Annotated in this window: 60 protein-coding genes and 1 tRNA gene (1 of these 61 only partly in view); 28 read left to right on the forward strand and 33 right to left on the reverse strand. The window is 62.8% G+C overall.

The window, feature by feature from the left end; genetic code table 11:
- Positions 1–25: 25 nt before the first annotated feature.
- Positions 26–601 (reverse strand): SAM-dependent methyltransferase, encoded by a 576-nt coding sequence (locus tag AC070A_RS16460; RefSeq protein ID WP_113738016.1) that lies wholly within the window; start codon positions 599–601, stop codon positions 26–28.
- Positions 602–742: 141 nt separating this feature from the next.
- On the opposite strand from AC070A_RS16460, the gene AC070A_RS16465 reads away from it, so the two are divergent.
- Both AC070A_RS16465 and ubiG read left to right on the forward strand, forming a co-directional pair.
- Positions 743–1,294 carry a dihydrofolate reductase family protein gene (locus AC070A_RS16465; RefSeq protein WP_058323924.1) on the forward strand — a complete coding sequence of 184 codons (552 nt, stop codon included), beginning with the start codon at positions 743–745 and terminating at the stop codon, positions 1,292–1,294.
- A gap of 113 nt (positions 1,295–1,407) precedes the next feature.
- A complete protein-coding gene (ubiG, locus tag AC070A_RS16470; protein ID WP_093236124.1) occupies positions 1,408–2,154 on the forward strand; it encodes a bifunctional 2-polyprenyl-6-hydroxyphenol methylase/3-demethylubiquinol 3-O-methyltransferase UbiG in 747 nt (248 codons plus the stop codon).
- Positions 2,155–2,180: 26 nt separating this feature from the next.
- Here the strand turns inward: ubiG and AC070A_RS16475 are convergent, their stop codons facing one another.
- The 5 genes from AC070A_RS16475 to AC070A_RS16495 form a co-directional block, all read right to left on the reverse strand.
- Entirely contained in the window at positions 2,181–2,747 is a 567-nt protein-coding gene (locus tag AC070A_RS16475; protein WP_113399262.1) for a GNAT family N-acetyltransferase, read from the reverse strand.
- 106 nt (positions 2,748–2,853) lie between these two features.
- Positions 2,854–3,282: a DUF1178 family protein gene (locus AC070A_RS16480; RefSeq protein WP_113738015.1), complete on the reverse strand. Its 429-nt coding sequence runs from the start codon at positions 3,280–3,282 to the stop codon at positions 2,854–2,856.
- On the reverse strand, positions 3,279–4,136 hold the full coding sequence (locus tag AC070A_RS16485) for a carbon-nitrogen hydrolase family protein (RefSeq protein WP_113738014.1): 858 nt from the start codon (positions 4,134–4,136) through the stop codon (positions 3,279–3,281). The genes AC070A_RS16480 and AC070A_RS16485 overlap by 4 nt, the downstream gene beginning before the upstream one ends.
- A gap of 71 nt (positions 4,137–4,207) precedes the next feature.
- Entirely contained in the window at positions 4,208–4,465 is a 258-nt protein-coding gene (grxC, locus tag AC070A_RS16490) for a glutaredoxin 3 (protein ID WP_057254794.1), read from the reverse strand.
- Between the two features lie 47 nt (positions 4,466–4,512).
- Complete coding sequence (locus tag AC070A_RS16495; RefSeq protein WP_218373481.1) at positions 4,513–5,289, reverse strand: ComF family protein; 777 nt, start codon at positions 5,287–5,289, stop codon at positions 4,513–4,515.
- A gap of 58 nt (positions 5,290–5,347) precedes the next feature.
- Between AC070A_RS16495 and AC070A_RS16500 the strand changes: the two genes are divergently transcribed.
- Positions 5,348–6,226: a methyltransferase domain-containing protein gene (locus tag AC070A_RS16500; protein ID WP_057254792.1), complete on the forward strand. Its 879-nt coding sequence runs from the start codon at positions 5,348–5,350 to the stop codon at positions 6,224–6,226.
- Between the two features lie 26 nt (positions 6,227–6,252).
- Here the strand turns inward: AC070A_RS16500 and AC070A_RS16505 are convergent, their stop codons facing one another.
- The 6 genes from AC070A_RS16505 to AC070A_RS16530 all read right to left on the reverse strand — a co-directional run bounded on the left by AC070A_RS16505 (position 6,253) and on the right by AC070A_RS16530 (position 10,598).
- The gene (locus AC070A_RS16505; RefSeq protein ID WP_082616149.1) at positions 6,253–6,420 is read right to left on the reverse strand and encodes a Flp family type IVb pilin; all 168 of its coding nucleotides are present in this window, start codon (positions 6,418–6,420) and stop codon (positions 6,253–6,255) included.
- A 67-nt stretch (positions 6,421–6,487) separates the two neighbouring features.
- Entirely contained in the window at positions 6,488–6,808 is a 321-nt protein-coding gene (locus tag AC070A_RS16510) for a hypothetical protein (RefSeq protein WP_057254791.1), read from the reverse strand.
- A 179-nt stretch (positions 6,809–6,987) separates the two neighbouring features.
- On the reverse strand, positions 6,988–7,401 hold the full coding sequence (mutT, locus tag AC070A_RS16515) for an 8-oxo-dGTP diphosphatase MutT (RefSeq protein WP_057254790.1): 414 nt from the start codon (positions 7,399–7,401) through the stop codon (positions 6,988–6,990).
- A gap of 4 nt (positions 7,402–7,405) precedes the next feature.
- Positions 7,406–8,221, reverse strand: coding sequence for a GNAT family N-acetyltransferase (locus AC070A_RS16520; RefSeq protein ID WP_057254789.1), 816 nt, complete (start codon positions 8,219–8,221; stop codon positions 7,406–7,408).
- A 58-nt stretch (positions 8,222–8,279) separates the two neighbouring features.
- Positions 8,280–9,521 (reverse strand): bifunctional glutamate N-acetyltransferase/amino-acid acetyltransferase ArgJ, encoded by a 1,242-nt coding sequence (gene argJ, locus AC070A_RS16525; RefSeq protein ID WP_113737115.1) that lies wholly within the window; start codon positions 9,519–9,521, stop codon positions 8,280–8,282.
- A gap of 219 nt (positions 9,522–9,740) precedes the next feature.
- Entirely contained in the window at positions 9,741–10,598 is an 858-nt protein-coding gene (locus tag AC070A_RS16530; protein ID WP_113737116.1) for a peptidylprolyl isomerase, read from the reverse strand.
- A gap of 243 nt (positions 10,599–10,841) precedes the next feature.
- On the opposite strand from AC070A_RS16530, the gene secA reads away from it, so the two are divergent.
- Positions 10,842–13,556, forward strand: coding sequence for a preprotein translocase subunit SecA (secA, locus tag AC070A_RS16535; protein WP_113737117.1), 2,715 nt, complete (start codon positions 10,842–10,844; stop codon positions 13,554–13,556).
- Between the two features lie 114 nt (positions 13,557–13,670).
- Here secA and AC070A_RS16540 read toward each other — a convergent pair whose 3' ends face one another.
- The gene (locus AC070A_RS16540) at positions 13,671–13,904 is read right to left on the reverse strand and encodes a hypothetical protein (protein WP_057254785.1); all 234 of its coding nucleotides are present in this window, start codon (positions 13,902–13,904) and stop codon (positions 13,671–13,673) included.
- 127 nt (positions 13,905–14,031) lie between these two features.
- On the opposite strand from AC070A_RS16540, the gene AC070A_RS16545 reads away from it, so the two are divergent.
- Both AC070A_RS16545 and AC070A_RS16550 read left to right on the forward strand, forming a co-directional pair.
- Complete coding sequence (locus tag AC070A_RS16545; RefSeq protein WP_162770947.1) at positions 14,032–15,423, forward strand: oligosaccharide flippase family protein; 1,392 nt, start codon at positions 14,032–14,034, stop codon at positions 15,421–15,423.
- On the forward strand, positions 15,420–16,694 hold the full coding sequence (locus AC070A_RS16550) for a GNAT family N-acetyltransferase (RefSeq protein WP_057254783.1): 1,275 nt from the start codon (positions 15,420–15,422) through the stop codon (positions 16,692–16,694). Before AC070A_RS16545 ends, AC070A_RS16550 begins: the two co-directional genes overlap by 4 nt.
- Positions 16,695–16,730: 36 nt before the next feature.
- Here AC070A_RS16550 and AC070A_RS16555 read toward each other — a convergent pair whose 3' ends face one another.
- The gene (locus AC070A_RS16555) at positions 16,731–18,371 is read right to left on the reverse strand and encodes an AMP-binding protein (protein WP_113737118.1); all 1,641 of its coding nucleotides are present in this window, start codon (positions 18,369–18,371) and stop codon (positions 16,731–16,733) included.
- 146 nt (positions 18,372–18,517) lie between these two features.
- Positions 18,518–18,602 (reverse strand) — tRNA-Leu (locus tag AC070A_RS16560).
- A 212-nt stretch (positions 18,603–18,814) separates the two neighbouring features.
- Here AC070A_RS16560 and AC070A_RS16565 point away from each other — a divergent pair.
- Positions 18,815–19,327, forward strand: a complete 513-nt coding sequence (locus AC070A_RS16565; protein WP_058323913.1) for a disulfide bond formation protein B — start codon at positions 18,815–18,817, stop codon at positions 19,325–19,327.
- A gap of 126 nt (positions 19,328–19,453) precedes the next feature.
- Here AC070A_RS16565 and AC070A_RS16570 read toward each other — a convergent pair whose 3' ends face one another.
- Together AC070A_RS16570 and AC070A_RS16575 are read right to left on the reverse strand one after the other, a co-directional pair.
- Complete coding sequence (locus AC070A_RS16570; protein WP_034797858.1) at positions 19,454–20,011, reverse strand: HNH endonuclease; 558 nt, start codon at positions 20,009–20,011, stop codon at positions 19,454–19,456.
- A gap of 107 nt (positions 20,012–20,118) precedes the next feature.
- Entirely contained in the window at positions 20,119–20,766 is a 648-nt protein-coding gene (locus AC070A_RS16575; RefSeq protein WP_065377258.1) for a DNA-3-methyladenine glycosylase family protein, read from the reverse strand.
- Between the two features lie 54 nt (positions 20,767–20,820).
- On the opposite strand from AC070A_RS16575, the gene gluQRS reads away from it, so the two are divergent.
- Positions 20,821–21,702, forward strand: a complete 882-nt coding sequence (gene gluQRS, locus AC070A_RS16580) for a tRNA glutamyl-Q(34) synthetase GluQRS (RefSeq protein ID WP_255571285.1) — start codon at positions 20,821–20,823, stop codon at positions 21,700–21,702.
- On the opposite strand, the gene AC070A_RS16585 is transcribed toward gluQRS, so the two are convergent.
- Entirely contained in the window at positions 21,691–22,599 is a 909-nt protein-coding gene (locus tag AC070A_RS16585) for a YihY/virulence factor BrkB family protein (RefSeq protein ID WP_057254778.1), read from the reverse strand. The two genes, gluQRS and AC070A_RS16585, sit on opposite strands and share 12 nt — an antisense overlap.
- Before the next feature lie 182 nt (positions 22,600–22,781).
- On the opposite strand from AC070A_RS16585, the gene AC070A_RS16590 reads away from it, so the two are divergent.
- The 7 genes from AC070A_RS16590 (at position 22,782) to AC070A_RS16620 (ending at position 28,377) form a co-directional block, all read left to right on the forward strand.
- Entirely contained in the window at positions 22,782–23,615 is an 834-nt protein-coding gene (locus tag AC070A_RS16590; RefSeq protein WP_113737120.1) for an SDR family oxidoreductase, read from the forward strand.
- A gap of 23 nt (positions 23,616–23,638) precedes the next feature.
- Positions 23,639–23,842 (forward strand): twin transmembrane helix small protein, encoded by a 204-nt coding sequence (locus AC070A_RS16595; RefSeq protein ID WP_057254776.1) that lies wholly within the window; start codon positions 23,639–23,641, stop codon positions 23,840–23,842.
- A gap of 70 nt (positions 23,843–23,912) precedes the next feature.
- Complete coding sequence (locus AC070A_RS16600; protein ID WP_058323911.1) at positions 23,913–24,491, forward strand: cob(I)yrinic acid a,c-diamide adenosyltransferase; 579 nt, start codon at positions 23,913–23,915, stop codon at positions 24,489–24,491.
- A gap of 76 nt (positions 24,492–24,567) precedes the next feature.
- Positions 24,568–25,359: a rhomboid family intramembrane serine protease gene (locus AC070A_RS16605; RefSeq protein WP_057254774.1), complete on the forward strand. Its 792-nt coding sequence runs from the start codon at positions 24,568–24,570 to the stop codon at positions 25,357–25,359.
- A 291-nt stretch (positions 25,360–25,650) separates the two neighbouring features.
- A complete protein-coding gene (locus AC070A_RS16610) occupies positions 25,651–26,400 on the forward strand; it encodes an electron transfer flavoprotein subunit beta/FixA family protein (RefSeq protein WP_057254773.1) in 750 nt (249 codons plus the stop codon).
- A 22-nt stretch (positions 26,401–26,422) separates the two neighbouring features.
- A complete protein-coding gene (locus AC070A_RS16615; protein WP_057254772.1) occupies positions 26,423–27,352 on the forward strand; it encodes an electron transfer flavoprotein subunit alpha/FixB family protein in 930 nt (309 codons plus the stop codon).
- A gap of 152 nt (positions 27,353–27,504) precedes the next feature.
- On the forward strand, positions 27,505–28,377 hold the full coding sequence (locus tag AC070A_RS16620) for a 3-hydroxybutyryl-CoA dehydrogenase (protein ID WP_057254841.1): 873 nt from the start codon (positions 27,505–27,507) through the stop codon (positions 28,375–28,377).
- Positions 28,378–28,448: 71 nt separating this feature from the next.
- Here the strand turns inward: AC070A_RS16620 and tlpA are convergent, their stop codons facing one another.
- Positions 28,449–29,120, reverse strand: coding sequence for a thiol:disulfide interchange protein TlpA (gene tlpA, locus AC070A_RS16625; RefSeq protein WP_113479386.1), 672 nt, complete (start codon positions 29,118–29,120; stop codon positions 28,449–28,451).
- 26 nt (positions 29,121–29,146) lie between these two features.
- On the opposite strand from tlpA, the gene argH reads away from it, so the two are divergent.
- The 4 genes from argH (at position 29,147) to AC070A_RS16645 (ending at position 35,099) form a co-directional block, all read left to right on the forward strand.
- Positions 29,147–30,550 (forward strand): argininosuccinate lyase, encoded by a 1,404-nt coding sequence (argH, locus tag AC070A_RS16630; RefSeq protein ID WP_057254770.1) that lies wholly within the window; start codon positions 29,147–29,149, stop codon positions 30,548–30,550.
- 109 nt (positions 30,551–30,659) lie between these two features.
- Positions 30,660–30,854, forward strand: coding sequence for an LPS translocon maturation chaperone LptM (gene lptM, locus AC070A_RS16635; RefSeq protein ID WP_057254769.1), 195 nt, complete (start codon positions 30,660–30,662; stop codon positions 30,852–30,854).
- Positions 30,855–30,972: 118 nt separating this feature from the next.
- Complete coding sequence (gene lysA / locus AC070A_RS16640) at positions 30,973–32,241, forward strand: diaminopimelate decarboxylase (protein WP_057254768.1); 1,269 nt, start codon at positions 30,973–30,975, stop codon at positions 32,239–32,241.
- 203 nt (positions 32,242–32,444) lie between these two features.
- The gene (locus AC070A_RS16645) at positions 32,445–35,099 is read left to right on the forward strand and encodes a TIGR02302 family protein (protein ID WP_113479387.1); all 2,655 of its coding nucleotides are present in this window, start codon (positions 32,445–32,447) and stop codon (positions 35,097–35,099) included.
- Positions 35,100–35,319: 220 nt separating this feature from the next.
- Here the strand turns inward: AC070A_RS16645 and AC070A_RS16650 are convergent, their stop codons facing one another.
- The 3 genes from AC070A_RS16650 to AC070A_RS16660 form a co-directional block, all read right to left on the reverse strand.
- Entirely contained in the window at positions 35,320–35,679 is a 360-nt protein-coding gene (locus AC070A_RS16650; protein ID WP_057254840.1) for a response regulator, read from the reverse strand.
- Between the two features lie 224 nt (positions 35,680–35,903).
- Positions 35,904–36,449: a hypoxanthine phosphoribosyltransferase gene (gene hpt / locus AC070A_RS16655; protein ID WP_057254766.1), complete on the reverse strand. Its 546-nt coding sequence runs from the start codon at positions 36,447–36,449 to the stop codon at positions 35,904–35,906.
- A gap of 63 nt (positions 36,450–36,512) precedes the next feature.
- Positions 36,513–37,175 (reverse strand): hypothetical protein, encoded by a 663-nt coding sequence (locus tag AC070A_RS16660; RefSeq protein ID WP_057254765.1) that lies wholly within the window; start codon positions 37,173–37,175, stop codon positions 36,513–36,515.
- Positions 37,176–37,488: 313 nt separating this feature from the next.
- On the opposite strand from AC070A_RS16660, the gene ftsE reads away from it, so the two are divergent.
- The 4 genes from ftsE to AC070A_RS16680 all read left to right on the forward strand — a co-directional run bounded on the left by ftsE (position 37,489) and on the right by AC070A_RS16680 (position 40,879).
- The gene (gene ftsE, locus AC070A_RS16665; protein ID WP_057254764.1) at positions 37,489–38,148 is read left to right on the forward strand and encodes a cell division ATP-binding protein FtsE; all 660 of its coding nucleotides are present in this window, start codon (positions 37,489–37,491) and stop codon (positions 38,146–38,148) included.
- Complete coding sequence (locus AC070A_RS16670; protein ID WP_057254763.1) at positions 38,141–39,163, forward strand: cell division protein FtsX; 1,023 nt, start codon at positions 38,141–38,143, stop codon at positions 39,161–39,163. Before ftsE ends, AC070A_RS16670 begins: the two co-directional genes overlap by 8 nt.
- Positions 39,164–39,260: 97 nt before the next feature.
- A complete protein-coding gene (locus AC070A_RS16675; protein WP_057254762.1) occupies positions 39,261–39,959 on the forward strand; it encodes a YdcF family protein in 699 nt (232 codons plus the stop codon).
- A gap of 128 nt (positions 39,960–40,087) precedes the next feature.
- Positions 40,088–40,879, forward strand: a complete 792-nt coding sequence (locus tag AC070A_RS16680; protein ID WP_057254761.1) for a lysophospholipid acyltransferase family protein — start codon at positions 40,088–40,090, stop codon at positions 40,877–40,879.
- Between the two features lie 4 nt (positions 40,880–40,883).
- Here the strand turns inward: AC070A_RS16680 and AC070A_RS16685 are convergent, their stop codons facing one another.
- On the reverse strand, positions 40,884–41,435 hold the full coding sequence (locus AC070A_RS16685) for a gamma-glutamylcyclotransferase (RefSeq protein WP_057254760.1): 552 nt from the start codon (positions 41,433–41,435) through the stop codon (positions 40,884–40,886).
- Between the two features lie 202 nt (positions 41,436–41,637).
- Here AC070A_RS16685 and AC070A_RS16690 point away from each other — a divergent pair, with 202 nt between their 5' ends.
- Positions 41,638–42,648, forward strand: a complete 1,011-nt coding sequence (locus AC070A_RS16690; RefSeq protein WP_057254759.1) for a DUF2125 domain-containing protein — start codon at positions 41,638–41,640, stop codon at positions 42,646–42,648.
- Between the two features lie 61 nt (positions 42,649–42,709).
- Here AC070A_RS16690 and AC070A_RS16695 read toward each other — a convergent pair whose 3' ends face one another.
- The 3 genes from AC070A_RS16695 to AC070A_RS16705 all read right to left on the reverse strand — a co-directional run bounded on the left by AC070A_RS16695 (position 42,710) and on the right by AC070A_RS16705 (position 45,649).
- The gene (locus tag AC070A_RS16695; protein ID WP_057254758.1) at positions 42,710–43,633 is read right to left on the reverse strand and encodes a prephenate/arogenate dehydrogenase family protein; all 924 of its coding nucleotides are present in this window, start codon (positions 43,631–43,633) and stop codon (positions 42,710–42,712) included.
- On the reverse strand, positions 43,633–44,739 hold the full coding sequence (gene hisC / locus AC070A_RS16700) for a histidinol-phosphate transaminase (protein ID WP_057254757.1): 1,107 nt from the start codon (positions 44,737–44,739) through the stop codon (positions 43,633–43,635). Before hisC ends, AC070A_RS16695 begins: the two co-directional genes overlap by 1 nt.
- A 145-nt stretch (positions 44,740–44,884) precedes the next feature.
- Positions 44,885–45,649, reverse strand: coding sequence for a class I SAM-dependent methyltransferase (locus AC070A_RS16705; RefSeq protein WP_093233941.1), 765 nt, complete (start codon positions 45,647–45,649; stop codon positions 44,885–44,887).
- A gap of 81 nt (positions 45,650–45,730) precedes the next feature.
- Between AC070A_RS16705 and gloB the strand changes: the two genes are divergently transcribed.
- On the forward strand, positions 45,731–46,501 hold the full coding sequence (gene gloB / locus AC070A_RS16710; protein WP_057254755.1) for a hydroxyacylglutathione hydrolase: 771 nt from the start codon (positions 45,731–45,733) through the stop codon (positions 46,499–46,501).
- Entirely contained in the window at positions 46,501–46,938 is a 438-nt protein-coding gene (locus tag AC070A_RS16715) for a cupin domain-containing protein (RefSeq protein ID WP_058321081.1), read from the forward strand. The genes gloB and AC070A_RS16715 overlap by 1 nt, the downstream gene beginning before the upstream one ends.
- A 9-nt stretch (positions 46,939–46,947) precedes the next feature.
- Here AC070A_RS16715 and yddG read toward each other — a convergent pair whose 3' ends face one another.
- Both yddG and AC070A_RS16725 read right to left on the reverse strand, forming a co-directional pair.
- Complete coding sequence (gene yddG, locus AC070A_RS16720) at positions 46,948–47,838, reverse strand: aromatic amino acid exporter YddG (RefSeq protein ID WP_112997130.1); 891 nt, start codon at positions 47,836–47,838, stop codon at positions 46,948–46,950.
- A gap of 96 nt (positions 47,839–47,934) precedes the next feature.
- Positions 47,935–48,711, reverse strand: a complete 777-nt coding sequence (locus AC070A_RS16725) for a DUF3108 domain-containing protein (protein WP_065375323.1) — start codon at positions 48,709–48,711, stop codon at positions 47,935–47,937.
- 379 nt (positions 48,712–49,090) lie between these two features.
- Between AC070A_RS16725 and rpmB the strand changes: the two genes are divergently transcribed.
- Together rpmB and AC070A_RS16735 are read left to right on the forward strand one after the other, a co-directional pair.
- Entirely contained in the window at positions 49,091–49,381 is a 291-nt protein-coding gene (gene rpmB / locus AC070A_RS16730; RefSeq protein WP_034806568.1) for a 50S ribosomal protein L28, read from the forward strand.
- Positions 49,382–49,534: 153 nt separating this feature from the next.
- Complete coding sequence (locus tag AC070A_RS16735; RefSeq protein WP_113479388.1) at positions 49,535–50,179, forward strand: queuosine precursor transporter; 645 nt, start codon at positions 49,535–49,537, stop codon at positions 50,177–50,179.
- Positions 50,180–50,393: 214 nt separating this feature from the next.
- Here the strand turns inward: AC070A_RS16735 and AC070A_RS16740 are convergent, their stop codons facing one another.
- The 5 genes from AC070A_RS16740 to AC070A_RS16760 all read right to left on the reverse strand — a co-directional run.
- Positions 50,394–51,398, reverse strand: coding sequence for an esterase-like activity of phytase family protein (locus AC070A_RS16740; protein ID WP_113479389.1), 1,005 nt, complete (start codon positions 51,396–51,398; stop codon positions 50,394–50,396).
- A gap of 202 nt (positions 51,399–51,600) precedes the next feature.
- Positions 51,601–53,496 (reverse strand): cobaltochelatase subunit CobT, encoded by a 1,896-nt coding sequence (gene cobT / locus AC070A_RS16745; protein ID WP_113479390.1) that lies wholly within the window; start codon positions 53,494–53,496, stop codon positions 51,601–51,603.
- On the reverse strand, positions 53,493–53,933 hold the full coding sequence (locus tag AC070A_RS16750; protein WP_057254749.1) for a GNAT family N-acetyltransferase: 441 nt from the start codon (positions 53,931–53,933) through the stop codon (positions 53,493–53,495). Before AC070A_RS16750 ends, cobT begins: the two co-directional genes overlap by 4 nt.
- A 3-nt stretch (positions 53,934–53,936) precedes the next feature.
- Positions 53,937–54,932, reverse strand: a complete 996-nt coding sequence (cobS, locus tag AC070A_RS16755) for a cobaltochelatase subunit CobS (RefSeq protein WP_057254839.1) — start codon at positions 54,930–54,932, stop codon at positions 53,937–53,939.
- A 74-nt stretch (positions 54,933–55,006) separates the two neighbouring features.
- Positions 55,007–55,029: the 3' end of a J domain-containing protein gene (locus tag AC070A_RS16760; protein WP_057254748.1), read on the reverse strand. 607 nt of this gene lie beyond the right edge of the window; the window shows 23 of its 630 coding nt (coding positions 608–630); the start codon falls outside the window, past its right edge; the stop codon is at positions 55,007–55,009.

The following is a 55,029-nucleotide window of genomic DNA, read 5'->3' on the forward strand; positions in this document are numbered from 1 at the left end:
TTAAAGGACAAAAACATGCAGCAATTCAAAGTGCTACAGCGACCTTTGCGCGTCTGATAAGACGCGCGGCGCTGTAGGAAGGTGGCCGGGCGATCACGCAGGCGACCTCGCCGCCGTCGAAGACGTGCGTCGACCGAGCCTCGACGTTCCACCGATGGCGAAGAACTGCCGCTTCGATCCGCGCGCCAACCTCATCCGCACCCGTGGACGGCTCGTCGTGAAAGAGAAAGAGGCGCCCTTCCGGCTTCAACAGCCGTACCAGCGCAGCAAACTCACGCGTGGGATCGCCCCGCCTAAAGACGCCGACGCGGATCGCAAACACCTTGTCGAAGCGGCGATGATCCAGATCGAGTGAGCGAAGGTCCGCGACCTGCACGATGGCCCGCCCGGCAGCAAGGTGTGCAGCATTTCGGCGCATTGCCGCCGCGACCATGGTGGCCGATCGATCGATGGCTACAATCCCCCCGTCGACAAGCCGCTCGCAAACCTTGGTCACTGCAACGCCGTGACCGCAGCCGATTTCGAGCAGCTGATCAGAAGGCTTCGGCGCAACGACAGCGACTGCCCAATCGATCCTGCCAAGCGCCATGAATTCCCCCATCCGCCGCAGATCCTAAGAATGCTAGCACGGCGAAGAGCCATGCCGCGAATCAATCTGGTTCGAAAGATAAACCACTTGCAAAACTATATCAGTTTTGCCAATCTTCCCCATGCCAGGACATGCAGCAACGGGAGAGAGACAATGCGCAGGGTCATCATGTGGGACATGGTCAGCGTCGACGGCTTCTTCGAAGCACCGGGGCATGACATCGGTTGGTTCGTCTTCGAGGACGAACTCGCCGCCTATATCGGCGAAACGCAACTCGAAGCGGACACTTTGCTCTTCGGCCGCGTGACCTATGAAATGATGGCGGCCTATTGGCCGTCCGCCGAAGGTAACATCGCCACCTTCATGAACGGCGTCGAGAAGTTCGTCTTCTCGCGCACGCTGACATCCGCCGATTGGCACAGGACGACACTCTTGACCGGCGACGCCGCCAAGGCAGTCGAACGGCTGAAGCAACGCGATGGCGGCACGATCTTCGTTTTCGGCAGTGCGGACTTCGCAGCAGGGCTGATCGCGAAGGGCCTCGTCGATGAGTATCGTCTCGGCATCAATCCGGTGCTTCTGGGCAACGGCGTGCCCCTGTTCAAGCCGGGGTTGAAGCGAACGGAACTCAAATTGACCCACGCTCGCCCACTGAAATCGGGCGTGGTCATCCTGCACTACCAGCCGCAGGCGGATGCGCAATAGAGCAGGTAGAACAACGCGCCCGCCTGACCTGCGCCCATCTGGCCCAGCGTCGGCTCTTGACTTCCCTGCCCGATCGTCCGACTTCACCAGAGACGATGCAAGGAGACGGCGACATGAGCGAGACCGCACGCACGACGATCGACCAGAGCGAGGTAGACCGGTTCTCCGCCATGGCTGCGGAGTGGTGGGACCCGACCGGCAAGTTCCGGCCGCTGCACAAGTTCAATCCCGTTCGCCTTGCCTACATTCGCGACAAGGTGGCCGAACATTTCGGTCGCGATCCCAAGGGCCCGCAACCGCTGAAAGGTCTGCGGCTGCTCGATATCGGCTGCGGCGGCGGCCTCCTGTCCGAGCCGATGGCGCGCATGGGTGCAGACGTCCTCGGCGCCGACGCCTCAGAGAAAAACATCGGCATCGCCAAGACACATGCGGCCGGGAGCGGCGTGGCGGTCGACTATCGCGCTGTGACCGCGGAAGCGCTCGCCGAAGCCGGCGAGAGTTTTGACATCGTGCTCAATATGGAAGTGGTCGAGCACGTCGCCGACGTCGATTTCTTCATGACCACCTGTGCCCATATGGTTCGACCTGGCGGTCTGATGTTCGTCGCCACGATCAACCGCACCATGAAGGCAGCAGCCCTTGCCATCTTCGCCGCCGAAAACGTGCTGCGTTGGCTGCCGCGCGGCACCCACCAGTATGAAAAGCTGGTGCGCCCGGAAGAACTGGAAAAGCCGCTCTCAGCGAGCGGTCTCGAAGTCACTGAACGCACCGGCGTCTTCTTCAATCCGCTCGCCAATCAGTGGAACCTGTCCAAGGATATGGACGTCAACTACATGCTCGTCGCCAAGCGTCCGCTGTAACGCCGCTGGTCGGCTCGTCTGCGGACTCAGCCGATCTCAGACTTGGCCTGCCATTCTCGTTTCAGCAGCGCATAGACGAGTTCGTCGCCCCAGGCGCCGTTGAACCGGTCATTCTCGATCAGATGCGCTTCGCGGCGCATGCCGAGACGTTCGACGACACCGACCGATCCCTTGTTCAGCGCATCGAGCCGGGCAAAAATCCGGTGGAAGTGCAGCGTCGAAAAGCCGAGATCGAGAATGGCGCGCATCGCCTCGGTGGCATAGCCCTTGCCGGCGAATGCCGGATTGAAGATGTAGCCGGTCTCCGCCTGCTCGGCCGCCCGGCTTGCGAGCTTCAGCAGCACCTCGCCAATCAGAGCGCCATCCTCCTGGCGTTCGACCGCGAACACCGCGACATCCCCGTCGTCAGCAAGTTGCGGCGCTGAAGCCTTGGCGAACTTCACCCGCGCAGCCGTCTCGTCCAGCGGTTCTTGATAGAGATAGCGATAGACGTCCGGCAGCCGGTGATAGGCGAAGAAGGCTGCAAAATCGTCGGGCACGAATGGCCGGATGACGAGGCGATCGGTGGAAATGCGAAGCCCGGACAAAGTCATTGGCTGAAAATTCTCCCATTGCGAAGCCGCGAGGTGGGAAGCAAGACGTTGTTTTTAAAGAGCAGGTAGCAAATAACGCGAACCCGAGGCGCCAATAGACCGCGCGTCAGTTGACCTCGTCAGGCAAGACCGGCAGCGGCGCGACCGCAATTCCTTCCTCAAGCAGCGCCACGGCCTCTTCCGCCGTCGCCTTGCCGATCAGGCCGCGTTCTTCCGCTTCGCCGTAATGGATCTTGCGCGCTTCCTCGGGAAAACGCTCGCCAACGTCCTCGGCGTTCTCGCGCACGGTCTTCACCAGTTCGCGGATCTTGGCGACCGTTTCTTTCTGCGCCTGATCCATGATCACCGCCCGTGTTGCTTCCTTCTTGCGCGCGGTCGCGACCGAAGGCGCCATCAGTTGCTTGGCAACGGACGTTGAATTGCAGGTGGGACAGGAAACCAGCTTGCGGTCGACTTGGCGGTCGAAATCGTCGCTCGACGAGAACCAGCCTTCGAAGGCGTGGCCGTTGTCGCAGGAAATTGTATAGCGGATCAAGCGGCAACGCCTCCCTTCCCGGTTGGCACCACTTCATCGAGCACGAAACTGCGGGCGTTCTTCAGGTTCGGTATCTTGGCGCGTGCCGCATGCACGGCGGCGACATCAATTTCGGCAAGCACGATCGCCTCGCCGCTCGGACCGGCCGAAGCAAGCACCCTGCCCCAGGGATCGACGATCATCGAATGGCCGAAGGTCTCGCGCCCGTCCTCATGCGTGCCACCTTGCGCCGCGGCGATGACGAAGAGACCGTTCTCGATCGCACGGGCGCGAAGGAGGATTTCCCAATGCGCCTCGCCGGTCTGGCGCGTGAAGGCGGCGGGAACCGACATGATCTCGGCGCCGGCGACCGCCTGTTGCCGGAAGAGCTCCGGGAAGCGCACGTCGTAGCAGATGGTGAAACCAAGCTTGCCAAACTCGAGATCGGCAATGCGTGCCGTGCTGCCGGGCTGATAGGCAGCACTTTCCCGCCAGCTTTCGCCATTGTCGAGGTCAACATCGAACATGTGGATCTTGTCATAGTCGCAGATCTTGTGACCGTCGGGTCCGAACAAGAGGCCGCGATTGGCGATCCTGCCGTCGGCAAGCGCGATCGGCGTCGAGCCGACATGGAGATAGATCCCGAGTTCACCGGCGAGCTTTGCCGCTGCACCGACAATGATGTCGTTCGCCTCATCTTTCAGGATCGCGCGCAGAGCCGCCCGGTCCCGCTGGAGCGCGCCGGTCATTTCCGGCGTCTGGACATAAATCGCCCCTTGAGCCGCCGCCTCGCGCACCAGCCGAACCATCGTCTCCGCGTTGTCTAGCGGATCGACGCCGGAGCACATCTGAATGGCTGCAGCCTTGAAGGTCATCGTCGTTCTACTCCTGGTGCACGCGACCAACACAGCCTCGCGTTGGCGATGTGCGAAACGTCGGATCCGCCTCAGGCAGCCAGCAGCGCATCGAGTTTGCCGGCGCGTTCCAGCGCGTGCAGATCGTCACAGCCGCCGACATGAATGTCGTTGATGAAGATCTGCGGGAAGGTCGAGCCGCCATGCGCCTTTTCGATCATCACCTGCCGCACCTTCGGATCATAGGTTGCGTCATGTTCGAGAAAGGGCACGCCCTTGGTTTCCAATAGTTTCTTGGCCGCCGAACAATAACCGCAGAACTGACGCGTATAAATGACCACTGAAGCCATGATCCTCAATCGCTCCTTCACCGGCCACCGTGCCGGATAACTGATTGTCATATAAGACCGGATATGGCTCTTGCAAAGGTCAAAACCGTGACCGGCCCGGCTCCCGCCCGCTTCAGCGCACGGGTCGCTGCGGAGACGGTTGCACCGGTCGTATATACATCGTCGACGAGAACCACGCTGTTCCCACGGAGACCCGCCTTGCCGCCTTCCGAGACCGCGAAGGCACCGCGCACATTGTCCTCACGTGCTTGCCTAGCAAGGCCCACCTGTCGGCTTGTGCGTCGGATACGCTTGAGCACATCGGGTTGATAAGGCCTGCCGGAGAGCTGCGCGATGGCCCGTGCCAGTTCCGCCGATTGGTTGAACCGACGCCTCCAGAGCCGAAAGGCATGCAATGGCACCGGGATGATCGCATCGGCCGAGGCGACCGCACCGTCACTCGCCCGGATCATCCATTCCGCCATCATCGGCGCAAGATCGGTGCGATCGCGATATTTGAGCCCGTGCACCAGATCGCGGGCAATGCCCTCATAGATTGCCACCGACCGCAGACGGTCGAAGGCCGGCGGATTGGCAATGGCTTCGGGCGAAACCGAGCCCGGCCCATGGTCGACCGAAAACGGCGTCCCGAGAACTTCGCAAAAAGGACGCTCGATCAGCGGCAGCGTCGACCAGCAAGGAGCGCAAACCGCGCGATGGTTGCCCACCATCCGGCAGCAACCGCAGCAGACCGGCGGATAGACGAGATCGACCGCCCCGGAGACGAGCCCCCGCAGCACCCGCCCCCACCCTTCCTCCGGAAACAGCGGTCTCTCCCATGCCATGCTGTTGACTTTGAACCTCCGAAGGTCTTTTTGCTGGCCAGCTTGCGGAGACAGTATCGTGGAAAAAATCTTTGACCAGAGCCTCGTCGAGGCACATCGGGCAAGGGCGCTCAGAAACGCGGATCCGAAGGCCGGTTTCCTTCTCGATATCGTCGCCCAGGAACTCGCCGAACGCGTCAGCGTGGTCGAACGTCACTTCGATCGCGCGCTGGAGTTGCACGGCTACACCGGGCAAACGGCCCACCATCTCATGGCAACGGGCAAGGTCGGTGCCGTCGAGCGCGTGGAAACGGATGCGCGATTTGGTTCTGCGCAAGCACCGGTAACGATCGCCTCGCTTGAAGAGGTTCCGGGCGAACCGGAAAGCTTTAACCTGGTGGTTTCGCCACTCTCCCTACACCTGACCAACGACACGCCGGGCGCCTTCATCCAGGTTCGTCGGGCGCTGAAGCCCGACGGGCTTTTTCTCGCCGCCATCCCGGGCAGCGGTACGCTGCAGGAACTGCGCGAAGCGCTCCTAGCCGCCGAGGCGGAATTGACGGGCGGAGCCAGTCCGCGGGTCATCCCCTTCGCCGATGTCCGCGATGTGGGCGCGCTGCTGCAACGCGCCGGCTTCGCGCTGCCGGTCACGGACACCGAAACCTATACGGTGCGTTACGATTCACTGTTTGCGCTGATGCGCGACTTGCGCGCCATGGGCATGGCCAGCCCGCTCACTGCCCGAAGCCGCCTGCCCGTTTCGCGTCGCTTCTTCCTGCGGGCCGCGGAAATCTATGCCGAACGCTTCTCCGATCCGGACGGCCGCGTCCGCGCGACATTCTCGGTGATCTATCTGTCCGGATGGGCGCCGCATGAAAGCCAGCAGAAGCCGTTGAAACCGGGCTCCGCGAAGCAGCGGCTGTCGACAGCGCTCGGCACCAAGGAACAACCGCTTTAACAAGGGCGGTCGTGCTTGCCCCGAACTCAGGCCCCCTGAAAAGCCGTCGCGACGGAGTTGTAGACGGCTGAGAGGACGTTGCCGATCTGTTCGGCCCCGAGGATCACGCTCAGGGAGACGATGGCGGCGATGAGCGCGTACTCGATTGCGATACCAGCGCTTCTATCGCGAAACAGGCGTTTCAGCTTTTCCATGCTCCCCAGTCCGGTTCGTGTTCAGTCCGAAACGTGCGGCAGCAGCCGAAAACCGGAGGCGTTCGGGTCAGCACCCGCTCTTGCGACCGTCCGCATCGATGATGCAGACCGCACCGGGCATCTCCTGCAGCACGCTACGCCGTACCGTATAGCGCTTGGTGGTCCCGCTCGAGGGGATGGAGCCGGTGGAAATATTGTCGTAGTCGACGGGCGTATTGGCCATGATGCGCCTGTCGTTCTTCGAAGACAGCATCGGCGTCAGGATCAGCGTCAGCGCGATCACTGCCGTTCCAAACAGCAGGGACAGATTGAGCACACCCGTCCGGCGGGACTGATTAGTCACCAGATCCTTTTCCTGAACCGTGCTCCAGAAATCGTCGTCCACCATCCCAGCCTCACAAACGCACAAAGCACGGCGAACGCAAGCGCCCTTCCCAAGCTTGGTTCCACCGCACTGCCTGAAATCAGTACGCCGTTCACCAACAATGCGTACCGAAAATGAATTGAGCTATCTTTGCGCGAGGGAGATAAACGATCGATTAATAATCAATCAGATTTCGGGTAGGTTCAGAGCAAATCCATAAGAAATGGTATCAACGGCTCGTCAGCCGGCGGCATCGGGTAGTCGCGCAGGGCCTTTGGCCTGACCCATTTGATCGCTTGGCCCTCGCGTCCGGTCGCCACCCCTTCGTAGCGCCGGCAGACATAGAGCGGCATCAGCAGATGGAAGTCCTCATAGGTGTGGCTGGCGAAGGTCAGTGGCGCGAGGCACGCGACCTTGGTGCGGATGCCGAGTTCCTCGTCCAACTCACGGATCAGGGTTTCCTCGGGCGTCTCGCCGGCTTCGACCTTGCCGCCCGGAAACTCCCAAAGACCCGCAAGCGACTTTCCTTCCGGCCGTTGCGCCAGCAGAATGCGGCCGTCGCTGTCGACCAGGGCGCAGGCGGCGACGAGGACGATCTTCTTTCCGCTGACGTTCATGGCCTCAAGCCCCCGGCGTTCTGTAGATGTAGCTGTAGACCTCGGAGAAACCGGCACCGCGATAAAGCGCCAGCGCCGCGCTGTTTTCCGCCTCGACCTGCAGCCAGGCCTTTTTTGCTCCCCGCAGCCGCGCCCAGCGCAGGCAGACATCGAGCATCGCCTTGCCGACACCCTTCCCGCGAACCCGCTCGTCCACGGCAAACTGCATGATGCCGGCGAGGTCGTTGTCCTGCACGACGAGTGCCACGGCGGTCGGCCCGGTCTCGGCATCTTCAAACAGGAAGAGGCCGCTTTCCGGCTTGATCGCATTGATGATCTCGGTAAGCGCCGCCTTCCTCTTCGGATCGCCCTTGGCGATGCCGATACAGGCATCGACGAAGCGACCGACGTCCTTGATCGGCAGGTGATCGATGCCGTCGCCGAATTCACGCTCGGCAAGATCGGCCGTCATCACCAGGCTGCGGCTGAATGCCGTCCAGCCTTCGGCATCCATATGGGCAACGAGTTGCGGCGGCGTCAGCGGCGTCTGGCGCACGGTCAGGGGCCGGCCATAGTCCGCAAAGCGCCTGGCCGCCTTTTCAAGGCGCACTGGAATATCGCGATAGTCGGATGGATCGAGCGGGTTGACGGAGTTGAGACGCTTGGAATCATGGCCCGCGTTGAGCCGGATCAGCCAGCTGCCGTCATAGTGCACCGATGCTGCCGGCCAGGCCCGGAAGCCCACGGCCTCGAGACGGCGCACGCTCGGAAGATCCACCATTACCACTTCCCCACCTTCGGCCGCGACGTTGCCCGCCGGCCGAGCATCACTCGATGTCATTTTGCTACCTCTCGCCAGTCCGGGATACCAGACTGCTTACGATCGCTCGACCGAAGCCTCAGCTGCGGTAATCGCCGTTGATCTCGACATATTCCTTCGTCAGGTCGCAGGTATAGACCGTGGCGCGACCGGAGCCGAGGCCGATATCGACGCGGATCGTGATGTCCTCGGCCTTCATGACGGCAGTGGCTGCCGCTTCCGAATAGGTCGGATCGCGCTCGCCTTCGACGGCCACGCGCACATCGCCGAACCAGATCGCCAACCGATCGCGTTCCGCCATCTCGCCTGACTTGCCGACGGCCATGACCACGCGGCCCCAATTGGCGTCTTCGCCGGCAACCGCCGTCTTCACCAGCGGCGAATTGGCGATCGAGAGCGCGATGCGCTTGGCGGCTGCGTCGTTTTCCGCGCCTTCGACGGTGACTTCGACCATCTTGCGCGCGCCTTCACCATCGCGCACCACCTGGAGGGCGAGGTCGCGCAGCAGGTCGTTGAGCGCGACTCGGAAGGCGTCGAGGCGCGCATCGGCCGCGTCGGAGATTGCCGGCTGCCCGTCGGCTGCCGCCGCACCCGTTGCAAAAAGCATCAGCGTGTCGGAGGTCGACGTGTCGCTGTCGACCGTGACCGAATTGAAGGTCGGGCCGACGCCGGCGGAAAGCAGAGCCTGCAGTGCGGCCGGCGCTATGTCTGCATCGGTGACCACGAAGGAGAGCATCGTTGCCATGTCGGGCGCGATCATGCCGGCGCCCTTGGCAATGCCGTTGATCGTGACCTTGACGCCACCGATTTCGGCCATGCGGGTCGCAACCTTCGGATAGGTATCCGTCGTCATGATCGCCTTGGCGGCTTCGAACCAGAAATCTTCCGTGCCGGCAACGGCCAGATCGTCGAGTACGCCCGCAAACTTGGTCGCATCCAGCGGTTCGCCGATGACGCCGGTCGAAGCGAGGAACACTTCGCTTTCCGCACAGCCGACTGCCTTAGCCGCCGACTTCGCGGTCAATTCCGTGGCTTCGCGTCCCTTCTTGCCGGTGAAGGCATTGGCGTTGCCGGAGTTGACGACGACAGCGCGCGCGATGCCGCCGGCAAGGTTCTGGCGGCAGAAATCAACAGGAGCAGACGGGCACTTGGAGCGGGTGAAAACGCCGGCTGCAGCGGCCGGCTTGTCGAACACCATCATCAGCACGTCGGTACGGTTCTTGTACTTGATGCCGGCGGCAGCGGTCGCCATGCGGACACCGCGGACGGAAGGCATTTCGGCGAAGGTTTTCGGAGCAAGCGGAGAAACGGAGCCGGACATGGGAAACCTGCTGTGACGTGTTGGGGCCAAAGCATTTCCAGGAAAAGTGCGTAGCGGTTTTCCGTCAGGAAATGCGTAAGAACAAAGACCTGGAGCGGTTTACAACCGAAGCTGCTCCAGATCTATCTTGCGACAAATGCCCGAACGGTTTTCACCGCCGGGCATCGACAAAAAGCGGTGATGGCAGGTCCCGCCAGCGGTAGGGCCTGCCAATCGAAATTACTTGGCTTCCTGCGCCTTGTTGGCCTCGTCATAGGCCTTCTTCAAAGCGGGATCGGAAATCTCGACGCCTGCGTCCTTTTTGGCGGCAGCAAGCAGCTCAACGTATTTGTCACGCATGACAAGCTGACGAACCTGCGGCTCGACCTGCTCGAGCGGCGGCGGGGCCTGCGGGCGCTTGTCTTCAATGAGGATCACGTGGAAGCCGAACTGGGTCTTGACCGGAGCCTTGGTGTAGGCACCCTTGTCGAGCGCGAAGACCGCCGTATCGAATTCCGGCACCATGCGGCCCTTGGTGAAGTAGCCGAGGTCGCCGCCGTCGTCCTTGTTCGGATCCGTCGACTTCGCCTTGGCGAGATCGACGAAGCTCTTGCCGGCGTCGAGTTCCTTGATGATTTCCTTGGCCTCATCCTCGGTCTTGACCAGGATGTGGCGTGCCTTCACCTCTTCCTGCACCGGGATCGCGGCGATCTCCTTGTCGTAGCGCGCCTTCACCTCTTCCTTGGTGATGGCGTCGACGACATGCTTCTTGAAATAGGCATTGTGCAGTTCGCGCTCGGTCAGGTAGGCGACGCGCTGCTTGAAGGCCGCATCATCCTGCAGGCCTTCCTTTTCGGCAGTCTTCGAAAGGAGCTTGACGTCGATGATCGCCGAGAGGGCGGCGGCACGCTTCTGCTCGTCCGGCATCTGCTGAAGCTGCGGGTCGAGACCACCCAGCGCCAGCGTGAGCTCGGACTGGCGCACTTCCTCGCCGCCAACCTTGGCGATCACCGGATCGGCGTCTTCCGCGCGCGCGCCACCATGAACGGCCATCGCCGCAACCAGTGCCGCGGCGGCCAGGGTTTTCAACTTGGACATGCTCACTAACCTTTCACATTAGCCTTCGGCGCAATTACCTGCGACTTGTAGCGGCTGCACACCACCAGAATGTGGCGGTTCTGTAGCCGTCCGGCAGTGCAAGTGCGTTGACATAATTCGACCCCCCTCTTATCTGTCACGCAACCTCGCGTCCAGAACAGTTTCCGGGCGTTTCACGGCATTGCGCGGTTTTCGCGGCGCGGCCATGAGACCTAAGGCAACAAAAAAGAAAGGACCATTCGTATGGTCAGTCTCGGCGGCCTAGCCCGCAAGTTGTTTGGTTCCGCCAATGAACGTCGCGTGCGCGGCTACAAGGCTCGGGTGGATGCCATCAACGCACTTGAAGCCGAAACGAAGGCTTTGTCGGATGAGGCACTCGCCGCCAAGACCGTGGAATTCCGCCAGCAATTCGCCGACGGCAAGACGCTCGATGACCTGCTGGTACCGGCTTTTGCTGTTGCTCGCGAAGCCGCCCGCCGCGTGCTCGGCCTGCGTCCCTTCGACGTTCAGCTCATCGGCGGCATGATCCTGCACGAGCGCGCGATCGCCGAAATGAAAACCGGTGAAGGCAAAACCCTCGTCGCGACGCTTCCGGTCTATCTGAATGCACTCGCCAGCAAAGGCGTACATGTCGTTACCGTCAACGACTACCTCGCCCAGCGCGACGCCGGCACCATGGGCCGCGTCTACAGCTTCCTCGGCATGACGACGGGCGTCATCGTCCACGGTCTCACCGACGAGCAGCGCCGCGACGCCTACGCCTGCGACATCACCTACGCGACCAACAACGAACTCGGCTTCGACTATCTGCGCGACAACATGAAGTACGAGCGCGGCCAGATGGTCCAGCGCGGCCACTTCTTCGCGATCGTCGACGAAGTGGACTCGATCCTCGTCGACGAAGCACGCACGCCGCTGATCATCTCCGGCCCGCTCGACGACCGCTCGGATCTCTACAACACGATCAACGAGTTCATTCCGCTGCTTTCGGCCGAGGATTACGAAATCGACGAGAAGCAGCGCTCGGCCAACTTTTCGGAAGACGGCACGGAGAAGCTCGAGAACCTGTTGCGCGAGGCGGGTCTTCTCAAGGGTGAATCGCTCTACGACATCGAAAACGTCGCGATCGTCCATCACGTCAACAACGCGCTCAAGGCCCACAAGCTGTTCCAGCGCGACAAGGACTATATCGTCCGCAACGGCGAGATCGTCATCATCGACGAGTTCACCGGCCGCATGATGCCGGGACGGCGCTATTCCGAAGGCCAGCACCAGGCGCTCGAAGCCAAGGAAAAGGTGCAGATCCAGCCTGAGAACCAGACGCTCGCCTCGATCACCTTCCAGAACTACTTCCGCATGTATTCCAAGCTTGGCGGTATGACCGGTACGGCCTCCACCGAAGCGGAAGAGTTCGGCAACATCTACGGCCTCGAAGTGATCGAAGTGCCGACCAACCTGCCGATCAAGCGTATCGACGAGGACGACGAGGTCTATCGTACGCAGGGCGAAAAGCTGAAGGCGATCATCGACGAGATCAAGTCGGCGCACGAGCGTGGCCAGCCGATGCTGGTCGGAACGACCTCGATCGAAAAGTCCGAACAGCTCGCCGACCTCCTGAAGAAGTCCGGCTTTGCGAACTTCCAGGTGCTGAACGCCCGTTATCACGAGCAGGAAGCCTTCATCGTCGCCCAGGCTGGCGTGCCGGGTGCGGTCACGATCGCCACCAACATGGCCGGCCGCGGTACCGACATCCAGCTCGGCGGCAACATCGACATGCGCATCCAGCAGGAGCTCTCGGAAGTCGAGCCCGGCCCGGAACGCGACCAGCGCATCGAGGCGATCCGCGCCGAAGTGCAGAAGCTGAAAGAGCAGGCGCTCGCTGCCGGAGGCCTCTACGTTCTCGCGACCGAACGTCACGAAAGCCGCCGCATCGACAACCAGCTTCGCGGCCGTTCCGGCCGTCAGGGCGACCCGGGCCGCTCCAAGTTCTACCTGTCGCTTCAGGACGACCTGATGCGCATCTTCGGCTCCGACCGCATGGACAGCATGCTGCAGAAGCTGGGCCTCAAGGACGGCGAAGCGATCGTCCATCCCTGGATCAACAAGGCGCTCGAGCGCGCACAGAAGAAGGTCGAAGCGCGCAACTTTGACATCCGTAAGAACCTCCTGAAATACGACGACGTGCTCAACGACCAGCGCAAGGTGATCTTCGAGCAGCGCATCGAGCTGATGGATGCCGAAAGCGTCACCGAAACCGTGACCGACATGCGCACCGAGGTCATCGAGGACATGGTCGGCAAGCGCATTCCAGCGAAGGCCTATGCCGAGCAGTGGGACGTCGAGGGCCTCAGGGCCGACGTGCAGCAATACCTCAATCTCGATCTGCCGGTCGTCGAATGGGCGGCCGAAGAAGGCATCGACGAGGCCGATATCCTCGAACGCGTCACCACCGCCGCCGAGAAGGAAGCCGCAGATCGCGCGGAACGTTTCGGTCCGGAGATCATGCAGTATGTCGAGCGCTCCGTCGTGCTGCAGACGCTCGACCATCTCTGGCGCGAGCATATCGTCAACCTCGATCACCTGCGCTCGGTCATCGGCTTCCGCGGCTACGCACAGCGTGACCCGCTGCAGGAATACAAGTCCGAGGCTTTCGAACTGTTCCAGGCCCTGCTCGGCAACCTGCGCCAGGCGGTAACCGCACAACTCATGCGCGTCGAACTGGTGCGCGAAGCAGCCGAAGCGCCGCAGCCGGCACCGCCGGTCATGCACGGCCACCATATCGACCCGTTGACGGGCGAAGACGACTTTGGTGGCGACGGTGGAACGCTTCTGGCCACGGCCCCCGTGCAGCGCGATGCGAGCGATCCGTCGAGCTGGGGCAAGGTCTCGCGCAACGAACTCTGCCCCTGCGGCTCCGGCAAGAAGTACAAGCACTGCCACGGCATCTACGAGGCATAAGAGACGCAGGATAAAAGTGCGGGTTTCTCCGCTCCCGGGTTCCTTACAGGAAATGCCGCCTTCGGGCGGCATTTTCGTTTCCGGTAGCGCGCTTCCTGGAGCGCGCGGGATGCTCTAGCGATCGAACGACTTGGCGTAGGTGATCAGGTTTTCGAGCGCGCGAATGCCCGTGTTGTTGATGTGGCGGCGGCCGAGCGTGGTGTCGATGCGGAAGGCGATGTCTTCCGCATTCGCCGCCTTCAGATCAGCGAGCCGTTCAATGCCGGTCTCCTCGAGACAGCCGACCATGCGCCAGCCGATGGATTTCGCCCGCATCATCCGTTCTCGCTCACTGTCGCTTTTCGGCATTGCCTCGTCCCGCCAATACAACCGCGCTGAACCGTTTGTTAACGCTGTTCTGGCAGTACTGAAGCCCTGTATTGCGTAATCTCAGGGTGTTCTCGTGTTCATGGCGGTATGTCAAACGGCCGGACGAATGCTGCCGTCGGCGCTGAGACACCGCCTGTCCGCGCTGATCGGCGCAGTTGCCGCTATTCTGACCGGCACCGACATGAAGAACACGGCCCGCCGGATGGCGCTCGTCGCCTTCGCGGTTCGCATTTTCAGCGCCGCCATCGCCTTTCTGTCGCAGATCATCCTCGCCCGGATGATGGGCGAGTTCGAATACGGCATCTTCGTCTTCGTCTGGGTGCTGGTGATCCTCTTCGGCAGCCTCTCCTGCGTCGGTTTCCATTCCGTCGTGATCCGTTTCCTGCCGGAGTATCAGGCGACTGCGGCGCTCGACGAGATTCGTGGCGTAACGACGACAGTGCGCGTTTTCGCCCTCACCTCCGCCACCACGGTCGCCGTCGTCGGTCTGCTCGGCCTCTGGCTCTTTTCGGCGCACATCGACGCCTATTACCTCGTGCCGCTCTATCTCGGCCTCTTCACCCTGCCGATGATCGCCCTTGGCGACGTGATGGACGGAACCTCGCGGGCCCATGGCTGGGCGCTCACCGCCCTGAGCCCCACTTTCATCATCCGCCCCCTGCTGGTGCTGGCATTCATGGTGCTGGCAGTCACGGCAGGCGCGCCCCACACGGCGCAAACGGCCATGGTCGCGGCCATGGCGGCCGCCTATGTCACAACCGTCTCGCAGTTCCTCGTGCTGACCTATCGTCTCCGCTCGCGCTATGTGGAAGGGCCGCGGCGGATCGAGCTTGGCCGCTGGCTCCGGGTTTCGATCCCCATCTTCCTGGTCGATGGCTTCGGCTTCCTGCTGACCAATTCCGACGTCGTGATCGTCGGCCTCTATCTCGATCCCGAGGACGTCGCGATCTACTTCGCAGCCGCCAAGACCATGGCGCTGGTGCACTTCGTCATGTTCGCCGTCAAGGCGGCAACGGGCCCACGCGTTTCGAACGCCATGGCCCGTGACCGCAGGCAGCTCGCGGGCATCGCGATCGAAAGCGCGCGTTGGGCCTTCTGGCCGTCGCTCCTGGTCGGCGCGCTGGTGCTGCTGGCGGGCCCCTTCCTGCTTTCGCTTTTCGGGCCGGCCTTCGTCACCGGCATGCCCTTGATGATGATCCTCTTTGGCGGCATTCTCGCCAAGGCCTTCGTCGGCCCGGCGGAAACGCTTCTGACGATGGCGGGCCAGCAGACGCTCTGCGTGATCCTCTACGCCGGCGCGCTGGTGGCCAATATCGCACTCAACCTGAGCCTCATCCCTCTCCTCGGACTGACCGGCGCTGCTCTTGCAACCGCAGGTGCAATGTTCGTCGAGGCGATGTTGCTGCATATCGCCGTCCGGCGTACCTTCGGCTTCGCGCTCTTCGCCTTCGCGAGCGTGCGGGCCGGCAATGATAACAACGGGGCTGTCCATCCATGATCGGCAATACCAATCTTCCGAGCGATGCAAACAGTCGGGCCGCCCGGGTCCTTGGCGGGCTGGCACAGCCTGGCGATGCAGGCCCGACTGCGGAGCATTTGATCGAGGTCGGCCGCCCTGGACGCCATCTCGCCATCTATCCGGCGAAGGCCGGCTACGAGTTGCAGCGTGAGCTCGACTTCCTGTCGAACCGGGCACTGGAGCCGAACGTCTTCTTCACCGGCCGCTTCCTTGCACCGGCGATGCCCCGCCTCGAAGAACGGGTGATCCGGCTCGCCATCATGCGCGACAACGACGAGCGTCGCAGCCGCTTGCGGTTCCTGATGCCGTTCTCGATCGAAAAGCCCGGCTTCTCAATCGGTGCGCCGATCATCCGCGCCTGGTCGAACCCCTTCGGTCCGCTCGGCGTCCCGCTGCTTGACGCTGAAGACGCGGCAGAAACCATCGACAATCTGTTCGAAGCCTTTACCGCGCCCTCGACCGGCCTGCCCTCAGTGCTCGTCCTTCCCGACATGCGCCTCAACGGCAAGGTGGCCCGCCTCACCCGCGCCGTCGCCATCGGCCGCAACCTGCCACTGACGGTGACCGACACCTTCAGCCGCCCCATGCTCGAAAGCCTGCTCGACGGTCCGACCTATCTGCGCAACGCCATCAGCCCAGCGCATTTCCGCGAGCTGCGGCGGCAGTGGAACAACCTCGCAAAAGAAGGCGCGCTCACCTATTCGGTCGCCCGCCAACCCGCCGAAGTCCGCTTGCGCATGGAGGAATTCCTGGCGCTCGAAGCATCGGGATGGAAGGGAAAGGGCCGCAGCGCCATGGTGCTCGATCGCTTCCGTGCGGCCTTTGCCCGCGAGGCGATCACCAATCTTGCCGACGGCGACAGTGTGCGCATCCACACGCTCGACCTCGACGGAAGGGCGATCGCATCCATGGTGGTGTTCCTGATGTCGGGCGAGGCCTACACCTGGAAGACCGCGTACGACGAGCGCTATGCCAAGTTCTCCCCGGGCAAGCTGCTGCTGGCGGAACTGACGGAATGGCACCTCGACGATGCCAACATCGCCCGCTCCGATTCCTGCGCCGTGCCGGATCACCCGGTCATGAGCCGGTTCTGGCAGGAGCGCGAGGAAATGGGCACGCTGGTGATCGGCCTGCAGCAAACCCGCGACCGCGAAGTGCGCCAGGTCGCAGCCCAGCTCCACCTCTACCGCAACACCCGCAACATGGCGCGGATCCTGCGTGACAAGATCAAGGCGCTGGCCGGGCGCTAGAGAGGTCCGCTTGGGCACCGCGGGACGTTCGCGACATCACTTGCCGCGCGCCTCCGCTATTGCCTGTTCGCGCAGGAACCGTCTGATAACCTTGCCCGAAGTCGTCAGCGGCAGGCTATCGACGAAGGCGATCTCGCGCGGATATTCGTGCATCGACAGCCGCGTCTTCACCCACTCGCGAACGGACGTGGCGACACGCTCGTCACCAACCACGCCGGGCCGCAGGACGACATAGGCCTTGACGATCTCGGTGCGGACGGGATCCGGCTTGCCGACGGCAGCGGCGAGTTGCACATCCGGATGACCGGCAAGGCAATCCTCGATCTCGCTGGGGCCGATGCGGTAACCCGACGAGGTGATGACGTCATCGTCCCGGCCGAAGAAGGTGAAATAGCCCTCCTCGTCCATCACGCCCTGGTCGCCCGTCGTCATCCAGTCACCGATGAACTTCTTCTCCGTCGCCGCCTCGTTGCCCCAATAGCCGAGGAACATCACCGGATCCGGGCGCTTGACCGCCACCTGGCCGACGCTTCCGGCCGGCAGTTCATGACCTTCGGCGTCGATGATCGCCACCCGGTGGCCCGGTGCCGCCTTGCCCATCGATCCAGGCTTGACGACGCCGAGATCGGCGGCCGAGGAGATGACGATGTTGCACTCGGTCTGGCCGTAGAACTCACTCACTTCGAGGCCGAGCGCCGCCTTTGCCCATTCATAGGTCTCGCGACCGAGAGATTCCCCGGCAGAACCGATGGTCCGGAGGTTGAGGCGATAGCGCTCGCGCGGCTTCTCAACCGCCTTCATCAGCCGGAGCGCCGTTGGCGGAATGAAGGCGTTGCGAACGTCCATCTCCTCCAGGATGCGAAAGGCGGTATGCGGATCGAACTTCTGCGCCGGCGATGACACGACAGGCACACCGTTAAGCAGCGACGGCAAGAGCGCGTTGAGCAGCCCTCCCGCCCAGGCCCAGTCCGCCGGCGTCCACATGCGGTCGCCGGGTTGCGGCAGGAAATGATGATGAAACTCGAAGCCCGGCAGATGGCCGAGCAGCACCCGGTGCCCGTGCAGCGCCCCCTTCGGCGGCCCCGTGGTGCCCGAGGTGTAGATCATCAGCGCCGGATCGTCCGGGCCCGTATCCACCGGCACAAAGCCTTCCGGGTCCCCGGAGGCAAGCGATGAAAAGGCGATCGTCCCCGGCTGCGGCTGATCTTCCGCCAGCACGACGAGGCGCAGTTCCGGCAGCCGGTCCCGGATCGCGGCGATACGCTCGAAGCCGAAACCGTTGGTAACGACCGCCGCGACGCCGGCGTCACGCAGCCGGTATTCGAGCGCTTCGACGCCGAAGAGCAATGCAAGCGGCAAGGCGATCGCGCCGTGCTTGTAGATCGCCGCATGGGCAATCGCCGTTTCGAAGCCCTGCGGCAGGAGAATTGCGACACGTTCGCCCGGCGCAATGCCCTCGCCCACGAGTCCTTGCGCGAAGGCCGAGGATTGTCGGGCAAATTCGCCATAGGTCAGCACCCGATGCGCGCCATCGGAATCGAAGTGCTGGAGACAGACGCGCTCCGGCTCACGCGCCGCCCAGGCATCGCTGACGGCAACGCCGATGTTGAACCTCTCCGGGATCTGCCATTGGAAGGCGCGGTAGAGTTCGTCGTAAGTCTCGATTCTCGGTAACATGACACTGCCATGACAGATTTCTGCTGCAGCGCACCTAACACTTTCCCAAGCGCCAGTTCAATGACCGGTGCGGCAAGCACGGGCCAAGGCGCGTCCAAGCCGGAAACATCGGTCGGGGATGATGTCTGTGAATTCGGGTAGTGTGGTGGTGCCCCATGCCGGGGTCGAACCAGCACTCCTTTCGGAACTCGATTTTGAGTCGAGCGCGTCTACCAATTCCGCCAATGGGGCTCAGGGAAGTGCGATATCAGCGGCTCGGATTTACACGAAGGTTTTCGCTGCGGTCAACCATCATTTTCAGGATGGCCCGATGACAATCACGAAAGCGTGCGGACCTGTCGCGGCTACCGCGATTTACAGGGCGCGCGATCCTGCCTAAGAAGGCGCCATCCAGTTTGCACTGCGGCATGTGTCGGTTCCGAGCTGCCGCCCGCGAGGTATAGATGATCGACACCGCCACCCAATCCCGCCAGCACCTGCTGATCGCCATTGTCGTGACACTTGGCATGGCGGCAACTGTCGGCGGGGCGCTCGGCTTCGAGCATATTGGCGGCTATATCCCCTGCGCGCTCTGCCTGTTGCAGCGCGATCCCTACTATTGGGGCATCCCGGTCGGCATTCTCGCCATCATCACCAGCGCGCTGAAACTGCCGGTGTGGCTGACCCGCACGCTGCTCGCCATCGTCGGCATCCTGATGCTCGTCGGCGCCGGCATGGGCGTCTACCACTCGGGCGCGGAATGGCACTTCTGGGAAGGCCCCTCCACCTGCGCGACGACGGCACAGGGCGTGTCGTCGAATGTCGGCGATCTGCTTGGAGATCTCGATTCGAAGCACGGTCCGTCCTGCACGGAGGCCGCATTGCGGGTGCTCGGCCTTTCCTTCGCCGGGTGGAACGTGATCGCCAGCCTCATCCTCGCAGCGATCGCCCTGCGCGGCGCTGCAAAGGCGCGCTGATCTCCCTGGGCGGACTCAGGAATGCGGACACTTTCGCGCCGTAACCACCCGACACGGGTTGGCGAAGGCACGCACCTGTCCTGATCCCGCTCTGGGGCTTGATCCGGCAAGAAGGCACGAACAGCGTCAGGGCTGCAGTTCGACGTCCCAGTAGAGATAGTCCATCCAGCTTTCATGCAGATGGTTCGGCGGAAAGAGCCGACCGTTGTTGTGCAGGTCCTGTACCGTCGGCTGGAAGGGCCTCTGGTGCGGGAACATGCCGGCCTGCTTCGGCAGCTTGCTGCCCTTGCGCAGATTGCAGGGGGAGCAGGCTGCGACGACGTTGTCCCAGGTCGTCTGGCCGCCGTGAGCGCGGGGCACCACGTGATCGAAGGTGAGATCGTCGGGCGAACCGCAATACTGGCATTCGAATTTATCGCGCAGGAACACGTTGAACCGGGTGAAGGCCGGGTGGCGCGAGGGCTGCACGTAGCTCTTGAGGCAAACGACGCTCGGCAGTCGCATCGAGAAACTCGGAGACGACACCGAATGTTCGTACTCGGCAAGGATGTTTACACGGTCAAGGAAGACGGCCTTGATCGCGTCCTGCCAGGACCAAAGCGACAAGGGGTAGTAACTAAGCGGCCGATAGTCAGCGTTCAAGACGAGCGCTGGTAAGGCCTGAGGTGAGACTGCAATCGTCAAGCGTATTCTCCTGATCGATTCGGCATCTGCACCTTCTATATTAGGCCCGTTGCAACAGGATTGTGAAGCCGGAAACAAAAATGCATGCGCTGGATTCGCTTTTTCCTTCAAGGTGTCACAGGAACAGCATCTCGGCGCATTTCCTGTGCATAATAGGCCCAGAAGAGCCGCGCAGCGACACTGCGCCAGGGCGACCAGGAGGCGGCAAGCGAATCAATTTCGCGTGCGGTCGGGCGCAATTCGAGGCCCAGCCCGTGGCCGATCGCGTTCTGCAAGGCGACGTCGCCAGAGGGGAAGACATCCGGGTGGCCGGCGCAAAACAGCAGATAGACCTCCGCCGTCCAGCGTCCCACGCCCTTGATCGCCGTCAGGTCCCGGATCGCCTCGGTCGCTTCGGCGTCGCAGATCGCATCGAGATCGATCTCGCCGCCCACCACCACATCGGCGACGCGACGCAATGCATCCGCCTTGGCGCGGGAGAGGCCGATGACGCGGCAGTCCTCATCGCTGAGCGAAATCACCCCTGATGCCGTCACCTCGCCGAGCCTCTCTTCCATCCGCCGCCAGATCGCCGCAGCGCTTGCCTTCGAGACCATCTGCGAGACGATGATGCTGGCGAGGCCTCGGTAACCGGGATTGGTTCGGCGGAGCGGCACGGGCCCGGCCCTGGCGACCACGTACTCCAGACGCGCATCGAGCATCACCAGACCGGAAAGCCCGGCTTCGATATCCTCATGTGTCCGGATGATCCGCATGACGCCTCCACAAAGCGGATGATTTTTATACGCCTTCCATGGCAAAGGGAAAGGATGCCAGACACGCCACCCGTTTTCCGCTTTGCCCCCAGCCCGAACGGCCTGCTTCACCTCGGCCATGCGCTTTCCGCGGTGCTGAACCACGACATGGCGAAGGCCGCGAACGGCCGTTTCCTGCTGCGCATCGAGGATATCGACCAGACCCGTTGCCGCCCGGAATTCGAGGCAGCGATCTCCAGGGATCTCGCCTGGCTCGGCTTGGACTGGGAGCGCCCCGTGCGCCGCCAGTCGGACCATTTCGGCGCCTATGCGTCGGCGCTTGAACGGTTGAATGAACTCGGCGTGGTCTACCCCTCGATCATGACCCGCGGCGAGATCAAGGCCGCCGTCGCAGAAGCCGAAGCCGGCGGCCGGACCTGGCCGCGCGATCCGGATGGCAGCCCGCTCTATCCCGGACGCGAGCGCACCTATTCGACCGGTGAGCGAACGGCCATGCTTGAGAGTGGCAGAGCCTATGCCTTGCGGCTCGACATGCAGAAAGCGATCAATCTCCTAGGCAACGCCCGCCTCACCTGGAGCGAGAGCGGTGCCGGGCCGGCGGGCGAAACCGGCATCATTGCTGCCAACCCCGCCGCCTGGGGCGACGTCATCCTGTCGCGCTCCGATGCACCGTCAAGCTACCATCTGTCCGTCGTGACAGATGATGCGCTGCAGGGCATTACCCACGTGGTGCGCGGCCGCGATCTCTATCACGCAACCTCCGTGCACCGGCTGCTGCAGCGGCTTCTCGACCTGCCGGAGCCGCTCTATCATCACCACCGGCTGATACTTGGGCCGGATGGCCGCAAGCTCTCCAAGAGCAACCAGGATACCGGCATTGCGGCATTCCGTGCCGCCGGCCGCACCCCGGAAGAGGTCCGGGCCCTAGTCGTTTAGGTCCTCGTCTTCGCGGCCCGCATCGGTGCCGCTGCGGAACTGGAAGCTGCGCCGCACCATGCGTTTGACCCGGTATTTCAGGATTGCCGCGTTGATCTCGGCGCCGATGATGAAGATCGCCGCGATCATGTAGAGGAACACGAGCACGATCATGATCGACGCCAGGCCCGCATAGGTCGAGACATAGGTGGCGAAGGTCGCGAGATAGGAGGCGAAGGCATAGGCGCCGATCGTCCAGCAGACGAGCGTCAGCACGATGCCGGGGAGCACGTCGACCACCTTGCGGTGACCGTCCGGCAGCCAGAGATGCGACACGAGCAGCCCACCGGTCAACATGATCAGGGCGAGCGGCAGGCTCCAGTTGTCGACTGTCGCCAGCACACCGCCGAGCCACGGCCACCATTCCCCGGTGTAACGCACCGCCAGCGGCACCGCGACCAGCAGGATGCTGAGCGCCGCAAGGATCAGCACGCCGGCGAGCACGAAGCCGAGGCTCGCTAACCGGGTCATGTACCAGTAACGGCTCTCGCTGACGCGATAGGCGCGGTTCAGCGAGACGCGCAGCGCTTCCACGCCGTTGGAGGCAAAATAGGCCGCGGCAAGAACGGAAATGGTCAAAAGCCCGCCGCGCGGGATCGTCAGCACCCGCACGATCTCGTCGGCGACAGGCTTGGCGATCGATTCGGGCCAGGCGTCGAAGATCAGGTGTACGGCCGTTTCGGCAAATTGATCAGCGCCGAGAAAGCTGCCGAGTGCTGTGCCGAAGATTAGAAAGGGAAAGACGGCAAGCAGCGACGACAGAGCCACATGGCTCGCCATCGCCCAACCGTCATCGAGGCTGAAATGCCAGAGCGCATCGAATACGACTTTCCAGGTGATGCGTATGAATGCTGGCATTCCATTCCAATCCTACAGGGCTCCACGACCGCGTACTCCCGCGCTGTCGTCCCGGTGCCGTTTCCTTGGCTTCACACGATCCCAACGGCGACAACGCTGGCGGGTTCCGGCTTGCGCAATTCAATTGTATCCCGCCGATGAATATGGGAAACGGAGGCAGGATTTCTACAGGAATCGATCGGATGACTGATCGCCCCACAATCATTGTCACCGGATGTTCGTCCGGGATCGGCGCCTACTGTGCGCGCGCGCTCCATGCCGACGGCTGGCGTGTCTTTGCCACCGTGCGCCGGGAAGAAGACCGCCAGTCCCTTGAAGCTGAGGGCATCGAGACCTTCCTGATGGACTATACCAAGCCGGAAACCATCGCCGCCCTGGCAGACACGGTGCTGGCGCTTTCCAGCGGACGCATCGACGCGCTGTTCAACAACGGCGCCTATGGCCAGGCCGGTGCCGTCGAGGACCTGCCGACCGAAGCGCTTAGGCTTCAGCTCGAGACCAACGTCATCGGCTGGCATGACCTGACGCGGCGGGTGATTCCGTCGATGCGGGCGCGTGGCAGCGGCCGCATCGTGCAGTGCTCCTCCATCCTCGGCATCGTTCCCTATCGCTGGCGCGGCGCCTACAACGCATCCAAGTTTGCGATCGAGGGCCTGTCGCTCACGCTCAAGATGGAGCTTGCCGGCAGCGGCATCGAGGTGAGCCTCATTGAGCCCGGACCGATCGCGTCCAAGTTCACGACCAATGCCGTTGCCTATATCGAGCGTTTCATCGACCTCAAGAATTCGGTGCACCGTATCGAATACGAACGACAGATGCGGCGCCTGAAGGGCGAAGGCAAACCCGCGCCCGGCAAGCTCGGCCCGGATGCGGTTTATGCGGTTTTGAAGCACGCGCTGACAGCAAAGAAACCAAAACCGCACTATATTGTAACAAGGCCCGCCAGGCAGGGCGCGCTTCTGAAAAAGCTCCTGCCGGCAGCGTTGTTTTATCGCATCATCGGCCGACTTGGCTGAGTAAAAATGCAAGGAAGAATACGATGTCTAGTTTCTTCACCGGCCTGACCCTGTTCGTCATGGGCTTGGTCGCCATAGTTTTGCTCCGCGGCCTCTTGAACATGATGAGGGGCGGCAGCGCCAGCAAATCCAACAAGCTGATGCAGGCCCGCGTGCTGCTGCAAGCGATCGCGATCGTCCTGATCATGGTAACGCTGTGGGTCACCGGCGGCGGCCGCCCGACCTAGATGACGCAATTCCGGACGGAAAGCCGTTTCACACCTTTCCTGGAATTGCTCTAGAGGACCGTGACGACAGATGGTGAAGCTCAACAAGATCTACACCCGGACGGGTGACAACGGCACCACCGGGCTTGTTGCAGGTCCGCGCCGCCTCAAGAGCGACCTTCGGGTCGATGCCTATGGCGCGGTGGATGAATCCAACGCCTTCGTCGGCTTGGCGCGGCAGCACACGGCCGACATCCCGGCGCTCGACGACGCGCTGATGCGGATCCAGAACGATCTCTTCGATCTTGGCGCCGATCTCGCGACGCCCGACACCGGCGAACCGCCGCAATACGAACCGCTCCGGATCGTCACAGCGCAGGTAACCTGGCTGGAGACCGAAATCGACCGGCTGAATGCCGAGCTCGAACCCTTGCGCTCCTTCGTGCTTCCAGCCGGCAGTCCTGCCTCAGCGATGTTGCATGTCGCCCGCACCGTCGCGCGGCGGGCCGAGCGGCAGATGGTAGCGCTCGCCAATGTCGAAGGAGAGATCGTCAGCAAAGAGGCGATCGCCTATATCAACCGGCTCTCCGATTTCCTGTTTGTCGCGGCGCGTTCGGCAAATGACAAAGGTCAAGCCGACGTCCTTTGGATTCCCGGAAAAAACAGATAACGTCCGCTTCCGCATCGTTCCCAAGCCGGATTCGGATTGAGGAACCGTGGCATGGAACGACGCTTCGGGAGAGAGCATGTTCATACCGCTTCACGATACGAACACCCTGAAGCACATCAAGGTCCAGTACGTCACGATCAGCCTGATCGTCGTCAACATCGTCGTCTGGCTGATCACCGGGCCGATCGCCTCGGAAGAGTTCGCCAATGCCGCAATCCTCGGCTTCGGCTATATCCCGGCGCTCATCTTCGACTATGCCCAACTCGATCCGTCACTGATCATCGTTCCCGACGGCTTCACCTTCATCACCTATTCCTTCCTGCATGGCGACTTCATGCATCTGGCGATGAACATGCTGTTCCTCTGGGTGTTCGGCGACAATGTCGAAGACGCGCTCGGGCACTTCCGCTACCTCGCCTTCTATCTGCTCTGCGCCGCCGCGGGGGCGCTTGCACATGGGCTTCTCGATCCGGCCTCAGAGGCACCGCTGATCGGCGCATCCGGCGCGATCTCCGGCGTCGTTGCCGCCTACTTCCTGCTGCATCCGAAGGTGCGCGTCTGGGTTCTGGTGTTCTTCCGCATCCCGCTGCCGCTTCCCGCGGCCATTCCGCTGGCCCTCTGGATTGGCCAGCAATTCTTCATGCTGGTCGTCGATCCTGGCAGCGGCGTTTCCTGGAGCGCCCATGTCGGCGGCATCGTCGCCGGCCTCATCCTGGTGGTCATTTTGCGACGCCGCGACGTACCGCTTTTCGACCGCACCATCGTTACGCCACGCGCCGTCCGCCACAAGGCGGAACCGGTCACGGCCGGGCAGCAGCCGGCTCCGGATGCGACAAAACCGCCGATGCCCTGGGGACGCCAGACCTGAGCGGAGCCCGGCCTTTTCCGCCCAATGAACGCGGATCGGGCGGTTTTTCAAGGACTTGCCTGCCCCCGGCCCCGCATTGACGACCTGTAAAAGACTGGCCTCGGAACCCGCTTGCCATCCGCTTATCTTACGTGTACGTAAACGTCATTCCAATTCTCGGGATTATATCGATTTAGCGCCATGCACAGCGATTGTAATTGGAGAAAAAACGCGTATCGATGTCGCCAACCGACAATCAGGCGGCTCCGTTAAGGCGCATTTTCCTGCGAAAGCTCTTGGAGGGAAGAATCCATGAAAATACTTGTGACGGTGAAGCGGGTGGTTGACTACAACGTCAAGATCCGCGTGAAGGCAGACGGTTCGGGCGTCGAGCTCGCGAACGTGAAGATGTCGATGAACCCCTTCGACGAAATCTCGGTCGAAGAAGCGCTGCGGCTGAAGGAAGCCGGCAAGGCGGAGGAAGTCGTCGTCGTTTCCGTTGGTCCGGCCAAGGCCGAAGAGACGCTACGCACGGCCCTTGCCATGGGCGCCGACCGCGCCATCCTGGTTGAGACCGAAGACCAGGTCGAGCCGCTCACTGTGGCCAAGATCGTCAAGGGCGTCGCCGAAGCCGAACAGCCGGGCCTGATCATCGTCGGCAAGCAGGCGATCGACGACGATTCGAACCAGACCGGCCAGATGCTGTCGGCTCTGCTCGGCTGGGCCCAGGGCACCTTTGCCTCCAAGGTCGAGATCGGCGATGGCAAGGCAACCGTGACCCGCGAAGTCGACGGCGGTCTGCAGACCATCGACATCAAGCTGCCGGCAGTTGTCACCACCGACCTGCGCCTCAACGAACCGCGCTACGCCTCGCTGCCCAACATCATGAAGGCGAAGAAGAAGCCGCTCGACAAGAAGACCCCTGCGGACTTCGGCGTCGACACCGCTGCCCGCCTCAAAGTGCTGAAGACCGAGGAGCCGTCGGGCCGCAAGGCCGGCATCAAGGTCAAGTCGGTCGCCGAGCTCGTCGAAAAGCTCAAGACCGAAGCCGGCGTGCTCTGATTTAAGGAAGGGAGATATCATCATGGCCATTCTTCTTCTGGCTGACCACGACAGCAACCACCTTTCCGACCAGACCGCCAAGGCGCTGACCGCCGCCTCCAAGATCGGCGGCGATGTGCATGTGCTGGTCGCCGGTAGCGGCGCCAAGGCAGCGGCCGAACAGGCATCGAAGCTTGCCGGGGTATCCAAGGTGCTCGTCGCCGACGATGCCTCGCTTGCCAACAACCTCGCAGAGCCGCTGGCAGCCCTGATCGTTTCGCTCGCCGGCAACTACGACACCATCGTCGCAGCGGCGACCTCGGTCGGCAAGAACGTCATGCCGCGCGTCGCAGCGCTGCTCGACGTCGCCCAGGTCTCGGAAATCATCGAAGTGGTCTCTTCCGACACCTTCAAGCGCCCGATCTATGCCGGCAACGCCATCCAGACGGTGCAGACGACGGAAGCCAAGCGCGTCATCACCGTGCGCACCGCCTCCTTCGCCTCTGCCGCTGAAGGCGGTTCGGCTGCGATCGAAAGTGTCGCGGCTGCCGCCAACCCGGGTGTCTCCAGCTTCGTCGCCGACGCCCTGTCGTCGTCCGACCGTCCGGAGCTGACCTCGGCCAAGATCATCATCTCCGGTGGTCGTGCGCTCGGTTCCTCGGAGAAGTTCCAGGAAGTCATCCTGCCGGTTGCCGACAAGCTCGGTGCTGCCGTCGGCGCCTCGCGCGCTGCCGTCGATGCCGGCTACGCGCCGAACGACTGGCAGGTCGGTCAGACCGGCAAGGTGGTCGCACCTGATCTCTATATCGCCTGCGGCATCTCCGGTGCCATCCAGCACCTCGCCGGCATGAAGGACTCGAAGGTCATCGTCGCGATCAACAAGGACGAAGAGGCACCGATTTTCCAGGTCGCCGACTACGGCCTGGTTGCCGATCTCTTCGAAGCGCTGCCTGAGTTGCAGAAGGCCCTGTAACCACGGCAAGAGCCGCCCGCCGCCACCCATGAAAAGGGCTGGCAAAAGCGTGGACTTGGCATTAACAATCTACCGGGCCGGCCAAACCGGCCCGGTTTGCGTGTCTGATGGCGGCCTCACCGCCAAACCTTTGAAGATGGATGTTCGCCGCGATGATCAAGACTGTCGGAATTATTGGTGCCGGGCAAATGGGCTGTGGCATCGCGCATGTTTCGGCAATCGCCGGATACAAGGTGCAGATCTACGATCTTGCCGCTGAACGGATCGAAGCGGGCCTTGCCACCATCAACGGCAACCTCGCCCGCCAGGTATCGTCCGGCAAGATGACCGACGAGGCCCGCAAAGCCGCCTTGGCCCTGATCAAGGGCTCATCCGACATCAACGACCTGTCGCAGGCCGACCTCGTCATCGAAGCCGTCACCGAAGACGAGACGATCAAGCGCAAGATTTACGGCCAGGTTTGTCCGATCCTGAAGCCGGAAGCGATCCTGGCGACCAACACCTCTTCTCTGTCGATCACCCGTCTGGCCTCGGCCACCGATCGTCCCGAGCATTTCATGGGCATCCACTTCATGAACCCGGTTCCGGTCATGAAGCTGGTCGAGCTCGTGCGTGGCATCGCCACTGACGAGCTGACCTTCAAGACCGCCAAGGAGTTCGTTGCGACGCTCGACAAGACCGTAACGGTCGCCGAAGATTTCCCGGCCTTCATCGTCAACCGCATCCTGCTGCCGATGATCAACGAGGCGATCTACACGCTTTACGAAGGCGTCGGCAGCGTCGAGGCCATCGACACGGCGATGAAGCTTGGCGCCAACCATCCGATGGGCCCGCTGCAGCTCGCCGACTTCATCGGCCTCGACACCTGCCTGTCGATCATGCAGGTGCTCTATGACGGCCTGGCGGATTCGAAGTATCGCCCCTGCCCGCTGCTGGTGAAATACGTCGAGGCAGGCTGGCTCGGCCGCAAATCCGGCCGCGGCTTCTACGACTACCGCGGCGAGATTCCGGTTCCGACCCGCTAACTTGTCGTCAAAGGCAAAGAAAAACCCGGCGATCCGCCGGGTTTTTGTTTTGTGCACCTACCGATCCCGCCTCAGCTACCGACTGCCGGGGCGACAGCGGCGCTGATCAGCGCCTTGGCATCATCGCTGTCCCAGGCGGCCGGGCCGTTCATCGAGCCGATGAGGCAGCCCTTGTCATCGAGCAGCAAGGTCGCCGGCAGGCCGAAGGCAAGGCCTTCCTTCTTCATGTTGTTGAAGACGCCCATGGAGGCGTCGCGGTAGTAGCCAAGGTCGTGCACGGCGGTATCGTCGAGGAACGCCTTCGGCTTCTCGTCGTCGCCGACGTCGATGTTGATCGCCACCACCTCGAACTTGTCGCTGCCGAGCGACTTCTGCAGTGTGTTGAGCGCCGGCATTTCCTCGCGGCACGGCACGCACCAGGTGGCCCAGAGGTTGACGAGCAGGGTCTTGCCGGCAAAGGCCGAGACATTGGTCGGCTTGCCATCCGGACCGTTGAAGTCGAGCGCGATCGGCCGCGGCGACGAAGCCGGCGACATGGCGGCGACATGACCCTTCATGAACGGCGTCAGCGACGCGACCTTGGCTGATGTCAGCGGGCAGCTGGTGCTGGCCGTTTCAGTCGCCTCACCATTGCCAGACCCCGTCTCCTTCACGTATACCGCTGCCGCACCGACGATCACGCCAAACAGGGCGGCGAGCGCGAACAGTTTCACGGCCGGGGGGGATTTCTTCTGGTCGGGCATTTCATTCTCCAAGGCGGGCATTCTTCATGGCTGACGGCAATTCCGAGACGAAATCCTCCAACCAAATGTGGGGCGGTCGCTTTGCCTCGGGTCCGGACGCGATCATGGAGGAGATAAATGCCTCGATCGGCTTCGACAAGAAGCTCTATGCCCAGGACATCCGCGGCTCAATAGCGCATGCGACGATGCTGGCGCATCAAGGCATCATTTCGACTGAAGACAAAGACAAAATCGTTCACGGCCTCAACACGATCCTGTCAGAGATCGAAAGCGGCCAGTTCGAGTTCTCGCGCCGCCTCGAAGACATCCACATGAACATCGAAGCGCGGCTTGCGACACTGATCGGTCCCTCCGCCGGTCGCCTGCACACCGCCCGCTCGCGCAACGACCAGGTGGCGCTCGACTTCCGCCTCTGGGTCAAGGAAGAGCTGCAGCGGACTGAGAAGGCGCTGACGGCGCTGATCGCCGCCTTCCTCGACCGTGCCGAGGAACATGCCGATACCGTCATGCCGGGCTTCACACACCTGCAGACCGCGCAGCCGGTCACCTTTGGCCACCATTGCATGGCCTACGTGGAAATGTTCGGCCGCGACCGCTCGCGCGTGCGCCACGCCATCGAGCATATGGACGAAAGCCCGATCGGTGCTGCCGCACTCGCCGGCACCGGCTTCCCGATCGACCGGCACATGACCGCCAAGGCGCTCGGCTTCGCCGGCCCGACCCGCAACTCGATCGACACCGTGTCCGACCGTGACTTCGCGCTCGAATTCCTGTCGATGGCATCGATCACGGCCACGCACCTGTCGCGCCTCGCCGAAGAGATCGTCATCTGGTCGACCCCGCAATTCGGCTTCATCCGCCTGTCCGATGCGTTTTCGACCGGCTCCTCGATCATGCCGCAGAAGAAGAACCCCGATGCCGCCGAACTGGTGCGCGCCAAGACCGGCCGCATCAACGGTTCGCTGGTAGCACTTCTGACGGTCATGAAGGGCCTGCCGCTCGCCTATTCCAAGGACATGCAGGAAGACAAGGAACAGGTCTTCGATGCCGCCGAGAGCCTCGAGCTGGCGATTGCCGCCATGACCGGCATGGTGCGCGACATGACTGTTCGCACCGACCGCATGAAGGCGGCCGCCGGCTCCGGCTATTCGACCGCGACCGATCTTGCCGATTGGCTGGTGCGCGAGGCGGGCCTGCCCTTCCGCGACGCCCACCACGTCACGGGCCGGGCCGTAGCACTTGCCGAACAGAAGGCCTGCGATCTGGCGGATCTCTCGCTTGCCGACCTGCAATCGATCCACGCCGACATCACCGAGAAGGTCTTCGACGTTCTGACGGTCGAGGCTTCGGTTGCCAGCCGCACCTCCTTCGGTGGCACTGCGCCCAACGAGGTTCGCAAACAGATCGCCTGGTGGCGCGCCCGAAACTAAGGGATGAGCGAAGGTGTGGGCGGCCTCCGCCCGCAAATTCAGGGTGCACAAGCGCCGGAAAAATCGATAAGACATCGCACCAGCATCAGTCCCGCGAAGGAAAATAACGATGACATTCACGAAGGCGGCCCGGCTTGCGCTCCTGCTGGCGATCCCCGGGCTGGTTCTTGTCGGTTGCGGACGCAAGGGCGATCTCGACCGCCCCGGTTCGACGGCGCCGATCAACACCAAGGCGCCCGCCGGCACCGTCGAGCAGAAGGAAAAACCGGACGACCGTCCTTTCCTGCTCGATCCCCTCCTCTAGATCCGCTCATCGTTTCCAACGAACCGTTGAATTGATCTAACTCTTTGAAATTACGCAATTCCGGACGAAAAACCGCTTCATACTCTCCTGGAATTGCGCAAAAGCCGAGCTGCAGCCCGTGAACCACTTCCAGTACCGCGACGGAATCCTCTACGCTGAAGACGTGCCGGTCACCGACATCGCGCGCGCCGTCGGCACGCCTTTCTATTGCTATTCGACCGCCACGCTCGAGCGCCACTACACGGTCTTTTCCAAGGCCTTCGCCGATGTGGACGCGATGGTCTGCTATGCGATGAAGGCCAACTCGAACCAGGCGGTGCTGAAGACGCTCGGTCGCCTGGGCGCCGGCGTCGACGTCGTCTCGGGCGGCGAACTGCGCCGCGCCCTTGCAGCCGGCATTCCCGCAAGCCGGATCATGTTCTCCGGCGTCGGCAAGACGCCGCAGGAAATGGACCTGGCGCTGGACGCCGGCATCTATTGCTTCAACGTCGAGTCCGAGCCGGAACTCGAAGTCTTGAACCAGCGCGCCGTGCGCGCCGGCAAGCGCGCCCATGTCTCCTTCCGCATCAACCCTGACGTCGACGCGAAGACCCACGCCAAGATCTCGACGGGCAAGAAGGAAAACAAGTTCGGCATTTCCTGGGAGCGCGCCCGCGCCGTCTATGCCCATGCCGCCACGCTGCCCGGCATCCAGGTCACCGGCATCGACATGCATATCGGCAGCCAGATCACCGAACTGCAGCCCTTCGACGACGCCTTCAAGCTGCTGCGCGAGCTGGTCGACACGCTGCGCTCCGATGGCCACTCGATCGACCACGTCGACATCGGCGGGGGCTTGGGCATTCCCTACAAGGACGACAACAACCCCCCGCCGCTGCCCGATGCCTATGCGGAAATCGTCAAGAGCCAGCTGCAGTCGCTCGGCTGCAAGATCGTCACCGAACCGGGCCGGCTGATCGTCGGAAATGCCGGCATCCTCGTGACCGAAGTGATCTACGTGAAGGATGGCGGCGACAAGACCTTCGTCATCGTCGACGGCGCGATGAACGACCTCATCCGCCCGACGCTTTATGAGGCCTATCACGAGATCCGCCCTGTTCGCATCTCCGCCGCCAACGCCCCGCGCATCCGTGCCGACGTCGTCGGGCCCGTCTGCGAAACCGGCGACTACCTAGCGCTCGATCGCGAGATGGCGATGCCGAAGCCCGGCGATCTCTTCGCCATCAGCTCGGCAGGTGCCTATGGCGCCGTCCAGGCCAGCACCTACAATTCCCGTCTGCTGATCCCTGAAGTTCTGGTCAAGGGCGACCGCTTCCACGTCGTTCGTCCGCGTCAGGATTATGATGCCCTGATCGGCCTCGATTCGGTTCCGGACTGGCTCGCCTGAGGCGATCCGCACCAACGACGACAATCTGTGGATCGGCCACCCGGGCGATCACGATTCTGTTTGCGCCCTCGTCTTCGCCACAAAGGATGGTATCCTGAAGGCCAGCGGAATAAGCTAAGCTGCGCCGTCTCCGGCCGCATCTCGCTTTACGATATAGGGTCAGCCACGAGCGTTGACGGGCGACCGAAAGGAAACTTGGGCGGATGACGCAATTCCGGCAGGATGAAACGCCACAACCGAAGCCGTTTTCGAGAACCCTGGCACTGAAGAGATGGCTGGCGCGCTCGGTGCTGGTCGCCGAACAGCTTCTGCCGCGCACCCTCCTGCCCGGTTCTATCGTTCTTCTATTTCTCGCCTGCGCTTGGCTCGGCTTCTTCCGCGTGGCACCGTTCTGGCTGCATGCCGCAGCCCTCTTTGCCTTCGCCATCGGTTTTCTCGCATCGCTGTTTCCGCTGACGCGGATCCGTTTGCCCGGAAATGTCGACGCGGACCGCATGCTGGAAGAGCGCAACGCCCTGCCCCACCAGGCGATCCGCGTCCAGGACGATCGGCCGGCAACCGACAATCCACTGGGCGAGGCGCTGTGGCGCGAGCACCAGGCCCGCATGGCACGGATGATCGGCGCGCTCGAGACGGGGCTTCCGCGTCCTGATATCGCCCGACACGATCCTTTTGCCCTGCGTGCCGTACCGGTGCTTCTCGCCTGTGTCGCCTTCGCCTATTCCTATTCCAACCGCGCCGGCCTGCTCAGCGACGCGCTGCGCCTGCCGCAGGCTGCGGTCGAAACGGCCGATATCCGCATCGATGCCTGGGTGACGCCACCCGCCTATACCGGCCGTGCCCCGATTTTCCTCACCGGAAAGCCGGAGGCCGTATCGGCTGCGGAGGACACCGGGGCCATTACCACCCCGCAATTCAGCGACCTGACGGTCCGTGTCACCGGGGCCGGACCGGACCAGATCGTCCGGTTTGCGGAAAGCGGCGCGGCCAAGGCAACCGCCATTCCGGCGGTCGGCGAGAAAGCCGGGGAAACGAAGCCCAAGCCGAAGGTGGGCGAGGCCGGGCCCAAGGTCGCCGAAATGGCTGCGCCCGAGCCTGCCCGCAACCCGAATGCCGTGCGCAACCATGTCTACAAGATCGTCAAGGACGGCGAGCTCGTCGTCGGGGATCGGCGCTGGGCTTTCAAGATCATTCCGGATGGTGTGCCGCAGATCTCCTTCGACGGCATTCCTCGTCCGACCGTCAATGCGGCGCTGGAAATCACCTTCGCTGCAACGGATGATTACGGCATCGCTCAGGCCTGGGCCGAGATCCAGCCACTCGACGAAGCCGCAGAGGGGGCTCGCCCGCTCTATCCGTTGCCGGAATACCGGCTCGACCTGCCGCGCCGCAACGCGCGCGAAGCCAAGGGCACGACCAGCCGAAACCTCAGCGAACATCCGCTTGCCGGCAAGCGCGTGAAGGTCACACTCGTCGCCCGCGACGCCGCAGGCCAGGAGGGCCGCAGCCCGCCGCATGAAATGATCCTGCCCGCCCGCCAGTTCATCCAGCCGCTCGCCGGCGCGGTCGCCGAGCAACGCCAGGTCTTCGCCCTCAATGCCAACGACCTGCCGCGCGCGCTCGACCTCAACGATGCCGTTGCTTCGCTTGCCGAGGACTGGATCCCCAACCTCACGCATTTCCTGCTGCTGAAATCGGCTCGCACGCGCATGGCCCTTGCCTACAACGAAGACATGCTGCGTGACGCCGCCGGATACCTATGGGAGATCGCGCTCGGCATCGAAGATGGCGACCTGTCACTCGCCGAGCGGCGCCTGCGCGACGCACAGCAGGCGCTCTCGGACGCGCTGGAGCGCAATGCGTCCGACCAGGAAATCGCCAAGCTGATGCAGGAGCTGCGCCAGGCCATGCAGGAGTACATGCAGGCCCTCGCCCAGCAGGCGGCGAAAGACCCGCGCATGGCCGGCAAGATGAACCCGAACAACATCCTGCGCCAGCAGGACCTCGAAAGGATGATGAACCAGATCGAGAACCTGGCGCGCTCCGGCGCGCGCGATCAGGCACGCCAGTTGCTGTCGGAACTGCAGCGGATGATGAACAATCTGCAGGCCGGCCGCGGCCAGCAGCAGATGGGCCAGCAGAACGATGCCATGAGTCAGCAGATCGAGAAGCTCGGCAAATTGCTGCAGGATCAACAAAAGCTCATGGACGAGACCTTCAAGCTCGACCAGGCGCAGCGCGACCGGATGCAGCGCGGCGACCCGTTGCAGGGCGAGGATAACGAGCTCTTCGGTCAGGAGATGCCGCAGGATCCGGAACAGCGCGGCGATCCGAATGGCCAGCCCAACCCGCTCGACGAGATGACCGCCGAACAGCTGAAGGATGCGCTCAAGCAGTTGAAGCAGCAGCAAGACGCGCTTGGCAAGCAGCTCGGAGAACTCAACAAGAGCCTCGAAAACATGGGCATCAAGCCGGGCAAGGGTTTCGGCGAAGCCCAGCGGGAAATGGACGGAGCCTCCGGCGCGCTTGGCAAGGGCCAGGGCGAACAGGCGGTGGGCAATCAAGGCCGTGCGCTACAGGCGCTGCGCCAAGGCGCCCAGGACATGATGAACCAGATGCAGAGCCAGGGTCAGGGCCCCGGCATGGGCGTCCCGCAATTCGGCCAGAACGGCCGCGACCCGCTTGGCAGGCCCCAGAACAACCGCGGTCCGGAATTTGGTGACCACGTGAAGGTGCCCGAGGAATTTGACACGCAACGCGCCCGCCAGATCCTCGAAGAGATCCGCCGCCGGCTTGGAGATAACCTGTCGCCGGAGGCCGAGCGGCAATATCTCGAGCGCCTGCTCGACATGCAATGAGCCCGTAGCTGGTTCGGGCCAGCCGATCCGATATTCCGGTCCTCGCGAGGCGCAGCGTTGCGGCGCCTAGAGCAATTCCAGGAAAAGTGCGAAACGGTTTTCCGTGCGGAATTGCGTAATTTCAAAGACTTAGGTCATTTCAGTGTTTCGATGAAACAATGAAATGATCTAGCCTCAAGCCCACGACCTCGGCAGCAATCAGTTGTCGGATTGGGATTCGTCAGGCAGCCAGCGCGAGCGCAACGGCCTTGCGGATATCGGGAAGGGAAAACGGCTTGGAGATGACGTCGACGATCTTGTCGGCCAGATCGTCGGCCCGCTCGCGCTGTTCGGCATAGCCGGTCATCAGCAGGATCTTCATTGCCGGAAAGGCAGCCGACGCCTGATGCGTCAGCTCGATGCCGTCCATGACGGGCATGCGAATGTCGGAAAGCAGGAGATCGAAAGCCTCGCTCTGGAGGCAGGCAAGGCCGTCGGCACCGTCGCCCGCCTCGACCGTCTCATGGCCGTCGAGCTTCAGTGCCCGCGCGACGAAGGAACGCAACGCATCCTCGTCCTCGGTAATCAGGATTTTCGCCATCATGGCCTCCGCGTTTCCGAGGCGCGGCTTTCACGCCGACGCCCGCACCTGATCCAAAAGGTTACAGCGGGCGTCGGTCATCGACCGGACACGACGGCGCTGCAGCACCGCCAATCCGATAGGGAATCACCACGCGGTACATCCCCAACCAACCAGTTTTTCGTTTGTGTTCGGTAAACGCGCGGCGACCGGATTTCAGGGTCGGCGTGCCGTTTTGACACGCCTTACTCGGCGTCGCCGGTGACGACACCTACAAAAGGCAGCTCGCGGAAGGCATAGGCGACATCCATGCCATAGCCGACAACGAAGTGATCGGGGCATTCGAAACCGACATAATCGGCTTCGAGCTCGACCTTCCGCTTGACGCGCTTGTCGAGCAGCACGGCGATCGTCACGTTGCGCGCGCCGCGCTCGTACATCAGCTCCTTGGCGAAACGCAGTGTCCGGCCGGATTCGAGAATGTCGTCGATCAAAAGCACGTCACGCCCATGCACGTCGCTGTCGATATCCTTGATGATCTTCACGCCCTGAGAGACCGTACCGAGCCCGTAGCTCGACAGCGTGATGAACTCGACTTCCGGTGCAAGGCCGGTGTTGTGCATGGCGCGGATCAGGTCTGCAGCAAAGATGAACGATCCCTTGAGCACCGCGATCACCAGCAGATCCTTGTGCGGACCGTTGACGATCATCCCGGCCAACTCGCTGTTGCGCGCGGCAATCGTTTCGGCCGTGTAGAGAGGTTCGATATTCTTACCGCGAACAACGGGCATCAAGGCTTCTCCAGCGTTTCATCCGGAAGACCAAAGCCTTCCCATCCGCGCCGCTTAGCACAATCAGCGGGCTGAAACACCGTTTTCAGCGAAGGAAACCGTCACATCGGGCATTTTTCCACCTGCATAGGGCAGCCGCGTCCTGAAATGGCGGCTCTCGCCCGGCGCGATTGCCGCGCCTTCGGGCATCACGCGCGTGGTCGTAACCTGGCGCCCGTTGGCTGCCACCCCCACCACGACGAGCGGCAGGCGCTGTTCGACATCGGAGCGGTTGTCGATCGAGCCGTAGACGGAAAGCACCCGCATGCCGCCGGAATAGTCGAGAGAGCTCGTGACCCCTGATATCGCAAGCGGCTGGATATCGGCCTGCCCGTCGCCCGCGAAACCGACGATCACCAGAAAGGATGCGAGTGCGAAACCCGCGACCAGGCCGGCGAAGCGGCGCGCCGGCATGTCGCGCAGCCGCGCTTCGGCGAGGCTCAACAGTCGGCCGGCAAGCGACGTTTCGTCGGCCACGACCGTCAAGGTCGGCCGTTTCTGATTTCCCATCTTGGCGTTGTCGTTGAACACCGGATAGGGCGTTCGGCGCGACGAGGGAGCAATCACCTCGAACTCGGCATCGACATAGTCGACGCGTCGCGGCATCGCGGCTGCCTCACGACCGCCCCGTTCGGGCGGCAGGAAGTCCGCCGAAGCGCCGGCGGTTTTGGTCCGGAATGCATGCATGACCAGTTCCTCCTGTCCCACAGGGGCACGGTGCGGCCACTCGACCTACCGCCTCGACTGCGAAACCATCGGGCAATGCGCGAACCCTTGGCATGCAAGAATCTAGGCATTGCATCAATTCTTTCCGACACGTAAACCGGAATGGTTAATGTTTCGGAAAGACGTCGCGAAAGCGGCACCTTTTCATGAAAAATTAACCGCTGCTTAACCATGATTCCGCTGGCGGTTTTGCCTTTCGAGGCTGGTCGTCCTATGCGCGGAGGACCGGAACCGGCCGTCGGTTGCAGGGCCGTGAGAGAGACTGGGCTGTCGCTTGATTCACTTTGAGAACGTCGGACTGCGCTATGGCATGGGACCGGAAATCCTCCGGGACCTGACCTTCGATATTCCGCGCCGTTCGTTCCAGTTCCTGACCGGTCCGTCGGGCGCCGGCAAGACCACCCTTTTGAGACTGCTGTTCCTCTCACTGCAGCCGACGCGCGGCCTGATCCGGATGTTCGACCGCAACATCTCGTCGATCCCGCGCGAGGAGTTCCCGATGCTGCGCCGGCGCGTCGGCATCGTCTTCCAGGATTTTCGCCTGCTCGATCACCTGACCACCTATGAGAACGTCGCCCTGCCGCTGCGCGTCCGCGGCAAGGAGGAATCGAGCTATCGCGCCGACGTGCTGGAACTGTTGAAATGGGTCGGCCTCGGCGAGCGCATCAATGTCCTGCCGCCGGTTCTTTCAGGCGGCGAAAAGCAGCGCGCGGCGATCGCGCGGGCGCTGATCGACCGGCCAGAGATCCTGCTTGCCGACGAACCGACCGGCAACGTCGATCCGCCGATGGCCAGGCGCCTCCTCAACCTCTTCCTCGAGCTGAACCGGCTCGGCACCGCGGTGGTGATCGCCACCCACGATCTGTCGCTGATGGATCAGGTGGAGGCGCGACGCATGATCCTTTCGCAGGGGCGGCTCGACATCTATGAGTGACAGCCGCACGAAACGCCAGAAGGATGCGCCCGAGCAGGCGTCGGAGCCGCAACAACGCCGGACGGAAATGCGCGTGCGGCCGACCGGCCCGATCGTGCCTTCGACCAATGTCTCCGGCCATGCGCTGATGTGCGTCATCGCCATCATGTCGTTCCTTGCCTGCCTGACACTCGGCGGCGTCAGCATGGTCAGGGCAACGGCCCAGAGCTGGCAGTCGCAGATCTCCCGCGAGATCACCGTCCAGATCAAGCCGGACGATAGCCTCGACATGGAGAAGGCGCTCGCCGATGCCCGCGATCTGGCGCTGACCTTCAGCGGCACGACCGATGGCAAGATCGTCGATCGCGCCGCCACCGCGCGCCTACTGGAACCCTGGCTCGGCGAGGGCCTCGATCTCGACGAATTGCCGGTGCCGCGGCTGATCATCATCACCATCGACGAAAACAATCCGCCCGATTTCGCCGCCATGCGCAAGGCGCTGACCGAGACGATCCCACAGGCCTTCCTCGACGATCACCGCACCTGGGTCGACCGGCTCGTCGCCATGGCCAATACCACGGCGATGATCGGCACCGGCGTGCTGGCCCTCGTGTTCTCCGCCATGGTGCTGACGGTGATTTTCGCCACCCGCGGCGCCCTTTCCGGCAACCGTCACATCGTCGAGGTGCTGCATTTCGTCGGTGCCGAGGCCGGTTTCGTCGCCTCCGAATTCCAGAAGCATTTTCTGAGAATCAGCCTCAAGGGTGCCGGCACCGGCGGCCTGCTTGCCGCGCTGTCCTTTGCGCTTGCCGGCTTCTGGCAGTCGCAGACATTGGCAACACCGCAGACCGATCAGGCAACCGCCCTCTTCGGAACCTTTACCATTGGCTATGGTGGCTATCTCGGTATCGCCGCCATCATCGTCGTCATCGCCATCCTGACGACCGTGACCGCTCGCCTCACGGTCATGCGCACGATCCACGAGATCGACCTCATCCGTTCGGACCCCGGCCGCACGGATCTCTACCAGAGCTGAACCGCCCGATGTTTCGCCGTGCCTCGATCTATTCCTTGCCGTAATCTGTGGCTATGTGAAGAGAATCATGATGGCGCGAGAATTACGCGGGAACGGGATGGCCGGAGGAGGCAAATGGCAGGGGAAAGCCGACGATGGCCGGCGGCCCCGCAGCCTCTTGCGCAAAATTCTCCGGCGAACGTTCTTCGTCCTCCTGTTACCGCTCGCGCTCCTGATCGGCGCCTTCCTCAATTTCGCCGACACCGTCGCATCGCTGCAGCCACCCGTGCATCCCAAGGCGGATGCGATCGTCGTCCTGACCGGTGGTTTCCAGCGCATCGACCAAGCGGTCGATCTCTTGAAGGGCGGCGCCGGAAAGCGCCTGCTCATCTCCGGCGTCCACCCGACGACCACCGGCAGCCAGATCCGCCGCAACACCCAGAGCTCCGCCGATCTCTTCAAATGCTGCGTCGATATCGGTCATGAGGCGATCGATACCATCGGCAACGCCACCGAGACGGCACAATGGATCCGTGATCGCGGCTATACGAGCGTGCTCGTCGTTACCAACAACTACCATATGCCACGCAGCCTGCTGGAGCTTCGGCGTACCCGCCCGGAGACGGAATTCATCCCCTACCCGGTGGTCAATTCGGATTTGAAGACGACGAACTGGCTGCGCAACCCGATGGTACTGAAATCGATCCTCCTGGAGTTCGGGAAGTATACGATCGCATCGGTTCGCGATCTCGCCGGCGCCCGGCCGACGAGCGGCCTGCGCACCGATTCCTCACGCGCCACGCCGGCGGAAGAATAGAGGCCCTCGAGAACGTCGATGGCCTAAAGTGAGAGAGGGCAGTTTTCCTTCGGCACGGTTTCGTGTAGGCAGCGATCAATCGGCCTGACGCCGAGCCCCTTAAGAACTCGCCTACGAGAGCGTGCCTGATGATCGTCTTGCGTTCGATCCTTTTCAACATGGTGTTCTACGCCAATCTGATCGTGCAGATGATCGTGCTGACGCCGATCTATTTCCTGCTGCCGCGCAAGAAGGCCTGGTTCGTTCCCAAGAACTGGGTGCGCAGCAATCACTGGCTGCTCGACAAGATGGTCGGGACGACCTTTGAGATCGAAGGCTTGGAGAACCTCCCGAAGGTCCCCTACATCTTCGCTCCCAAGCACCAGTCCTTCTGGGATGCCTATGCGCTGCTCCCCTGGCTCGACGATCCCTTCTACATTCTGAAGCGTGAGCTCACCTGGATCCCGCTGTTCGGTTGGTACATCCTCAAGCAGCGCATGGTTCCGGTAAACCGGGCCGCACGCGGCAAGGCGATGACCAGCGTCATGGATCGCACCAAGCAGGAAATGGCAACCGGCCGCGAACTCATCATCTACCCGGAAGGCACGCGCCGCCCGCCGGGCGCTCCGCCGGAGTACAAGTACGGCATCGCCCGCCTCTACCGCGACCTGAACGTGCCTGTCGTGCCGGTCGCCATGCATCCCGGCCTCTTCTGGCCGCGCCGCAAGTTCCTGCGCTTTCCCGGCCACTTCAAGGTCCGCATCCTGCCGCCGGTCGAGGCGGGCATGGATCCGGATGCATTCCTTGCCAAGCTCATGGAAGTCACGGAGAAGGCCAGTGACGAACTGCTTGTCGAAACGGTGCAGAACAATCCGCACCTGCCGCTGCCGCCAACCGCCGAGCAAAGGCTGAAGGAACTGAAGGCCGCCGGCAGGGCCTGAGCGATCAGGCCCGCGCACGCTGGCGTGTCTGCTCGAGCAGGCCCACCACCTCTTCCAGCCAGTGATCGCGGATGCCCATTTCCTTGAGATGGGCAAGCGTGTTGAACACATACTCGCTGTTCGGCCCGGATTTTCCGGTCGAAACGGCGACGATATCGGCCGCCTCACCGGTGCTGAGCGTTCCGGCATACTGGACGTGGTCGCGGTCGATGACATAGGCAAGCGCCGGCACCCGCCGTCCATCGGCAAGCAGCACCGGCATCGTGCGCTCCTTGTAGACATGCGTCACCAGTTCACGCTCGCGCAGATAATCGGTAACACTCTCCCGCTGCCCACGCTCGACACGAAAAGCCGTGCCGATGCAGGAGCCGCCTCGGTCGAGCCCAAGCACCAGTCCCGGCCGCTGTTCGGTGCCGCGGTGAACCCAGGAATGCACGCAGAGCGACCGGCGATAGCCGAATGCGCGTGCCGTCAGCTTCTCCTCGAAGGCAAAGCCGGGGTTCCACATCAGCGACCCGTAGCCAAAGACCCAAAATTCGTCCATATCCACTGTCATTCAACCCGCGCTGTCTGCTCTCGCCACCGAATCACCATCGGCTTGTAGGAATGGTCAGCCATGTCGGTTTCTACGGCACAGCATCTCGGCACGAAAGAGACAAGCTCGTCCTCGTGCACCCGAAGACAAGAATAGTTTTGCGGATCGGCGGCGCCACCCGAAAGGCAGCCGCAGTCCAGTTTAGAGTGAGGTATCCGCGCCCATGTCGGCAACCGCAGTTTCCAATCCCTCGCCGGTCAGCCGGAAGTTCCGCTGGCTGACGGCAGGCATCGTGCTTGTCGCCGGCATCTATTCGACCGGCTGGTTCCTCGCCGCCGATCAGATCGAGAAACGCCTCACGGCCCGTCTTGCCGATGGACAGGCAGCCGGCCTCGGCGGCGAATGCACGAACATGGACGTGCGCGGCTTTCCGTTCCGAATCGGCCTCTTCTGCGACAAGGTCCACCTCGACGACACCCGCCATGGCACATCCGCCTCCTTCGGGGCGCTGCGCACAGCCGCCCAGGTCTACCAGCCCGGCCACGCCGTGATCGAGCTCGACGGCCCGGCCGAAATCCGGGCGTCGCCCGGCCTCAACGTCTTCGCCGACTGGACGCTGCTGCATGCGAGCGTGCGTGCGACCTTGTCCGGTGTCGACCGCACCTCGCTCACCTATGACAACCTCACCGGTCGGGTGCGCCTGCCGCTTGCGGGCGACGGTCTTGGCTTCGGCGCCAGCCACGGCGAACTGCACCTGCGCCAGAACGGCGCGGATCTTGATGCCGCTTTGAGCGTCGACAAGCTCGACCTTCGTCCGGAGGAAGGCCCGAGCTACGCGCCGCCGGCCACGGTGGCTGCGGACCTGACCTTCACCGACAAGGCCGGGTGGATGGCAACCACACCGACACCGGAGATGTTTCGCGGCAGCAAGGGCGAACTCCGACAGCTCACCCTCGATCTCGGCTCCGGCATGAACGCCAAGCTTTCCGGCCCCTTCTCGGTCAACGATCAGGGACTGATTTCCGGCGAGTTCTCGCTGACGATGACGAATATCGAGGCCTGGCGGGCCAATCTGGTCAAGCTGATTCCCGACGACGCCAACCTCGTCGACAACACCGCGAACATGCTGAAGGCGCTCGCCAACGGCAAGGACGAGGCGACCGTGAAGCTCAACGTGCGCGACGGCACGGCGTTTCTCGCCTTCATCCCGATCGGCGTCCTGCCGACGCTCTAGATCGTCGAACACCCGCTTCCGGACGGAAGACCGTTCCTCGGTCTTCCTCGACTTGCTCAGCTTATTTCTGATCCATGGCATGCCGGCCGAAGTCCGGCATCGCCGTATCCTGGCCCGCCTGGATGATCGAGCGGCGGATGGCGCGGGTGCGGGTGAAGAGGTCGAAGAGCTTCTCGCCGTCGCCCCAGCGGATCGCCCGCTGCAGATAGGCGAGATCCTCCGAAAACCGCGCCAGCATCTCCAGGATCGCGTCCTTGTTGTGCAGGCAGACGTCACGCCACATGGTGGGATCGGATGCCGCGAGACGGGTGAAGTCGCGGAAACCCGAGGCCGAATACTTGATGACTTCGGATTCGGTGACGGTCTCGAGATCATCGGCGGTTCCGACGATGTTGTAGGCGATGATGTGCGGCAAGTGCGAAACGATCGCCAGCACCTTGTCGTGGTGCTCGGCGTCCATCTCCTCGACCATCGAGCCGAGCGTTTCCCAGAAACGCCGGAGCCGCGCGACCGCTTCCCCATCAGCGCCCTCCGGCGGCGTCAGGATGCACCAGCGGCCGCGGAAGAGGCCGACGAAGCCGGCATCCGGGCCCGAGTGCTCGGTACCGGCGATCGGATGCCCCGGCACGAAATGAACGGTCTCGGGCAGATGCGGCGCCATCTGCGCAATCACTGAGCCTTTGGTCGAGCCGACATCGGTGACGATCGCACCGGGCTTCAGATGCGCAGCAATCTCGGCCGCCACGGCACCGGACGCGCCGACCGGGACCGAGACGATCACGAGGTCGGCGTCGCGAACGGCGTCGGCCGCAGACAGCGTATAGCGATCGCCGAGCCCGAGCTCCTGCGTACGCTTCAGCGTCGCCTCGCTGCGCGTGGAGACGACGAGCGTACCGGCAAGCTGCTTCTCGCGGATATCGCGCGCGATCGACGAGCCGATGAGACCAATGCCGATGAGGGCGATCGTTTCAAACTGCTGAGCCATTATTTCCGTCCCATGAATTCGATCAGCGCCGCGATGACGCCTTCGTTGGCTTCTTCCGAGCCGATGGTCATGCGCAGCGCATTGGGGAAGCCGTAGCTGCTGACCGCCCGCAGGATATAGCCGCGGCTGGTCAGGAAATCATCGGCTTCCTCGGCCCGCTTGCCGTTTTCTTCCGGAAAGTGGATCAGCACGAAATTCGTGACCGAGGGCGTGATGCGCAGCCCGATCGCTTCGAGCGCTTCGCTGACACGCGCAAGCCAGGTGAGATTGTGATCAACCGCCGTTGCCACGAAAGCCTGATCACGGATCGCCGCAGCACCCGCCGCGATAGAGGGCGCACTGAGGTTGAAGGGCCCGCGGACACGGTCGACCGCGTCGATCACCTCCGGCGGTGCATACATCCAGCCGATGCGCAAACCCGCAAGGCCGTAGATCTTCGAGAAGGTGCGGGTCATCACCACATTGCGGCTGGCCGAGACGAGCTCCAGCCCGGCGGCATAGTCGTTGCGGCGCACATATTCGGCATAGGCCGCGTCGAGCACCAGCAGCACACCCTCGGGCAGCCCCGCATGCAGCCGGCGGACTTCATCGACGGGGATGTAGGTGCCGGTCGGATTGGCCGGATTGGCCAGGAAGACGACCTTGGTGCGCTCGGTGACCGCCGCGAGAATGGCATCGACATCGACGCGCGCATCCTTCTCCTTGACGGTAATGGGCGTCGCGCCCGCCGCCAGGATCTGGATCTTGTAGACGAGGAAGCCATGCTCGGTGATGATGCCTTCGTCGCCGGGCCCGAGATAAGTGTGGCAGAGAAGCCCGAGCAGTTCGTCCGACCCATTGCCGCACATGATGTTTGCCGGGTTGAGGCCGTGCACGGCACCGATCGCCTCTCGCAGCGCCCGCGCCTGGCCATCCGGATAACGTTCGAGGTTGAAGGCAGCCGACTGGAAGGCTTCGATCGCTTTCGGGCTTGCGCCAAGCGGCGTCTCGTTGGACGAGAGTTTATGCACCTTGGCGACACCCGGCGCATGCTCCTTGCCCGGCACATAAGCGGCAATATCCAGGATGCCGGAACGCGGCTCAGGGCTCTTCGAAGCAAGGCTCATCGGGTCAGCTTTCTTTGGCCATCAAAGTGCTGCAGCAACCGATACGTGCCATGGGAGGCGCGCGGCGCTGCAGGCAGGAAAAGAGGTCAAGCCATTAGCGGCGCAAGCGGCTTTTGTCGAGGGTCCGCCGCGGTTCCCAGGCAGGTTAGCGGGTGGGACGCGGCCTCTCGCGCGTGCTCGGCACGCCCTGCGGCGCCAGCACCGGCACGAAGACGCGGCGCGATGCGCGTGCGGCGACCGGCAGCCCCTGGTAAAGCCGCTTCTGCGCCTCGACGACGATGACGCCGGAGAAGACCGGCCAGAGCGAACGGCCGAGCCGCTCGAAGCCCCGACGCAGCCGCAGGATCGCCCTGAGTTTCGACGGCGGGAAGAAGAGCGCATCCGCCGTGGCACCTGGCGTGAAGTTGGTCTCGCGCAGCAGCGCCGTCAGCTGCCCACGCGAATAGGGTCGCCCGGAACCGAAGGGCGTGTGTTCCATGCGCGCCCAGACGCCGCGCCGGTTGGGCACGACGATGATAAGGCGACCGCCTGGCGCCAGCACCCGCCAGATCTCCTTCATGGTCTCCCGCGGGCTTTCGGCGAATTCCAGCGAATGCACCATCAGCACCCGGTCGATCGAGGCGTCGGGCAGCGGCAACTCCTCATCGAACACCAGCGCCGTCGAGGAGAGCTCGGCAACCGGCCAGTTCACCGCCCCCTGCCCCGCCGGCATGAAGGCGAAGGTGCGCTCCGTGTCCTTGCGGAACCGTTCGAGATAGGGAACGGCATAGCCGAGGCCGACCAGCCGCTCGTCCGGGAGCCGCGCCCAGACGGACGAAAGCGCCATGGTGACGGATTGCTCCGCCATCCGGCCGAGCTCGGAGTGATAGAATTCTCGCAGGTCGACGATATCGGTGTGCATTCGCAACATGTTAGCTTCGAAGCGGTAGACTTCAAGGTAAGGCTCGCTACATTCGGCAGCATTCCCTCTCTTCTGACCGGAGGACGTGCCATGGCCGCGCTCGAACTCGACCTCTTCCTCTGCCGCACCGATAATTTCGGCGTGCTGATCCACGATCCCGAAAGCGGCCTGACCGCCTCTATCGACGCGCCGGAAGAGGCGCCCATCCTGGAAGCGCTGGAGCGGCGCGGCTGGAGGCTTACCCACATCCTGACGACCCATCATCACGGCGATCACGTGGCGGCAAATGACGCCCTGAAGGAACGCTTCGGCGTCACGATCATCGGGCCTTTCGGGGAAGCCTCGAAAATTCCGGGGCTCGACAAGGCCGTGCGCCATGGTGAGCGCTTCGATTTTGCCGGTCGTTCCGTCGAGGTGATCGAGACCCCGGGCCACACGGCCGGTCACATCTGCTTCCACTTCCCGCAGGACAGGCTGCTGTTTGCCGCCGACACCCTGTTTGCGCTGGGCTGCGGTCGTCTGTTCGAGGGGACGGCAGCGACCATGTGGCAGTCTCTCAGCCGGCTGATGGCGTTGCCGGATGACACGACGGTCTATTTCGGCCACGAATACACGCTGTCCAACGCCCGCTTCGCGGTCACGGTCGACCCCGAGAATGCCGAGCTCAAGGCGCGCGCCGCCGAGATCGAGGAGACGCGCTGCGACGGCGGCTTCACCGCACCGACGACGATCGGCCTGGAGAAGCGCACGAACCCGTTCCTGCGCGCCACCGACCCGGGCATCCGCGCCCATCTTGGAATGCAGAACGCCGACGATGCCACGGTCTTTGCCGAAATCCGCAAGCGGAAGGATAATTTCTAGTGGCTGAGACGCAATCGGCGGCGGAGATCATCAAGGCACTCGGTTTGGCGCGCCATCCGGAGGGCGGCTGGTACTTCGAGACCTTCCGCGATACGGCTGGTGGCCCACGCGGGCATTCGACGGCAATCTATTATCTGTTGGAGCGCGGCGAGCGCTCGCACTGGCACCGTGTCCGCGACGCGGTCGAGATTTGGCACTATCACGCCGGTGCGCCGCTCGAACTCAGCATCGCCGAAGATGGAAAATCCGCCGAGACGCTGCGGCTCGGGTCCGACATTCTGAGCGGAGAACGACCGCAGGGCGTGGTCCCGGCCGATTGGTGGCAGTCCGCCGCCTCGCTTGGCGAATGGACGCTGGTCGGCTGCACCGTCGCGCCAGCATTTGATTTCGCCGCCTTCGAAATGGCGGCCCCCGACTGGCAGCCGCCCAAGCGATAACAAGCCCGGTTATTCCGCCGGCTGGGCCACCGTCGCACGATTGCGGAAGATCATGTCCTTTGCAGCAAGCACTGCGCCGCCGGTCACGAACAGGCAGGCGAGCGCGATGCGCCAGGACGGCTCGGCAAAACCGAACAGGATCAGGATCAGCGTCGAAAGCACCGGCGCCGCATAACTCGCGACGCCGAGAAGCTGGATATTGCCGTTCTTCACCCCAAAGTCCCAGGCATAGAACGCCGCTCCGACCGGCAGCAGCCCGAGGCCGACGACCGCCAGCCACTCGAAGGTCGTCGCCGGCCAGACGGTCGTTTCGAGCGCCAGATGGCAGACGAAAGACAGGATCGAGGTCGCAAGACAAAATCCTGTCACGACATCCGTCGAGACCGCTTCGAAGCGGCGGGTGATGAGCGAATAGCCCGACCAAGTGAAGGCGCAGAGAAAGGCGGCGCCGTAGCCAAGCAGATAGGCATCGTCGAAGGCAACGCCATTGCGCGCCACGATCAGGATCGTGCCGACGAGGCCGGCGAGTGCGCCGGCGAGATGATACCAGCGCAAGCGCTCGCCCGGCAGCAGCGCCGAGCCGACGACGATCAGCAGCGGCCAGAGATAGGCGATCAACCCGGCTTCCACTGCCGGGGCGTTGCGCAGGGCCGTGAAATAGAGAAAATGATAGCCGAACAAACCGGCGATACCCGTGATCCAGACCTTGGCGGGTTGCTTGAGCAGCGCCAGGCGCTCAGGCCTCATCCCCAGCACCCCCAGGCCGGGCAGGCTGCCGATCAGGAAGCAGATCGCCGAAAGCTGGAACGGAGGCATCTTGCCGGATGCTGCCGTGAACAGCGCGAGCAGCGACCACATCAGAATGGCGGAAAAACCGATCAGCGTTGCCTTGAATTTCATAGTCGTCCCCTCGCGCGATTTCTCTCACGGAAACCTGCGCCGATAAAATCTTCGTGCTTCGTGGTATTTAACCTTTTAGTTGCACACGACCGCGCGTCAACCACCAAATCGTGTCGCCGAGACCGTGACCGGTCCGAGCTTGGTGGGGATGCGGACATAGACGGGGGCGTAGACGTTCACGTTGGGCGCCTTGGCAAACCAGATTTCCATCGTCTGCAGACGACGCAGATACTCGACATCCTCGCGGCCCTTCTTGTAGCCGGCCTTCGGCACGAAACGGATACCGCAGACGATCACCTCCCCTTCAAAGCCCTTGGTCTTGAAAGGCTTGGTCCCCTTCGGTGAGAGCTTGATGTCGAGCCGCGACTCGCCGTCGAAGATCGGCAGCGTGTTGGGGCACACGCGCGCATCCGCGGGAATGATCAGACCGGAAAGCGGGTCGAGCACGTTGCGCATGTCGCGTGAGGTGACGGGCACCCAGTTCTTCGGCAAGGGCGTCCGCTTCGGCGTCATGCTGGCTTGCACCACATTGCCGTTGCGATAGGTGACGTTGATCGCCCTGCTCTTCGATCCACTGCGATAGGACATCGAATAGTGCGAGGCGCGCAGGTAATCCCTGCCGATCACACCCGAAACCTGCGTCTGGCCCGAGGTCCGGCTCAGGATGTCGAGCAGCCCGGCCGACTTGAGCGTCCCTGAGATCGTATAATGATTCTTTTCCAGTTCCGTGTGGAACGAAGCCCGCGCAACTGGCAAACCGGCGAGCGAGATGCTGTAATCCGTCAGATGTTCGACATCGGCGGCCGACGATGCTGTGGAAAACGAGACCGCGGACAGCAGCGCCGCCACGCGAAAGCCATTTCGCAACTTCATGCCCTTAAAAATCCATCGCTCGAATATCGCCGCAATACCCTGAAATGCAGGCTCTTTGCGGCTTTTCTACGCCCAGTACGCTGCAGCCGGCCGTCGGGCCGGCCCCGTGGCCGCCACCCGTCCTCATGCAAGAAATAACGCATAGCAAAACCGCTTGGAATGGGTCTCGCAAGGCATTATTCTTGCGAGAACTACGCCTCACATCTGAAGAACGGACGGGAAAAACCGCGGGTTTTCCGAGAATGCAAGAGGTTTGGCTTGACGGGCGGGCCGTCTCTGACTATAGAACCGCGACTTTCCAATAATGGCCTAGGAACGCGGCCTGGGCTCTGGGCCCGCTACCGCATTGTCCGGCGGCGATAAAGAGAATAGGTGTACCATGTCCCGTAGTTGCGAATTGACCGGCAAGGGCGTCCAGTCGGGCAACAATGTAAGCCACGCCAACAACAAGACCAAGCGCCGGTTCCTGCCGAACCTGTGCAACGTCACGCTGATTTCCGATGCTCTCGGCCAGCGCTACCGTCTGCGCGTTTCCGCTGCAGCTCTCCGCTCGGTTGAACACCGTGGCGGCCTCGACGCCTTCCTGCTGAAGTCGGACGAGAACGAGCTGAGCATGCGCGCTCGCCTGCTGCGCCGCCAGATCGTCAAGAAGGTTGCTGAAGCCGCCTAATCGGCGCCAGCGTCCTGTCTTTGACACGCGTTTAAAAGGCTTGCGGGTTCATCCAGCAAGCCTTTTTCTCGTGCGCGTGTTTCTGCCTTCATCGGCCGGATGCTCGATCCGGCTTTCATCCCTCTAGCTGGTGGCATCTCCCAGGATAAAAAAATGCTGATCAACCGCACTTTCTTCGTCTATATCGCGCTCATGACCCTCGTGGTCGTGGCTTCGAACATCCTCGTACAGTACCCGCTGCCGGGCTCGATTGCCGGCATGCAGCTTGGCGATCTTCTCACCTGGGGCGCCTTCAGCTATCCCTTCGCTTTCCTGGTGACGGATCTCACCAACCGACAGTTCGGGCCGCGCATCGCGCGCCGCGTGGTGGTCGCAGGCTTCATCGTCGCCATCCTGCTCTCCTTCGTCGCCGCCACGCCGCGGATCGCGATTGCCTCGGGCTCTGCCTTCCTGTTCGGCCAGCTTCTCGACATCTCGGTGTTCAACCGCCTGCGCCGTCAGAGCTGGTGGCATGCGCCGCTCGCAGGTTCGCTGATCGGCTCGGCGCTCGACACCGCGATGTTCTTCTCCTTCGCCTTTGCCCCGTTCTTCGTGTTCTTCGGACCGAACGACAGCTTCGCGCTGGAAACCGCGCCCCTGCTCGGCGTGCTCACGGCCGAAGCACCGCGCTGGATCTCCTGGGCGATCGGTGACTTGAGCGTCAAGATCCTCTGCGGCCTCGTCCTGCTGCTGCCCTATGGCGCGCTGATGAGCGTCGTCAAGCCGATGCCGGCAGCGGAAGCCAAGGCATCCGCCTAGAGCAGTTCCAGGAAAAGTGTGAAACGGTTTTCCGTCTGGAATTGCGTAATTTCAAAGACTTAGATCATTTCAGTGTTTCGATTAAACAATGAAATGATCTAAACATGGCCTACCGAAAAGGATCGAGCCGATGATTGCGGTCAAACGGCCGCAACCATCGGCTCTGTCGTTTCAGAGCTTGGATCACTCGCCCCTTGGGCGAAACAAGCATTGCCTACTGCGTCACCGCGGTCGTGAGGCGGAACTCCAGCATCAGATTGCGCTCGAGGATGGAGTGGTTGTCATCCGAAACGACGATGACACGAACTTCGCCGTCCGGCCGTACGACGACGTCGAGCCCTTCCATATTGTCGATCTGGTGGCGCATGTCGGCTTCGAAGATGACTTCGCCATCGACCACGGCGCCGGGCTTGATCGTGTCGCCGGCAATACGCCGGATCTGCATACCGAGGCCCGAACCGAACGAGAAGCGCCGCTCCAGGAGCAGCAGGTCGCCGTTCGGCAGGAACGCGCCGTCGGTTACCGCATAGGGATCCTTGCGCACGACGGCAAACGCGCCACGCTGCGGCCCGTCGAGAATGCCCGCCAGCAGGTTATCCGCCCTGTCGACGCTGCGCTCCGCAACGGCGATCGTCGCGCCAGCCAGGGGGCCGTCCTTTGGCGCCACTGCGATGGTCTCGATGCCGCCATTGTTGCGCAATTCCTTGATCGGGAACGGCAACGCCAGGCTCCCGATCGGCGTCGATGCAGCAAAGCCCGGGTCCGGGTAGATGTCGATGCGGTGTGCCTGCTCGTAGCTGACGACCACCTGCCCCGACCGCAGCGCCAATCCTTCCGAATCCACCTTCCACTTCGCCAGCCCGACGTCGCCGTTGCGGTCGGCCATCGGCGTGGCGGTAAGGTCCGTAAGACCGGAAAGCCGGCCGTCCGCATCACGGGTCACGGCGCCTTCGAGCCAGTGTCCGGTGTCCATGATCGCGATGAAGGAAGTGCCATCCGGTCGAAAACGGATTGCCGACACGGCGCCGAACAGGGAATTCGCAGAGGTCATTTCCAGTCCGCCAACGAACTCCAGCGCGCCGAACTGGGTGGCGCTCGATCCAACCGCGAAACTGCTGATCTGACGACTGCGGATCGGCAGAGTTTCGCCGCTCGAGGCGGCCCATGCCGAGCCGGTCGACGCGAAAAGCAGGAGGGCTAGAAGTCCGCGACCGAGCATGGGGAAGTACCTTCAGGGGAAGAACATCAGGAATGAAACGGAGTACGACGACGAGAGACACCTGCCACGGCGCACTGAGATCATCGCTGCAGCTTGGTAGACTGTAAAATTTTGTCCGTAAATTGACTTCGGCTCAAGGCCGGAACGGGCTGTCGCCGATTGGCGTTCGGAAGCGGCAAACACCACCTCCGAACGAAACAAATTATCCGGCGCGACGAAGACGCGAGGAACCGCGGCGCTTGCTTTCATCCTCGAAGAGCGCGGCCAGCTGCTCGGTCATCGCACCGGCAAGCTCGTCGGCGTCGACAATGGTCACGGCACGACGGTAGTAGCGCGTCACGTCGTGACCGATACCGATCGCCAGAAGCTCGACAGGCGAGCGCGTTTCGATCTGCTCGATGACCGCGCGCAGATGCCGTTCCAGATAGTTTCCGGGATTGACCGACAGCGTCGAATCGTCGACCGGCGCACCGTCGGAGATCATCATCAGGATGCGGCGCTGCTCGCGCCGTGCCATCAGTCGCTCGTGCGCCCACATCAGCGCCTCGCCGTCGATGTTTTCTTTCAGCAGGCCTTCGCGCATCATCAGGCCGAGATTGCGGCGCGCCCGGCGCCAGGGCGCATCGGCGGACTTGTAGATGATGTGGCGCAGATCGTTGAGCCGGCCCGGCGCCTGCGGCTTGCCGCCGGCAAGCCACTTTTCGCGCGACTGTCCGCCCTTCCACGCCTTGGTGGTGAAGCCGAGGATCTCGACCTTGACGCCGCAGCGTTCCAGCGTGCGCGCCAGGATGTCGGCGCAAGTGGCGGCAACGGTGATCGGGCGGCCACGCATCGAGCCGGAGTTGTCGATCAGCAGCGTCACTACCGTGTCGCGGAAGTTGGTGTCCTTCTCTCGCTTGAAGGAAAGCGGCTGCATCGGGTCGATGATGATGCGCTGCAGGCGCGCCGTGTCGAGGTAACCCTCTTCGAGGTCGAATTCCCAGGAGCGGTTCTGCTGCGCCATCAGGCGGCGCTGCAGGCGGTTGGCAAGGCGACCCACAGCACCCTGGAGATGGGAAAGCTGCTTGTCGAGGAAGGCGCGCAACCGGTCGAGCTCGGCCTCGTCGCACAGCTCTTCCGAAGCGATCGTCTCATCGAACTCGCGGGTGAAGACGGCGTAGTCGACCTTCTCGTTGAAGTCGGCAAAGGGCTGGTTCGGGCGCTTGACCTCGCCCGGCGTCTCGCTGTCCTCGTCGCCCTCGTCCTGAAGATCGTCGTCGGAAATCTCCGCGCCGTCCATCTCGCCTTCTTCCATCTGCTCTTCGGCAGCCTGGTTTTCATCGGCGGGGGCGGCGTCGTCGCCGGCTTCCTCGTCGCTGGCGTTTTCGTCCTGCTCCTGGCTGCGCGGCTGGTCTTCGTCGGTCTCGCTCTCCTGCTCGTCCGGCTCGACGTCGTCGTCGCCATATTTCTCGGCGACCTCCATCGAGGTCAGCATGTCGCGCACGACCCGGGCAAAGGCCTGCTGGTCATTGATCGTCGACGACAGGTTCTGGATGTCGCCCGCAGCCTTGCCTTCGATGAACTCGCGCCAGAGGTCGAGTACCTTACCGGCGGAGGCCGGCGGCTTCTCGCCGGTCAGCTTCTCGCGCACCAGAAGCGCCACGGCTTCGCCGAGCGGCGCGTCGGCCTGCCGCTCGATCGTTGCGAAATTCGCCTTGGCGTATTTCTCTTCGAGCATGACGTTCAGGTTCTTGGCGACGCCCGCCATGCTGAGCGCACCGATCGCCTCGACACGCGCCTGCTCCACCGCGTCGAAAATCGTGCGAGCGTCGGCCCCTTGCGGCGACATCGTCGCGTGGATGCGCGCGTCATGACAGGCCTTGCGCAGCGCCATGCTGTCACCCAGCCCGCGGGTGACGCTGAGTTCCTGCAGCGTCGGGCGCTTGGAAAGCTCGGGCAGACGAATGCGCTCGCCGGTCATGCCCGGCCGCTCATTGGCGAAGGCGACTTCCACCTCGGCATCGCCCGCGATCGATCGGATGCAGCCGGAAAGCGCCCGCTTGAACGGTTCGGCAGCATTCTCGCGCGTGGTTGGCTTTGCCTTCGAGTTCGAGCTCACGAGAGTTCCTTCTTCAGCCAGATGCGGTGAAATCCCGGCGGGAAATCATCGAGTTTGCCATAAACGTCATAACCCAGCTTCTGATAGAAGCCGTCGCCCTGGAAACTGAATGTGTCGACATAGATGTAGCGGGCGCCGCGGCTTGCGGCGACCGCTTCGACACGCGCAACGAGCTCACGCCCGCTGCCCGACCCTCTCAGCGCCTCGTCTACCCAGAGCAGTTCGATGAAGCACCAGTTCCACGCCGTGTAGGCGACGATGCCGCCTACGATCTCGTCGCCGTCGTTACGCACCGAAATGGCGAAGCGCTTGTATTTGGCGCTTCCCGCCTTTTCGAGGTTGAAGGCCTTGAGGCCCTTGAAGACCGCGTTGGCGGTCTTCGCGACGCTCTTCTCCTCAACGAAGCGAAGCGCCCGTGCGCCCTCCGCCTCCGCCATGGCTCAGGCGGTGGCTTCCAGCACGATGTTGGCAGCGCTTTCCTTGAGCTCGATCCCGAAGGCGCGCTGGTAGTGCTCGGCGACCAGCGCCCGCTCCAGCTCGTCGCACTTGTTGAGGAAGGTCACGCGGAAGGCAAAGGCGATGTCGCCGAAGATATAGGCGTTCTCGGCCCAGGTGATGACCGTACGCGGGCTCATGACGGTCGACAGGTCGCCGTTGATGAAGGCTGCGCGCGTGAGGTCGGCAACACGCACCATCTTGGAAACGGTCTCGCGGCCCTTGTCGGCGGTGAAGCCCTTCACCTTGGCGGCGACGATGTCGACTTCCTTGTCATGCGCCAGGTAGTTCAGCGTCGTGACGATCGACCAACGGTCCATCTGCGCCTGGTTGATCTGCTGCGTGCCGTGGTAGAGTCCGGTGGTGTCGCCGAGGCCGATGGTGTTGGCGGTCGCAAACAGGCGGAAGGCCGGGTGGGGACGGATGACGCGGCTCTGGTCGAGCAGCGTCAGGCGGCCGGAGGATTCGAGAACCCGCTGGATGACGAACATGACGTCCGGACGGCCGGCATCGTATTCGTCGAAGACGAGCGCGACATTGTGCTGGTAGGCCCAGGGCAGGATGCCGTCCTTGAACTCGGTGACCTGCAGGCCGTCCTTGACGACGATCGCGTCCTTGCCGACGAGATCGATACGGCTGACATGGCTATCGAGGTTGACGCGCACGCACGGCCAGTTGAGGCGGGCAGCGACCTGCTCGATATGGGTGGACTTACCGGTACCGTGATAGCCCGAGACCATCACGCGTCGGTTGTGGGCGAAGCCTGCGAGAATAGCGAGCGTGGTTTCGCGATCGAAGAGGTAATCCGGGTCGAGGTCCGGCACATAGGCGTCGCCCTTCGAATAGGCAGGAACGCGCAAATCCGTATCAATGCCGAAAACCTCCCGGACCGAGATCGTCGTATCGGGGAGGTTGGAAATGTCGAGGTCAATCTTGCTCATCATGTCTCCAGAGCGGCCACCGGACGGCACCCGCGCATTCGCCTGCAAAAGTGCTTCTGTAATAATCCGCGTTGTTAGCAGAAACCAGCCTGTTTTA

Source organism: Ensifer sp. GW101-20A05 (genome assembly GCF_059424735.1).

Coding starts and splice junctions, on each gene's coding strand:
- AC070A_RS16460 (WP_113738016.1), bottom strand. CDS start 601: ATGGGGGAATTCATGGCGCTTGGCAGGATCGATTGGGCAGTCGCTGTC.
- AC070A_RS16465 (WP_058323924.1), top strand. CDS start 743: ATGCGCAGGGTCATCATGTGGGACATGGTCAGCGTCGACGGCTTCTTC.
- ubiG (WP_093236124.1), top strand. CDS start 1,408: ATGAGCGAGACCGCACGCACGACGATCGACCAGAGCGAGGTAGACCGG.
- AC070A_RS16475 (WP_113399262.1), bottom strand. CDS start 2,747: ATGACTTTGTCCGGGCTTCGCATTTCCACCGATCGCCTCGTCATCCGG.
- AC070A_RS16485 (WP_113738014.1), bottom strand. CDS start 4,136: ATGACCTTCAAGGCTGCAGCCATTCAGATGTGCTCCGGCGTCGATCCG.
- grxC (WP_057254794.1), bottom strand. CDS start 4,465: ATGGCTTCAGTGGTCATTTATACGCGTCAGTTCTGCGGTTATTGTTCG.
- AC070A_RS16495 (WP_218373481.1), bottom strand. CDS start 5,289: ATGGCATGGGAGAGACCGCTGTTTCCGGAGGAAGGGTGGGGGCGGGTG.
- AC070A_RS16505 (WP_082616149.1), bottom strand. CDS start 6,420: ATGGAAAAGCTGAAACGCCTGTTTCGCGATAGAAGCGCTGGTATCGCA.
- AC070A_RS16510 (WP_057254791.1), bottom strand. CDS start 6,808: ATGGTGGACGACGATTTCTGGAGCACGGTTCAGGAAAAGGATCTGGTG.
- mutT (WP_057254790.1), bottom strand. CDS start 7,401: ATGAACGTCAGCGGAAAGAAGATCGTCCTCGTCGCCGCCTGCGCCCTG.
- AC070A_RS16520 (WP_057254789.1), bottom strand. CDS start 8,221: ATGACATCGAGTGATGCTCGGCCGGCGGGCAACGTCGCGGCCGAAGGT.
- argJ (WP_113737115.1), bottom strand. CDS start 9,521: ATGTCCGGCTCCGTTTCTCCGCTTGCTCCGAAAACCTTCGCCGAAATG.
- AC070A_RS16530 (WP_113737116.1), bottom strand. CDS start 10,598: ATGTCCAAGTTGAAAACCCTGGCCGCCGCGGCACTGGTTGCGGCGATG.
- secA (WP_113737117.1), top strand. CDS start 10,842: ATGGTCAGTCTCGGCGGCCTAGCCCGCAAGTTGTTTGGTTCCGCCAAT.
- AC070A_RS16540 (WP_057254785.1), bottom strand. CDS start 13,904: ATGCCGAAAAGCGACAGTGAGCGAGAACGGATGATGCGGGCGAAATCC.
- AC070A_RS16545 (WP_162770947.1), top strand. CDS start 14,032: ATGCTGCCGTCGGCGCTGAGACACCGCCTGTCCGCGCTGATCGGCGCA.
- AC070A_RS16550 (WP_057254783.1), top strand. CDS start 15,420: ATGATCGGCAATACCAATCTTCCGAGCGATGCAAACAGTCGGGCCGCC.
- AC070A_RS16555 (WP_113737118.1), bottom strand. CDS start 18,371: ATGTTACCGAGAATCGAGACTTACGACGAACTCTACCGCGCCTTCCAA.
- AC070A_RS16565 (WP_058323913.1), top strand. CDS start 18,815: ATGATCGACACCGCCACCCAATCCCGCCAGCACCTGCTGATCGCCATT.
- AC070A_RS16575 (WP_065377258.1), bottom strand. CDS start 20,766: ATGCGGATCATCCGGACACATGAGGATATCGAAGCCGGGCTTTCCGGT.
- gluQRS (WP_255571285.1), top strand. CDS start 20,821: ATGCCAGACACGCCACCCGTTTTCCGCTTTGCCCCCAGCCCGAACGGC.
- AC070A_RS16585 (WP_057254778.1), bottom strand. CDS start 22,599: ATGCCAGCATTCATACGCATCACCTGGAAAGTCGTATTCGATGCGCTC.
- AC070A_RS16590 (WP_113737120.1), top strand. CDS start 22,782: ATGACTGATCGCCCCACAATCATTGTCACCGGATGTTCGTCCGGGATC.
- AC070A_RS16595 (WP_057254776.1), top strand. CDS start 23,639: ATGTCTAGTTTCTTCACCGGCCTGACCCTGTTCGTCATGGGCTTGGTC.
- AC070A_RS16600 (WP_058323911.1), top strand. CDS start 23,913: ATGGTGAAGCTCAACAAGATCTACACCCGGACGGGTGACAACGGCACC.
- AC070A_RS16605 (WP_057254774.1), top strand. CDS start 24,568: ATGTTCATACCGCTTCACGATACGAACACCCTGAAGCACATCAAGGTC.
- AC070A_RS16610 (WP_057254773.1), top strand. CDS start 25,651: ATGAAAATACTTGTGACGGTGAAGCGGGTGGTTGACTACAACGTCAAG.
- AC070A_RS16615 (WP_057254772.1), top strand. CDS start 26,423: ATGGCCATTCTTCTTCTGGCTGACCACGACAGCAACCACCTTTCCGAC.
- AC070A_RS16620 (WP_057254841.1), top strand. CDS start 27,505: ATGATCAAGACTGTCGGAATTATTGGTGCCGGGCAAATGGGCTGTGGC.
- tlpA (WP_113479386.1), bottom strand. CDS start 29,120: ATGCCCGACCAGAAGAAATCCCCCCCGGCCGTGAAACTGTTCGCGCTC.
- argH (WP_057254770.1), top strand. CDS start 29,147: ATGGCTGACGGCAATTCCGAGACGAAATCCTCCAACCAAATGTGGGGC.
- lptM (WP_057254769.1), top strand. CDS start 30,660: ATGACATTCACGAAGGCGGCCCGGCTTGCGCTCCTGCTGGCGATCCCC.
- AC070A_RS16645 (WP_113479387.1), top strand. CDS start 32,445: ATGACGCAATTCCGGCAGGATGAAACGCCACAACCGAAGCCGTTTTCG.
- AC070A_RS16650 (WP_057254840.1), bottom strand. CDS start 35,679: ATGGCGAAAATCCTGATTACCGAGGACGAGGATGCGTTGCGTTCCTTC.
- hpt (WP_057254766.1), bottom strand. CDS start 36,449: ATGCCCGTTGTTCGCGGTAAGAATATCGAACCTCTCTACACGGCCGAA.
- AC070A_RS16660 (WP_057254765.1), bottom strand. CDS start 37,175: ATGCATGCATTCCGGACCAAAACCGCCGGCGCTTCGGCGGACTTCCTG.
- AC070A_RS16670 (WP_057254763.1), top strand. CDS start 38,141: ATGAGTGACAGCCGCACGAAACGCCAGAAGGATGCGCCCGAGCAGGCG.
- AC070A_RS16675 (WP_057254762.1), top strand. CDS start 39,261: ATGGCCGGAGGAGGCAAATGGCAGGGGAAAGCCGACGATGGCCGGCGG.
- AC070A_RS16680 (WP_057254761.1), top strand. CDS start 40,088: ATGATCGTCTTGCGTTCGATCCTTTTCAACATGGTGTTCTACGCCAAT.
- AC070A_RS16685 (WP_057254760.1), bottom strand. CDS start 41,435: ATGACAGTGGATATGGACGAATTTTGGGTCTTTGGCTACGGGTCGCTG.
- AC070A_RS16690 (WP_057254759.1), top strand. CDS start 41,638: ATGTCGGCAACCGCAGTTTCCAATCCCTCGCCGGTCAGCCGGAAGTTC.
- AC070A_RS16695 (WP_057254758.1), bottom strand. CDS start 43,633: ATGGCTCAGCAGTTTGAAACGATCGCCCTCATCGGCATTGGTCTCATC.
- hisC (WP_057254757.1), bottom strand. CDS start 44,739: ATGAGCCTTGCTTCGAAGAGCCCTGAGCCGCGTTCCGGCATCCTGGAT.
- AC070A_RS16705 (WP_093233941.1), bottom strand. CDS start 45,649: ATGTTGCGAATGCACACCGATATCGTCGACCTGCGAGAATTCTATCAC.
- gloB (WP_057254755.1), top strand. CDS start 45,731: ATGGCCGCGCTCGAACTCGACCTCTTCCTCTGCCGCACCGATAATTTC.
- yddG (WP_112997130.1), bottom strand. CDS start 47,838: ATGAAATTCAAGGCAACGCTGATCGGTTTTTCCGCCATTCTGATGTGG.
- AC070A_RS16725 (WP_065375323.1), bottom strand. CDS start 48,711: ATGAAGTTGCGAAATGGCTTTCGCGTGGCGGCGCTGCTGTCCGCGGTC.
- rpmB (WP_034806568.1), top strand. CDS start 49,091: ATGTCCCGTAGTTGCGAATTGACCGGCAAGGGCGTCCAGTCGGGCAAC.
- AC070A_RS16735 (WP_113479388.1), top strand. CDS start 49,535: ATGCTGATCAACCGCACTTTCTTCGTCTATATCGCGCTCATGACCCTC.
- AC070A_RS16740 (WP_113479389.1), bottom strand. CDS start 51,398: ATGCTCGGTCGCGGACTTCTAGCCCTCCTGCTTTTCGCGTCGACCGGC.
- AC070A_RS16750 (WP_057254749.1), bottom strand. CDS start 53,933: ATGGCGGAGGCGGAGGGCGCACGGGCGCTTCGCTTCGTTGAGGAGAAG.
- cobS (WP_057254839.1), bottom strand. CDS start 54,932: ATGAGCAAGATTGACCTCGACATTTCCAACCTCCCCGATACGACGATC.